The organism is Pseudomonas sp. NFACC46-3, from assembly GCF_900114515.1.
In the GTDB taxonomy this organism is placed as follows: domain Bacteria; phylum Pseudomonadota; class Gammaproteobacteria; order Pseudomonadales; family Pseudomonadaceae; genus Aquipseudomonas; species Aquipseudomonas fluorescens_Q.
Window position 1 is genome coordinate 115,344 of sequence record NZ_FOTH01000007.1, and the last position, 57,671, is coordinate 173,014.

The 57,671-nt window shown below is 61.2% G+C and carries 48 protein-coding genes and 3 tRNA genes (1 of these 51 only partly in view); 11 read left to right on the forward strand and 40 right to left on the reverse strand.

What is annotated here, in order from left to right:
* Window positions 1–76 precede the first annotated feature (76 nt).
* The 3 genes from BM300_RS10435 to BM300_RS10445 form a co-directional block, all read right to left on the reverse strand.
* Window positions 77–2,005, reverse strand: a complete 1,929-nt coding sequence (locus BM300_RS10435; protein ID WP_092143595.1) for a hybrid sensor histidine kinase/response regulator — start codon at window positions 2,003–2,005, stop codon at window positions 77–79.
* Between the two features lie 117 nt (window positions 2,006–2,122).
* Window positions 2,123–4,465, reverse strand: coding sequence for an ATP-dependent DNA helicase (locus BM300_RS10440; protein ID WP_092462801.1), 2,343 nt, complete (start codon window positions 4,463–4,465; stop codon window positions 2,123–2,125).
* Window positions 4,462–6,144, reverse strand: a complete 1,683-nt coding sequence (locus BM300_RS10445) for a VRR-NUC domain-containing protein (RefSeq protein WP_092462803.1) — start codon at window positions 6,142–6,144, stop codon at window positions 4,462–4,464. The genes BM300_RS10440 and BM300_RS10445 overlap by 4 nt, the downstream gene beginning before the upstream one ends.
* A gap of 220 nt (window positions 6,145–6,364) precedes the next feature.
* Between BM300_RS10445 and BM300_RS10450 the strand changes: the two genes are divergently transcribed.
* Entirely contained in the window at window positions 6,365–6,589 is a 225-nt protein-coding gene (locus tag BM300_RS10450) for a YgdI/YgdR family lipoprotein (protein ID WP_003201785.1), read from the forward strand.
* Between the two features lie 132 nt (window positions 6,590–6,721).
* Here the strand turns inward: BM300_RS10450 and BM300_RS10455 are convergent, their stop codons facing one another.
* The 8 genes from BM300_RS10455 to BM300_RS10490 form a co-directional block, all read right to left on the reverse strand.
* Entirely contained in the window at window positions 6,722–8,575 is a 1,854-nt protein-coding gene (locus BM300_RS10455) for a polyurethane esterase (RefSeq protein ID WP_092347972.1), read from the reverse strand.
* A gap of 169 nt (window positions 8,576–8,744) precedes the next feature.
* Window positions 8,745–11,837 carry an autotransporter serine protease gene (locus BM300_RS10460; protein WP_092462805.1) on the reverse strand — a complete coding sequence of 1,031 codons (3,093 nt, stop codon included), beginning with the start codon at window positions 11,835–11,837 and terminating at the stop codon, window positions 8,745–8,747.
* Window positions 11,838–12,069: 232 nt separating this feature from the next.
* Window positions 12,070–13,419, reverse strand: coding sequence for a TolC family outer membrane protein (locus tag BM300_RS10465; RefSeq protein ID WP_092462807.1), 1,350 nt, complete (start codon window positions 13,417–13,419; stop codon window positions 12,070–12,072).
* A 14-nt stretch (window positions 13,420–13,433) separates the two neighbouring features.
* Entirely contained in the window at window positions 13,434–14,768 is a 1,335-nt protein-coding gene (locus BM300_RS10470; RefSeq protein WP_063321305.1) for an HlyD family type I secretion periplasmic adaptor subunit, read from the reverse strand.
* Window positions 14,765–16,564, reverse strand: a complete 1,800-nt coding sequence (locus BM300_RS10475) for a type I secretion system permease/ATPase (RefSeq protein WP_092462809.1) — start codon at window positions 16,562–16,564, stop codon at window positions 14,765–14,767. The genes BM300_RS10470 and BM300_RS10475 overlap by 4 nt, the downstream gene beginning before the upstream one ends.
* Window positions 16,565–16,702: 138 nt before the next feature.
* Entirely contained in the window at window positions 16,703–17,125 is a 423-nt protein-coding gene (locus BM300_RS10480) for an AprI/Inh family metalloprotease inhibitor (protein ID WP_092143753.1), read from the reverse strand.
* A 71-nt stretch (window positions 17,126–17,196) separates the two neighbouring features.
* Complete coding sequence (locus BM300_RS10485) at window positions 17,197–18,654, reverse strand: serralysin family metalloprotease (RefSeq protein WP_092462811.1); 1,458 nt, start codon at window positions 18,652–18,654, stop codon at window positions 17,197–17,199.
* A 340-nt stretch (window positions 18,655–18,994) separates the two neighbouring features.
* On the reverse strand, window positions 18,995–19,891 hold the full coding sequence (locus BM300_RS10490) for a LysR family transcriptional regulator (RefSeq protein ID WP_092462813.1): 897 nt from the start codon (window positions 19,889–19,891) through the stop codon (window positions 18,995–18,997).
* Window positions 19,892–20,023: 132 nt separating this feature from the next.
* Here BM300_RS10490 and BM300_RS10495 point away from each other — a divergent pair, with 132 nt between their 5' ends.
* Both BM300_RS10495 and BM300_RS10500 read left to right on the forward strand, forming a co-directional pair.
* Complete coding sequence (locus tag BM300_RS10495; RefSeq protein ID WP_092143623.1) at window positions 20,024–21,487, forward strand: MFS transporter; 1,464 nt, start codon at window positions 20,024–20,026, stop codon at window positions 21,485–21,487.
* A gap of 193 nt (window positions 21,488–21,680) precedes the next feature.
* Complete coding sequence (locus BM300_RS10500) at window positions 21,681–21,959, forward strand: DUF1652 domain-containing protein (RefSeq protein ID WP_003201764.1); 279 nt, start codon at window positions 21,681–21,683, stop codon at window positions 21,957–21,959.
* 272 nt (window positions 21,960–22,231) lie between these two features.
* Here the strand turns inward: BM300_RS10500 and BM300_RS10505 are convergent, their stop codons facing one another.
* On the reverse strand, window positions 22,232–22,903 hold the full coding sequence (locus tag BM300_RS10505; RefSeq protein WP_003201763.1) for a Bax inhibitor-1/YccA family protein: 672 nt from the start codon (window positions 22,901–22,903) through the stop codon (window positions 22,232–22,234).
* Window positions 22,904–23,027: 124 nt separating this feature from the next.
* Between BM300_RS10505 and BM300_RS10510 the strand changes: the two genes are divergently transcribed.
* From BM300_RS10510 to BM300_RS10525, 3 genes are all read left to right on the forward strand, one after another.
* Window positions 23,028–23,115, forward strand: a tRNA-Ser gene (locus BM300_RS10510).
* Window positions 23,116–23,239: 124 nt separating this feature from the next.
* Window positions 23,240–24,094 carry a prohibitin family protein gene (locus BM300_RS10515; protein ID WP_083569183.1) on the forward strand — a complete coding sequence of 285 codons (855 nt, stop codon included), beginning with the start codon at window positions 23,240–23,242 and terminating at the stop codon, window positions 24,092–24,094.
* A gap of 265 nt (window positions 24,095–24,359) precedes the next feature.
* The gene (locus tag BM300_RS10525) at window positions 24,360–26,156 is read left to right on the forward strand and encodes a DAHL domain-containing protein (RefSeq protein WP_092462815.1); all 1,797 of its coding nucleotides are present in this window, start codon (window positions 24,360–24,362) and stop codon (window positions 26,154–26,156) included.
* A 147-nt stretch (window positions 26,157–26,303) separates the two neighbouring features.
* Here BM300_RS10525 and BM300_RS31360 read toward each other — a convergent pair whose 3' ends face one another.
* Together BM300_RS31360 and BM300_RS10535 are read right to left on the reverse strand one after the other, a co-directional pair.
* On the reverse strand, window positions 26,304–26,495 hold the full coding sequence (locus BM300_RS31360; RefSeq protein WP_013693334.1) for a hypothetical protein: 192 nt from the start codon (window positions 26,493–26,495) through the stop codon (window positions 26,304–26,306).
* Window positions 26,496–26,598: 103 nt separating this feature from the next.
* Entirely contained in the window at window positions 26,599–27,498 is a 900-nt protein-coding gene (locus BM300_RS10535) for a polysaccharide deacetylase family protein (RefSeq protein ID WP_092462837.1), read from the reverse strand.
* A gap of 230 nt (window positions 27,499–27,728) precedes the next feature.
* Between BM300_RS10535 and BM300_RS10540 the strand changes: the two genes are divergently transcribed.
* The 3 genes from BM300_RS10540 to BM300_RS10550 all read left to right on the forward strand — a co-directional run bounded on the left by BM300_RS10540 (window position 27,729) and on the right by BM300_RS10550 (window position 28,913).
* On the forward strand, window positions 27,729–27,983 hold the full coding sequence (locus tag BM300_RS10540; protein ID WP_063321314.1) for a DUF6555 family protein: 255 nt from the start codon (window positions 27,729–27,731) through the stop codon (window positions 27,981–27,983).
* Window positions 27,984–28,135: 152 nt separating this feature from the next.
* On the forward strand, window positions 28,136–28,366 hold the full coding sequence (locus BM300_RS10545; RefSeq protein ID WP_063321315.1) for a hypothetical protein: 231 nt from the start codon (window positions 28,136–28,138) through the stop codon (window positions 28,364–28,366).
* Between the two features lie 121 nt (window positions 28,367–28,487).
* Complete coding sequence (locus BM300_RS10550; protein WP_092224602.1) at window positions 28,488–28,913, forward strand: hypothetical protein; 426 nt, start codon at window positions 28,488–28,490, stop codon at window positions 28,911–28,913.
* Window positions 28,914–28,938: 25 nt separating this feature from the next.
* Here BM300_RS10550 and BM300_RS10555 read toward each other — a convergent pair whose 3' ends face one another.
* Both BM300_RS10555 and BM300_RS10560 read right to left on the reverse strand, forming a co-directional pair.
* Window positions 28,939–29,166 carry a PLD nuclease N-terminal domain-containing protein gene (locus BM300_RS10555; RefSeq protein WP_014338117.1) on the reverse strand — a complete coding sequence of 76 codons (228 nt, stop codon included), beginning with the start codon at window positions 29,164–29,166 and terminating at the stop codon, window positions 28,939–28,941.
* Window positions 29,167–29,254: 88 nt separating this feature from the next.
* Window positions 29,255–29,440 carry a hypothetical protein gene (locus BM300_RS10560; protein WP_003201747.1) on the reverse strand — a complete coding sequence of 62 codons (186 nt, stop codon included), beginning with the start codon at window positions 29,438–29,440 and terminating at the stop codon, window positions 29,255–29,257.
* A gap of 285 nt (window positions 29,441–29,725) precedes the next feature.
* Between BM300_RS10560 and BM300_RS10565 the strand changes: the two genes are divergently transcribed.
* Window positions 29,726–30,088 carry an NUDIX hydrolase gene (locus BM300_RS10565; protein WP_092347992.1) on the forward strand — a complete coding sequence of 121 codons (363 nt, stop codon included), beginning with the start codon at window positions 29,726–29,728 and terminating at the stop codon, window positions 30,086–30,088.
* 128 nt (window positions 30,089–30,216) lie between these two features.
* Here the strand turns inward: BM300_RS10565 and BM300_RS10570 are convergent, their stop codons facing one another.
* From BM300_RS10570 to BM300_RS10580, 3 genes are all read right to left on the reverse strand, one after another.
* A complete protein-coding gene (locus BM300_RS10570; protein ID WP_092143638.1) occupies window positions 30,217–30,684 on the reverse strand; it encodes a hypothetical protein in 468 nt (155 codons plus the stop codon).
* Between the two features lie 218 nt (window positions 30,685–30,902).
* A tRNA-Leu gene (locus BM300_RS10575) sits at window positions 30,903–30,989 on the reverse strand.
* Between the two features lie 193 nt (window positions 30,990–31,182).
* Window positions 31,183–31,256 (reverse strand) — tRNA-Cys (locus BM300_RS10580).
* Between the two features lie 392 nt (window positions 31,257–31,648).
* Between BM300_RS10580 and BM300_RS10585 the strand changes: the two genes are divergently transcribed.
* Window positions 31,649–32,428 (forward strand): TSUP family transporter, encoded by a 780-nt coding sequence (locus BM300_RS10585; RefSeq protein ID WP_092143641.1) that lies wholly within the window; start codon window positions 31,649–31,651, stop codon window positions 32,426–32,428.
* Here BM300_RS10585 and nudC read toward each other — a convergent pair.
* The 21 genes from nudC to BM300_RS10690 form a co-directional block, all read right to left on the reverse strand.
* Complete coding sequence (gene nudC, locus BM300_RS10590) at window positions 32,396–33,226, reverse strand: NAD(+) diphosphatase (protein ID WP_063321342.1); 831 nt, start codon at window positions 33,224–33,226, stop codon at window positions 32,396–32,398. The two genes, BM300_RS10585 and nudC, sit on opposite strands and share 33 nt — an antisense overlap.
* Window positions 33,227–33,232: 6 nt before the next feature.
* A complete protein-coding gene (locus BM300_RS10595; protein WP_092462817.1) occupies window positions 33,233–34,045 on the reverse strand; it encodes a crotonase/enoyl-CoA hydratase family protein in 813 nt (270 codons plus the stop codon).
* A gap of 293 nt (window positions 34,046–34,338) precedes the next feature.
* The gene (locus tag BM300_RS10600; RefSeq protein WP_092143651.1) at window positions 34,339–35,814 is read right to left on the reverse strand and encodes an efflux transporter outer membrane subunit; all 1,476 of its coding nucleotides are present in this window, start codon (window positions 35,812–35,814) and stop codon (window positions 34,339–34,341) included.
* Window positions 35,811–38,915 (reverse strand): efflux RND transporter permease subunit, encoded by a 3,105-nt coding sequence (locus tag BM300_RS10605; protein ID WP_092462819.1) that lies wholly within the window; start codon window positions 38,913–38,915, stop codon window positions 35,811–35,813. Before BM300_RS10605 ends, BM300_RS10600 begins: the two co-directional genes overlap by 4 nt.
* Window positions 38,916–39,075: 160 nt before the next feature.
* Window positions 39,076–42,171 (reverse strand): MdtB/MuxB family multidrug efflux RND transporter permease subunit, encoded by a 3,096-nt coding sequence (locus BM300_RS10610; protein WP_092462821.1) that lies wholly within the window; start codon window positions 42,169–42,171, stop codon window positions 39,076–39,078.
* Window positions 42,168–43,484, reverse strand: a complete 1,317-nt coding sequence (locus BM300_RS10615; protein ID WP_072347187.1) for an MdtA/MuxA family multidrug efflux RND transporter periplasmic adaptor subunit — start codon at window positions 43,482–43,484, stop codon at window positions 42,168–42,170. The genes BM300_RS10610 and BM300_RS10615 overlap by 4 nt, the downstream gene beginning before the upstream one ends.
* A 177-nt stretch (window positions 43,485–43,661) precedes the next feature.
* Window positions 43,662–44,162 (reverse strand): thiol peroxidase, encoded by a 501-nt coding sequence (gene tpx / locus BM300_RS10620; RefSeq protein ID WP_063321348.1) that lies wholly within the window; start codon window positions 44,160–44,162, stop codon window positions 43,662–43,664.
* A 127-nt stretch (window positions 44,163–44,289) separates the two neighbouring features.
* Window positions 44,290–44,961, reverse strand: a complete 672-nt coding sequence (locus tag BM300_RS10625) for a DUF3313 domain-containing protein (RefSeq protein ID WP_063321349.1) — start codon at window positions 44,959–44,961, stop codon at window positions 44,290–44,292.
* Between the two features lie 92 nt (window positions 44,962–45,053).
* A complete protein-coding gene (locus tag BM300_RS10630) occupies window positions 45,054–45,548 on the reverse strand; it encodes a hypothetical protein (protein WP_063321350.1) in 495 nt (164 codons plus the stop codon).
* Window positions 45,549–45,647: 99 nt separating this feature from the next.
* Complete coding sequence (locus BM300_RS10635) at window positions 45,648–46,145, reverse strand: GNAT family N-acetyltransferase (protein ID WP_063321351.1); 498 nt, start codon at window positions 46,143–46,145, stop codon at window positions 45,648–45,650.
* Window positions 46,146–46,288: 143 nt separating this feature from the next.
* A complete protein-coding gene (locus BM300_RS10640) occupies window positions 46,289–47,269 on the reverse strand; it encodes a LysR family transcriptional regulator (RefSeq protein ID WP_092413014.1) in 981 nt (326 codons plus the stop codon).
* Window positions 47,270–47,469: 200 nt separating this feature from the next.
* Window positions 47,470–48,414, reverse strand: coding sequence for a peptidylprolyl isomerase (locus BM300_RS10645; RefSeq protein ID WP_092462823.1), 945 nt, complete (start codon window positions 48,412–48,414; stop codon window positions 47,470–47,472).
* A complete protein-coding gene (locus tag BM300_RS10650; RefSeq protein ID WP_063321354.1) occupies window positions 48,411–48,890 on the reverse strand; it encodes a YbjN domain-containing protein in 480 nt (159 codons plus the stop codon). The genes BM300_RS10645 and BM300_RS10650 overlap by 4 nt, the downstream gene beginning before the upstream one ends.
* Before the next feature lie 22 nt (window positions 48,891–48,912).
* The gene (locus BM300_RS10655; RefSeq protein WP_092143672.1) at window positions 48,913–49,560 is read right to left on the reverse strand and encodes a DNA repair protein; all 648 of its coding nucleotides are present in this window, start codon (window positions 49,558–49,560) and stop codon (window positions 48,913–48,915) included.
* A gap of 15 nt (window positions 49,561–49,575) precedes the next feature.
* Window positions 49,576–51,267, reverse strand: coding sequence for a putative porin (locus BM300_RS10660; protein ID WP_092413018.1), 1,692 nt, complete (start codon window positions 51,265–51,267; stop codon window positions 49,576–49,578).
* A 39-nt stretch (window positions 51,268–51,306) separates the two neighbouring features.
* Window positions 51,307–52,011 carry an energy transducer TonB family protein gene (locus BM300_RS10665; RefSeq protein ID WP_092413020.1) on the reverse strand — a complete coding sequence of 235 codons (705 nt, stop codon included), beginning with the start codon at window positions 52,009–52,011 and terminating at the stop codon, window positions 51,307–51,309.
* Between the two features lie 2 nt (window positions 52,012–52,013).
* Complete coding sequence (locus tag BM300_RS10670; protein WP_072398773.1) at window positions 52,014–52,439, reverse strand: ExbD/TolR family protein; 426 nt, start codon at window positions 52,437–52,439, stop codon at window positions 52,014–52,016.
* A 10-nt stretch (window positions 52,440–52,449) separates the two neighbouring features.
* Window positions 52,450–54,249 (reverse strand): DUF2341 domain-containing protein, encoded by a 1,800-nt coding sequence (locus BM300_RS10675; protein ID WP_092413022.1) that lies wholly within the window; start codon window positions 54,247–54,249, stop codon window positions 52,450–52,452.
* Window positions 54,250–54,266: 17 nt separating this feature from the next.
* Window positions 54,267–55,829 carry a ShlB/FhaC/HecB family hemolysin secretion/activation protein gene (locus BM300_RS10680; RefSeq protein ID WP_371914656.1) on the reverse strand — a complete coding sequence of 521 codons (1,563 nt, stop codon included), beginning with the start codon at window positions 55,827–55,829 and terminating at the stop codon, window positions 54,267–54,269.
* A 68-nt stretch (window positions 55,830–55,897) separates the two neighbouring features.
* Window positions 55,898–56,500: a transposase gene (locus tag BM300_RS31680; protein WP_072347174.1), complete on the reverse strand. Its 603-nt coding sequence runs from the start codon at window positions 56,498–56,500 to the stop codon at window positions 55,898–55,900.
* A gap of 462 nt (window positions 56,501–56,962) precedes the next feature.
* Window positions 56,963–57,671, reverse strand: the 3' portion of a protein-coding gene (locus BM300_RS10690) for a transglutaminase family protein (protein ID WP_092462825.1). It continues 89 nt past the right edge of the window; the window shows 709 of its 798 coding nt (coding positions 90–798); the start codon falls outside the window, past its right edge — the gene reads right to left on this strand; it ends in the stop codon at window positions 56,963–56,965.

The following is a 57,671-nucleotide window of genomic DNA, read 5'->3' on the forward strand; positions in this document are numbered from 1 at the left end:
CGAGTGCGAAGCGCTCGCCACATGGGGGCCGCTTCGCGACCCAGCGGGAGCAAGCTCCCTCGCCACAGGAGGCTGACTATTTCATCGTCTGCCCAATGATCTGCACCAGGTCAATCTGCTTGAACGGCTTGATCAACCGAGGCAATTGGGTGGCGAAACCTTCCAGGCGTTCGGCATAACCGGTGGCCAGGATGATGGGCAGGTCCGGTTGGCGGTCACGCAACAGTTTCGCCAACTGCGCACCGTCCATCTGCGGCATGGCCATGTCGGTGATGACCAGGTCGATGTCCGGGTTGCGCTCATACAGCTCCAGTGCCTGGGCGCCCGATGGCGCGCAAAGGACCCGGTGCCCGAGGTCTTCGATCAACAGGCGCGTGCTGGTCAGCACCAGGCTGTCATCATCGACTACCAGCACTTTCAACTCATCGACTGGCTGCGTTGTTTCCTGGATCGACGCTTTGCCCGGTGCCGGGTTGTTTGCCACCGGCAACCACAACTGCGCGGTGGTACCGACACCTTTCTCGCTCCTGAGCGTCAGACGCCCCCCGAGCTGTTCCGCCAGGCCATGCACCATGGACAACCCCAGGCCCGTACCTTTGCCAACCCCCTTGGTGGTGAAAAATGGGTCCACGGCCGAGGCCAGCGTGGCTTCATCCATGCCCTCGCCTTCATCGGTAATCGCCAGGCAAATGTAGCGCCCGGGGGCCATCGGCTTGTCGTGGGCCGCATCACACCCTTGCCGCTCATCGGCGCTAATCATGAGCTTGCCACCATGGGGCATGGCGTCCCGGGCGTTGGTCGCCAGATTGAGAATCGCCAGTTCCAGTTGGTTGACATCGGCCAGCACCGGCGACAGCGCCTCGGCGAAGCGGGTCTGGATGTGTATCGATGGGCCCAGGGAGCTTTGCAGCAGGCCGCTGATACCCTGCACCAGGGCCGCCAGCTCGACCGATTCGTAGGTCAGTTTTTGCCGGCGGGCAAACGCCAGCATGCGCTGGGTCAGCGAAACCCCGCGCAGCGCGCCCTGGGTCGCGTTGTCCAGCAATTGAGTGAGTTTCGGTTCGTTGGCCATGCGCTTGCGTACGATTTCCAGGTTGCCAAGGATGACCGTCAACAGGTTATTGAAATCATGGGCAATACCGCCGGTGAGCTGACCGATGGCTTGCAGTTTCTGGGATTGGAACAGCGCCTCGCGGGCTTGCTCAAGGGCCTGCTGGGCCTGGGTGGCATCGGTAATGTCACGGGTGATCTTGGCAAATCCCAACAGCGTGCCGGTGTCGCTGCGGATCGCATCGATGACCACGTGGGCCATGAAGCGCGTGCCATCCTTGCGCATGCGCCAGCCTTTTTTCTCGAAGCGCCCTTCGCTGGCGGCGATGCTCAACGCCCGTTGTGGTTCGCCGCTATCGCGATCCTCGGGGGTGTAGAACATCGAGAAATGCCGGCCGATAGCCTCGGCCGGAAGATAACCCTTGATCCGCTGCGCCCCCAGGTTCCAGTTGGTGACCTGGCCTTGCGGGTCGAGCATGTAGATGGCGTAATCGGTGACGCTTTGCACCAGCAGGCGGAACTGCTGCTCGCTTTGCTTGAGGGTTTCCTCGGCCATTTTACGATCGGTCAGGTCGCGGGTGATCTTGGCGAAACCAAGCAAGGTGCCGCTCTGGCTGTCGATGATCGGATCGATCACCACATGGGACCAGAACAACGTGCCGTCCTTGCGCACCCGCCAACCCTCGCCTTCAAAGCGCCCCTCCTGCACGGCCGTGTCCAGCGCCCGTTGCGGCAGGCCGGCGGCGCGATCCTGATCGGTGTAGAAACGGGAGAAATGCTGGCCCAGGATCTCGGATTCCTCGTAGCCCTTGAAGCGCCTGGCGCCGGAGTTCCAACTGGTGATGAGGCCCGATGGGTCGGTCATGTAGATGGCGTAGTCGACCACCGCGTCGATGAGCAGGCGAAAGCGCTGCTCCTCGTTCATGAGTGGGGACTTGGGGGCGTTCTCAAGCATCTGGCCGGGGCATCCGTGTGGATTCTTTTTTCGCGAAGTATGGAGCAAGTCAGGCGCCAGGAAAAATCCTCAAGCCTTCCAACCTGTGGGAGCGAGCTCGCTCGCGATAGCGGTGGGTCAGTTTGCATCAATACTGGCTGACAGTCTGCCATCGCGAGCAAGCTCGCTCCCACAAGGGGATTTGTGGGCCTCTTGGGTAACTGACCACCAGCGCGGCAACAAGTGCTGCACCCTCGCCTCGCCAAACCGGTCATCGATCAGCATCACCACCCCGCGATCCTGCTGGGTGCGGATAACGCGACCGGCCGCCTGCACGACTTTTTGCAGGCCAGGGTACAGGTACGTGTAGTCGTAGCCATCGCCGAAGATTGCGGCCATGCGTTGTTTCATCTGCTCATTGACCGGGTTGAACTGCGCCAGCCCCAAGGTGGCGATGAATGCGCCGATCAGGCGTGAACCCGGCAAATCGATGCCCTCGCCGAACGCGCCGCCCAGCACCGCAAAGCCAATGCCTTGGCTGTGCTCCATGAACCGTTCGAGAAACGCCTGCCGGGGGGCTTCGCCCATGCCGCGCGATTGCGTCCAGAGCGCAATTTGCGGGTACCGCTCGGCAAACAGCCCAGCCACTTGCTGCAAGTAATCGAAGCTGCTGAAAAAAGCCAGGTAGTTGCCTGGGCGCTCGTTGAACTGGCGGGCCATCAACGCGGCAATGGGCTCCAGGGACGCCTGGCGATGGGCAAAACGGGTGGAAATGCGGCTGACGACCTGTACGTCCAGTTGTTCGGCCTTGAACGGCGATTCCACGTCGATCCATACCGTGTCGCCCGGCGTCCCCAACAAGTCTGCGTAGTAATGCCGGGGGCCCAGGGTCGCGGAAAACAGCACCGTGCTGCGGGCCGCCGTCAGCCTGGGTCGCAGGAATGCGGCCGGCACCACGTTGCGCAGGCACAGCGTAGATAGGCTGCGCTGGCGGCCGAGTTCGCGCTTGTGGATGTCAAACAGAAAGTGCTCGTCGAAGGTTTCCGCCACCCGGCCAAACTGCAACGCGTCGAAGTAGAACGCCTGCAATCCGCTGTCCAGGCCTTGGGGATGATCGCTTAGATAATCGCCAATAGCCGTAGTGCAGGTAGCCAGGGCCTGGAGCAATTTGTCCGGCAACTTTTCATAGGCCCGATAGGCCGCCACCTGGGGCGCATGCAAGGCGTTCCACTGGCGATTGACCCTATCAAGGGATTTCTTCAGCGGTTCAGGGGCGGTTTTGCGCACGCTGGTCAGCGTGGCCTGGTCGAGGGTCGCGCTGTACATCTGCCGCCCGCGCTCCACCAGGTTATGGGCTTCATCCACCAAGGTCGCGACAGTCCAGCCGTTGGCCTGGGCCAGGCCGAAGAGCAACGCGCTGAAGTCGAAGTAATAGTTGTAGTCGGCCACCACTACGTCGGCCCAGCGGGCCATTTCCTGGCTGAGGTAATACGGGCAGACCTCATGGGCCAGCGCAATCTCGCGCAACGCCGCCTGGTCGAGCAACGTGACCTGGCTCGCCGCTGCCCGGGCGCCCGGTAAGCGGTCGTAGAAACCACGGGCCAGCGGGCAGGATTCGCCATGGCAGGCGTTCTCCGGGTACTCGCAAGCCTTGTCCCGGGCGATCATTTCCAGCACGCGCAACGGCATCGACGGCGCGCTGCGGGTGATTACTTGAGCGGCGTCCAACGCCAGCTTGCGTCCCGGGGTTTTGGCGGTGAGAAAGAACACTTTATCCAACCGCTGCGGCGCCAGGGCCTTGAGCATCGGGAACAGCGTGCCGACGGTCTTGCCGATGCCGGTGGGCGCCTGGGCCATCAGGCAACGGCCGGTACTGACCGCCTTGAACACCGACTCAGCCAAGTGCCGCTGTCCTGGCCTGAAGCTGGCGTGAGGAAAAGCCAATGTGTGTGCGCCGAGATTGCGGGCCTGGCGGTGGGCCATTTCCTGTTCGGCCCAGGCGAGGAATAGCGCGCACTGTGCTTCAAAAAACGCCTGGAGTTGCGCCGCCTCGAAGCTTTGCGTAAAGCAGGTTTCCTTTTCGCTGACGATGTCGAAATACACCAAGGCGACGTCGATATGCGGCAACTGTAGCTTCTGGCACATCAGCCAGCCGTAGATTTTCGCCTGGGCCCAATGCAGTTGGCGGTGATTGGCCGGTTGCTTGCTCAGGTCGCCCCGGAAAGTCTTCACTTCTTCGAGGCAGTTGCGGGTCGGGTCGTAGCCGTCGGCCCGGCCTTTGACTTTCAGTGTCTGGTAGAGACCTTCAAGGGCCACCTCAGCCAGGTAGCCATCGCTGCGCCGCGCCGCCACGGTGCGATGGCCAGCGATGCCTTCCAAGGCCGTGGGCGACGGCGTGAAGCGCAGGTCAAGATCACCCACCTTGGCGGTGAACTCACACAACGCCCGCACGGCGATGCTGTAGCTGGATGCCGGGGTCATGCGGCCCCATCGCGAGCAAGCTCGCTCACGATAGCCGACTCTGCCCATTGCACATAACAAACGGCAACGGGCATCTGGTGCTCATGGCAGAACTCCAGCCAACGCAGCTGGTTGTCTTGCAGCCGATCGCCAGGGCCTTTGACTTCGATCATGCGGTAGGTCTTGTGCTGCGGCCAGAACTGGATCAGATCCGGCATGCCGGCGCGGTTGGCCTTGATGTCCAGCAGCAAACGGTCAAACCAGTGCTTGAGATGCGCGGCCGGCAAGCAATCGAGGGCTTGCTCCAGCAAGGGCTCGGACAGCGCGCCCCAGAATACGAAAGGCGACTGCACGCCCCACTTTTCGGCATAGCGACGGCTGATGGTCTGCCGATAGCGGCCATCGTCCAGCTCTGCCAGGCAAGCTGCGAACAGCTCGGCGCGACGGGCATGAAAATCTTCGTTGAGCAGGTCCACCGGCCCCCGCTGGAACGGGTGGAAAAATGCACCCGGCAACGGCGCGAAGATCGCCGGCCAGCACAGCAGGCCGAACAGCGAATTGATCAGGCTGTTCTCGACGTAATGCACTGGCGCGGTGTCGTCGTGCAGGTGGGCCTGGACGTGGTACTCCACCGACAAGGTCGGATCGACGCGAGGCAGTTGCAGCTCCAGGCGCTCCACTTCCCGGACCAGGCCCCGTGGCACCGGCGGGCCGCCCAACTTGCGCCGAAGACGGGGCACGATCCGCAGCAAGGCCTGGGTTTCGGCGGCACTTTGCGGTGCCTGCATCGCCACCTCGCCGAGTTCAAGGGCCAAGCCGTATTCGCCGATGCGCTCCAGTACCCGGACCATCCGCAACCGCGCGCCCGGGTAGGTGCAATCGCGATAGATGCCCAAGGCCAAGGCGAAGTCGCCGATGCGCTCGCCGTGCTGGCCAATCTGGAACAACAACTTGCCCCGGCGCCGCTCCAGCCACGGATTGTCCAGGGACAGTTCGTTGACCTGGGCGACGATCTCATCCAGGGGCTCGCCAGCTTCGAAGCGCTGCTGGCAGTCGTGCAAGAACAGGCAGGCATCGACGTCCTCGCGGCTGCGCAAGCCCCGTGACTCGGCGCTGAACTCGACGGTTTCGTAGGTGAAGATGCCCAGGTCCGCCAGGACGAATTCCGACCAGTCCTGGTAAAGGTTGCCGAAAAACATCAACCGCAGCCGGTCACACAGACTCATGATCGTCAGGCTGTACAGCCGGTCATCCAACTGCGGGCACCAGGCATCGAACGGCTGGGGCTGGTTGACGCGTTCGTCCAAGGCGTGGAGCCATTCGGTCTTTTTCGCCTTGGGGTGTTCGATCAGGTGGCCCAGGCACAGGAGGATTTCCGGCTTGAGCAGCACCTCGAACAGCTCGACGAGCCCGATGGGGGCCTGTTCCTCGACCCAACCCAGCGCCAACAGTGGCGCGACGGCGGCACCAATGTCGCCAATTTCCGAGTAATGCAGCTTGCTATGGCGAAACCGTAGCCCCTTGCGCATCACCATCCGCACCAGCAAGCCCTGGGCGCCACGCGGCAGCGCTGCGAAGTGCTCGATGAAGCGCTGCTCGTCGGTGCTGAGCACATCGGCATAACGCTGCGTCAACCAAGCGAGCACCTGCTGGAAGTTGTTCAGGTAGTAAAACGGATCGTCGAGGGAACGGACTGCCACGGAAAGAACGCCAAGGATATTAAGCACTGGTTATGCATACAGATAACAGCTGTAAACCGGCCAGGCAACAGCAAAAGATGAACGGTCTCCTATATTTAAGGTGAAATCCTTCAGTCAGCGATGAACTTTCCTACGGCAAGCGAGACCAATGGCGGTTGACTAACGTGATGGCGCGGTCGAATCAGTTGCTCCGTGTCCTTTTAATTGAGAGGTTATGGTTATGAACATCAGGTTTCTGGGCCTGCCCATGGTCGCCGTGGCATTTCTGGCTCTGGCTGGCTGCGCGTCGCCAACCGTGGTGACCTTGCAGAACGGTACCCAGTATTTGACCAAGGACACCCCCAATACCCGCACCGCTGACGGTTTCTACGAGTTCGAGGATATTTCCGGCAGGAAAGTTCGGGTCCGCGCCGATGATGTGGCAACCATTCGCAAGGAAGACTGACTGAATTCCAGTGACTTGCCTGGAATGCCGCCATCGCGAGCAAGCTCGCTCCCACACTTGTTTTCCGGTGCTCGCAGAATCCTGTATTCACCATCCATCCCTGTGGGAGCGGGCTTGCTCGCAAAGGCGATATCAGGCGAACACGATCCCTTCGCCCCCCACCTGACCCAGACCAACGCCCACCAGGGTCACGGAACTGTCGCCGACCTTGAACAGCGTGTCATTGCCCACCTGTGACAGGTACTGGCTGTAGTCATGACCAGCCCCGGCGCCCGGCACGCCGAGGAACACCAGCTTGTCCCCCGCGTCGTAGCCGCTGATCCGGTCCTGGCCGAAAGCGCCGTTGAAGAGGAAGGTGTCACTGCCGGCCCCCGCTTGCATCTGGTCATTGCCCGCACCACCGACGAAGGTGTCGTTACCCGCGCCGCCTATCAGCACATCGTTGCCGTCCTGGCCGAACAGCCAGTCGCCCTTCGCTCCCGCCACCAGGGTGTCATTGGCCACACTGCCCTTGATCGACGAGGCATATGCCGTCAGGTTGGCGCCGGCCACCAGGCCATTGGCGGTGACGCTGTGGCTCACCTCATCCTTGAGCAGCCCCCAGAACAATCCGGACTCCTTGCTGACCAGCGTGCCGATGTCGCGGGTGATGCTGATCGCGCCATGGGCGTCGCGCATATACAGCGTCCCGGCCCCGTCATGGGCAAAACTGAAATCCTTCACTGACTGCTGCAGTTGCAGGCTGTTGCTGCCCTGCCCGCCCAGGATCACGTTGTAGCCACCGCCATCACGAAAAGTGTCATTGCCGGCGCGGCCTTCCAGGTAGTCGTTACCCTGGCCGCCCTGGATCAGGTCGTCGCTGTCGCTGCCGATGATGAACGTGCTGCCGGTATGGGGTTCGGCGTTGCGATTGAGGTCCTGCACCCAGGTATTGGCCCGCGCGGGGTCCGACAGGTTGGCGACGATGATGGTGGAGTCTTTTTCGGTGAGGTCGTAGAACACCGACCCCATGATCCGGCCCATGCCATCGCCGTAGCCGGTAGGCAGGTGGGAAATCCAGGTGGGAATGTTGAGAATGGAAAACGGCAACACGTTCCACGTCGCCGAAGCGTAGTGGTCGTTGAAGCTGACGATGTTGTTGGTGGCCGATTCCTGTTGCCCATCGTGCACACCCACCGAGGCGAGGTTGAACGTCGAGCCATCCAGCGCGCGAAACACCGGATCGTTCTCGTAACCGATGTTCAAGACCTTGTCGGTACTGCTCTGGGTTGGCGAGGCGTAGGCGATGTAGTTGGCACTGGAGTAGAACCCCGACCATTGGCTGGTGCTCAAGTCCGCCAGGCTGTTGACCGCCAGCCCACCCAGGCTGTGGCCGCTGACCAGCACGTCGTTGCCCGTCAGGCCATGGGCCTGGGCAAATTTCGCGACGTCGCCCAGCAGGTTGCCAAAGGCTTCGCCGACGTAGTTTTTCGCATAGTCCTTGGGTCCCAGCGCGGCCATCAGGTCGTTGACCGCGTCACCGATGGAATCGCCGATCAGATTTTCCCGAGGGCCGCTGGTGCCGCGAAATGACACGCCGATTTCCTGCAGGTGTCCCGCGCTGTCGTATTTGCCGAGGATCTCTACCTGCGCAGTGGTGTAGCCGGCCTTTTCACCGAAAAACGTCCCGCGGCCATCCACCTTGCCGGCGTAACCCAGTTGCGCGGCGCTGATGGGCGTCCAACCGGCCTTCTGTACCGCCTCCAGGGCCAGTTTTTCCGAATCGGGGTTCCACGGCACGCCGGGAATCACCCCTTGGGAATCGGTGCCCCCCAGCAGCGCGGTCACCAGGGTGGCCGGCAGGCCGGCACCGAAGCCGTTGTGCTGGTAACCGGAGGCAAAGCCATTGTCGAGGTTATGGTAGGAATACAGCATGATCGCCATCGCGTCGCTGACCAGTGCCTTGGATTCGGCAGTGCCGAGGTTCTTGTAGTCGTAGATGCCCATGGTTGTTGCTCTCTTTTGTTGTTGGAATACGGGAACCGGGAGGTACAGCTGTTGTGGCGAGGGAGCTTGCTCCCGCTGGAGTGCGAAGCGCTCCCCCGGGGCGGCTGCTACGCACCCGAGCGGGAGCAAGCTCCCTCGCCACGGGGGTATATCCAGCCCTTCTTCTTGGTCAGAACTGCCAATCCAGGGTCAGGCCCACGCCGTGGGTTTTATCCCGGGAGCCGATCAGGCCGTTGTAGTCGAGGTTGACCCGCACATCCTTGGCGACCGCAAGCCCGGCACGGGCACCGATCACGGCGGCGTTGCGGTCCATGGACACACTCTGCACCGCGAAGGTGTTGCTGCTGCCGGCGAAGGCCAGGTCCTGTTCGGACGAGGTGCTGCTCAGGTTGTGCTGCCAGCCGAGGGAGCCGGACAGTTGCAGTTGCTGTCGATCCGACAGGGCCAGGGTATGGCTGGCCCGCACGCCCAGGGTCGAGAGCACGGCATCGCGGCGATCGTCGCCACCGTGCAGGGCCGCGTTATCGCCTTTCTCATGGAAGCTGTCGCTGTCCAGGTGCACATAGGCCAGGTTGGCGAACGGCTCCAGGGCTACCGGTTGCAAGTTGAGGCGATACGCCGCTTCGGTGAAGAGCTGGGTGGTCCGGGCATCGCGCTTGGTTTTCTCCCGGCCACTGACGTCGCCCCATTGCAGGTCCCGCTTGACGTCGATGCGATGCCAACTGTGGGCAGCGCCAACGGTCAGGCGTAGCGCGTCGATTTCATGTCCCAGGTAGGCCCCCAGGTGATAGCTGTCGGCCTTGGCCGAGGAATGGGTGCCTTCACCCATGCTCAACGAACTGTCGCTGTAGCCGGTGACGAAGCCCAGTCGCGTCTGGTCGCTGATCAGTCCGTCGACACCGGCCAGCAGCCCGCCGATGGAACTGGTCGTACTGGCGTGATCATTTCCACCATCGTTTTTGCCCCAAGCGCCCAGCACCTTGAACCAGGCATTGCTGCTGGCATCGGTCGGCGTACCGGCGTCGTACAGGGCGTCCTGGCGCAGGCGATCACCGACGGCGTCGCGCAACTGACGACTGTCGTTGATCAACAGTGTGCCAATGGCCGGATGGATTTCACCGGACAGTTGCTGGAATGCCTGTTGCGCCACGGCGGTGCTGGGCGAAAGCAGCAAGGCCTCGTAGAGTCCGTTGCCCGCGCCCAGTCGTTCGGCGGCCGAGGCGACGGAGCGCTGGTTTGGTGTCAGGCCGAGGCTGGCAAATGACGCGTCGTTACGCTCGACCGCCAGTTGAATGCCACTGGTGCTGTACGCCAGGTCGCCCCCCAGAAACGCATAGTTGGGCAAGACGCCAGCGAAGCGCCCGTCAATACCATCGGCGGCCTGCAGGATATTGAACTGCCTGCCCAACAGGCTTTTCACCTCGCCAGCCGTCAGCAGTGTCGGGCTGTTTTCCAGGGACAACGACACCGTCGCTCCGTCAACGGACGCCTTGCCGCCCGCCACGATCAGGTCGCTGGCGGTGGGCGAGACTTCCACTGCGTAGTTCGAACCGGGTTGAAAGGTCACGTCGCCGGCCACCTGCAAGGTGCCGATGGAGTTGCCCGGCGCCACGCTGGCGCCGCGGTTGGCGGTCAGGCTGGCGATGCGCCCGTTGCCACCGAGGATGCCGCCGTCGTTGACCGTAACGGCCGAGGCCAGCGAGCCATTGATCGCCAGTCGCCCTTGATTGACCAGGGTCGGCCCGCTGTAGGTGTTTGCGCCGGTGAGTACCAGGGTGCCGATGCCCTCCTTGGTCAGGCCGCCGTGGCCGGCGATGTCGTTGCGCCAAACGTCCAGGCCACATTGGATGCCGATGCACACCCGTTCCGTGGGTTTGCCGGCATCGATGATCGCGCCAATGCCCGGCAGGTCCACCACGAACTGACCGGAGCCATAGGCGCCATCGATACGAAACTCCGCGGGGATGTCCTGCTCGGTCACCAGCATCGATGGACCGTCGATGGCCTTGCCCAGGTTGATCATGCCCCAGCCGTATAACGAATCGACGCCCGGCGCGCCCATGTCGGTGGCGGTGGTGCGCAGGACGCTGGCGACCTGGGCGCCGGTCATGTAGGGGAAACGCTCCATCAACACCGCCACACTGCCGGCAACATGGGGCGCGGCCATGGAGGTGCCGCTCTTGTTGGCGTAGCCGACAGTCAGGTCGTCGGCACTGGTGCCGCCGATCACGGCGCTGTAGACCCGGGTGCCGGGGGCCGACACGCAGAAACTGGCGGTGTAGCCACAGCGCGACGAGAAGGTGCTGATGGTGTAAGGATCGGCGCTGGCGGTGTCCGGATTGACTTGCAGCGCCGCCACGGTGAGCCAGTTCGGCGCGATGTCCGGCACAAAATACGCCAGGCCCGCGATGGCATCAGGGTTATTGAGGTTGTAGTCGTTGCCGGCGGCGAAAATCGTGACGATACCGCTGCGGGCTGCGGCGATGGCGCCCTCGTAGGCGCCGCCAGGCTTGGTGCCCAGCAGCGGCTTGATCTGATCGAATTGCAGTTGCGCGTCCTGCACGGTGAAGTGCGGGAACGCCGGATCGCGGCCGCCCTGGTCGAAGCGATCGGTGATGCCAATGCCCCAGCTGTTGTTGATGATGCGTGCGCCGCTGGCGATCAACGCGTCCCAACCCGCCTTGTACACTGCGCCATCGTTGCCCAGGATGATGCCGTCTTCGGGGCCCGGGTCGCCGTTGTCGGCGCTGATGATCTGCGCATCGTACGCCACGCCGTGCATCGGGCTGCCATCGCGACTGCCGGCAGCGATCCCGCCGACATGGGTGCCGTGGGAACCCAGCTTGCCATCGGAGCCAACGGTGGGCGAGCCGTCGTAGCGGAACGGATCACCGGCTTTCACCGGGATGTAGGGGTCGGTGTACTCGCGGATACCACTGGTGACCAAGGTCACGACTTTGCCAGTGCCGGAGAACTCCGGGTGCGCCGCGTAGACCGGCTGGTCGAAGATCCCCAGCTTGACGCCCTTGCCGGTATACCCGGCGGCGTAGGCCTGTTGCGCGTTGATTGCCCCCAACCCCCATTCGGCGTTGAATTCACTGCTGCGCCAACTGTCTGGATTACCCGCCCTGCCGCTCTCGACATAAGGCGCCGCCTGGGCCGCGCCCAAGGTCGCCAGTGCACAGAGCACTGCGCGGTTGAGGGCCTTGGGCAGGAACAGGCGCCCTGTCTGTCTGGGCTGTTTGTTGTTATCGATTTTCATCACGAACCATCCTTAGTTGTTGCAAGAATCCTGGAGTTGCGCGGCCTGATGGAACCTGTCCTGGCCTAGTGGCTTGCTTTGTCTTTGCTTTTGTCTTTGCTTTTGTCTTTGCTTTTGTCTTTGCTTTTGTCTTTGTGGCGAGGGAGCTTGCTCCCGCTGGGCTGCGTAGCGGCCCCAAAAAAAGCCTGCGAGCGCTTCGCACTCGAGCGGGAGCAAGCTCCCTCGCCACAGGTCATTGAAAGGGCGCCCGGGACACAAACGCCTCGTCTACCTTCGCCAGGTCCTGCGGGCCGAGGGTGCCGGCGTAGTAATGCAGCTTGGTCCAGGCCATGAGGTAGTCGTAACGGGCCTGGGCCAGGTCGCGGCGGGTGCTGTAGAGCTGTTGCTCGGCATTGAGTGCATCGAGATTGACCCGCTCGCCGCCAAGGATGCTTTGCCGGGTCGAGACCACCAGCGCTTCAGCGGAGCTCAGGGCCTTCTGATAAGCGCGCAGCTTGTTCACCCCGGACACACAGGCGCTGAACTGGCGGCGCAATTCGATCAGCGTCTCGCGGGTCTTGGCCTCCAGCTCGTATTCGGCCTGTTCCATAGTGCGGCTGGCCTGGCGGGTCGACGCCGAGACCCCGCCACCGGCGTACAGCGGCACGCTGACTTCCAGGCCGATGGTGTTGGTGTCGTAGCGTTGGTTGTAGGTATTGCCACTTTCCGATTCGTTCTGGCGCATCGTCGCGTAGGCGCTGACCTTGGGCAGATGCCCGGCGCGGTTGCGCTCCACCTCGAAACGCGCCACGTCTACGGCTTGTCGCTGGGACGCCAGGCTGGGGTTGTTGCTCACCGCCAGCGCGTGCCATGTGTCGAAACTGGCCGGTTGCAAGGCAAAGGTCTGGAAGGTGTCATGCAGCGGCGCCAGGTCGCCGATATCCAGGGCCGGGACGCCAATCAGCGAGCCCAGCTCGCGCAAGGCGGCATCCTGCTCATCTCGCGCCTCGATCTCTTCGGCGATTGCCAATTCATAGCGCGCCTGCGCCTCAAGGATGTCGGTGCGCGTACCTTCGCCCTGGCGAAACAGATGCTCGTTCTGGCGAAATTGCTGCTCGAACGCCTTTTTCTTGGCCTGGGCAATGTCGATCTGGTCCTGGGCGAACAGCGCCTGGGTGTAATGACTCAGCACCCGCACCAACAACTCCTGACTCTTGCCACGAAAACTTTCATCAGCGAACAACGCCTGGGCCACGCCCTTGCGATAGGCCGCGTACGCCTCGTAGTCCAGCAGCGGTTGTTGCAACGTCAGGCTGGAACCGTAGCTGCTGTAGTTGCGATCATCATGCTGGCTGGCGCCGCGATCGTTGAGGTACGTGACCTTGGACTGGTTGCGACCCTTGTTGTAGCTGTAGCCCAGGTGCGGCAGCAGCCCGGCGCGGCCAATGGCGCGATTTTCCTGGCCCGCATCGCGCTCCTTGATCGCGCCCAGGTAGACCGGGTCATTGCGCAGGGCCCGCTCGTAGAACTCGAAGGGCCCCATGGCCCAGGCGTTATTGCACACGGAAGCGGCCAGCACGGCTACCCAATAGAAACGCTTCATACCGCCGGACATCCTTATTCTTCGGTCAACGCAGAGCCGGCTCGGTCGAGCAGCGGTTTGAACAGGTAGTTGAGCAATGAGCGCTCGCCGGTGCGCACGAACATCTCGGCCGGCATGCCGGGCTTGATCACCAGGCCGTTGAGCTTGTCCATCGCCACGTCGCTGACGCTGCTGCGCAGGACGTAATACGGCGCGCCGGTCTTCTCATCGAGCATTTGATCGGCAGAAATCAAGCTGACTTCCCCAGGCACCCTTGGCGTGCGGTTCTGGTTGAAGGCGGTAAACAGGATGTCCACCGGTAAATGCGCGCCGACCTTGTCGATCAGATGCACCGGCAGATGCCCTTCCACTTCCAACCGCGTGCCCTGGGGGACGATTTCCAGCAAGGTATCGCCCTGGCGCACCACGGCGCCCTCGGTGTGCACCCCCAGGTTGACGGCGATGCCATCGGCGGTGGCAAGGATTTCGCTGTGTTGCAGCTCGAAGCCGGCGGATTTCAGTTGCTCTTGCAAGGTTTCGCTCTTGAGCTGGGCGTCGGCCAACTGGCTGCGCACCTCTTTCTGGTATTCCTCGTTGTGCTGCTGCAGCTTCAATCGCGACTCGACGATCCCCTGCTCCACCCGCCCGCTTTCGCCGCTGTTCTGCGCCAGTTCCTGCTGCACTTGCGACAGCTGGCGTTGATAGTCCAGCAGGCGGTTGCGCGGGATATAGCCGTTGTCGGCCAAGGGTTGCAGGTTGCCCAGTTGCAGACGCAGGGATTCGGCCTGGGCGGTCAGGTCGCTGCGGGCCCGACGCATACCCGCCAATTGCGCCGCCGCACCCTCGATGTTGGCGCGCAACGCCGCCTGCTCCCGGGCGAAGGCTTCGCGGCGGCTGCTGAACAGTTGCCGCTGGCCTTCAAGCACCAGGGCCAGGCGTGGATCGGGATCGCGACTCAGCTCAGCCGGGAAACTTACCTGTAACAGGTTGTCCCGCTCGCTTTGCCAGCGCGCCAGGCTCGCCCAGGTCATCCGGTACTGCGCCTGCAGCGATTGCACATCGGCGGCGGCCTGGGTCTGGTCCAGGCGAAACAGCGGCTGGCCCTGCTTCACCGCTTCGCCTTCGCGCACCAGGATCCGGCTGACCACACCGCTGCTCATCGACTGCACCGCCTTGCGCTTGCCTGAAACCACCACGGTGCCCTGCACGGGGATGCCTTGGTCCAACGGCGCCAGGCTGGCCCAGGTGAAAAAACTGCCCGCGCCAACGAGCGCCAGTGCCCAGCCCACGCGCGTGAAGAAGTGGGCGTCGCGCTCCGGCCGCTCAACGTCCTGCGTATGTTCGAGATTCATGTCGAGCTCCTTGCTCATGCGCCGCCGGGTTTGCTGGCGGCCTGGTACTGGCGACTCATGCTCAGTCCGTTGGGGGCCACCTGGGGACTGTTCGGCGGTGAGCTGCGTAGCGCGTTGTCCTGTGAACCCGACTGGCCGGAAAGCGCCCGCAACACTTGCTGGCTTGGGCCGAAGGCTTGTAGCCGGCCTTCGTCGAGCACCAGCAACTTGTCGGCCTGGGCCAGTGCCGAGGAACGATGAGTGACCAGCACGACACTGGTGCCCTGGGCCTTCATCTGCGCGATGGCACTGGCGAGCGCCGCTTCGCCAACCGTGTCGAGGTTGGAGTTGGGTTCATCGAGCACCACCAGGCTCGGCCGGTCGTACATCGCCCGGGCCAGCGCAACCCGTTGTTTCTGTCCGCCGGACAAACCACCGCCGTCCTCCCCCAGCACCGTGTCATAGCCTTGGGGCAGGCGCAGGATCAGCTCATGGACCCCGGCCTGCTGCGCGGCGGCGACGACCTTTTGCGGATCGGCTTGGCGAAACCGGGCGATGTTCTCGGCGATGCTGCCGCAAAACAGCTCGATGTCTTGTGGCAGATAGCCGATGTGCGGGCCGAGTTGCTCGCGATTCCAGCGATGAATATCGGCCCCGTCGAGGCGCACCGTACCCGCCAGGGTCGGCCACACGCCCACCAGCACCCGGGCCAGGGTGGACTTGCCGGAACCGGACGCCCCCAGCACACCCAGCACTTCCCCCGCGGCCAGGCTGAAGCTGACCTGCTGCAGCGTCGCGTTGCGTTGCCCTGGCGGCCCGGCGCTGACGTGTTCGAAACTCACCTGGCCCTTAGGCACAGGCAGCGTCATGCCGTCGTCCTGGGGCGCAAACGCTTGCAACAGCGCGTCGAGACGCCGGTAAGCCAACTTGGCGCCGCTCCACTGCTTCCACACGGCGATCAACTGGTCGATAGGACTCAACACCCGGCCCATCAGGATCGAGCCGGCAATCATCATCCCGGCGGTCATGTCGCCCTTGATCACTAGCAACGCGCCCAAACCCAGCACCAGCGACTGCAGGCACAGGCGCAGGGTCTTGCTCAAGGAGCTGATGACCGCGCCGGTGTCGCTGGCCTGGTTCTGCAGGCCCAGAAACCGTGAGTGCACGGCGAACCAGCGGCTGCGCAGCGCGCCGAGCATGCCCATGGCCTGGATCGTCTCGGCGTTGTGCAAATGGCTGGTGGCCAGTTGACTGGATTGTTGCGAGTAGACGCTGGCCTGCCCCAAGGCCTTTTTGGTCATGGCCTCGTTCAGGCAGGCCAAGCCGATCAGCAGCAGCGTGCCGACGGAGGCAAACACGCCGAGCCACACGTTGAACAGGTAGATCACCAGCAGATAGATGGGAAACCACGGTGCGTCGAAGAACGCGAACAGCGCCGGCCCGGTGAGGAATTGGCGAATATGCGTGAGGTCGCCCAGGGATTGCCCGGCGTTGCCTTCCCCCTGGCGCAGATTGCGCTCGAACGCGGCCTTGTACACCTGAAGGTTGAAGCGCCTTTCCAACTGGCTGCCGATACGGATGACCACGAAGCTGCGGACCATTTCCAACAGCCCGATGAATACGAAGAAGCCGACGACCATCAATGACAACATCGCCAGCGTGGTCTCGTTCTGTGATGACAACCCGCGGTCATACACTTGGAGCATATAAATCGAAGGCGCGAGCATCAGGACATTGATCAGCGCGGTAAAACATCCAACACTGATCAAAATATTTTTATAATCGCCCAGCGCTTTAAACAGCGGCGCCGAAGCAGCGCTCCTTACCCTATCCATGATCTTCCTTGTTGTTGGCTTCGCCAGCGAACTGGCCGTTATTCAACTGCCAAACTTTGTTATTCGATTCGGCCGACACCGAAAAGCACGCCTGTTCAAACAAGCGCACTTCGTTCAAGACTCAACTGTACTCATTCGTTAATGAGCACTCTGGGACTTATTTCGTTCAAGCCTGAGTATCAAACCGGACTTCAACGTCATTTGATAATGGTCTCCCTGACGCAGGCCCAAGTGTGTCCTGGAGTCTTGTTTGCCAATCAGGGAAAGTCCGTCGGGTTCAGTGAACCAACGAACCGGCTCATCCCCCAGCCATTGGCCCAGGCAATCGGTTTGCCCGCCCAGGGTCTGATCCGCCTTGAGTTCGACGAGGCAACTGTTGGACGGTTTGTCCTGCAGCGCCTGGGTTTGCGCGTTGTCCTGCGGGCTCGACAAAACAGCCTGCCACTGACCGGCCAACTGCGAGGGTTCTGCTAACAACAGGCTGCGCGCCATGGCGGCTTCTCCACAAAACATCATCAGCGTAGCGAGCAACCCGGCGGTTGCTCGAACGCTACTGGGCATGAATTTTCTACGCATTTTTTTCATCCTGGCCGAGGTCCCGCAGGAGCAGCCGCCCCCACGGGACAGGGACATCAGGCCACGATATCCGAGACCGCAGCCTGGCCAACGGTGCTGACCAGGAAGTCAGCCACGCCGTGCCCGGAGAAGTCCACCGACAGCAGGCTGTTGCCACCCGATGTCGACAACACCGCATCGCCCGCCGCACCGGTGAACGCGCTCACGAAGTGCAGGCCCGCGCCCTTGGTGATACCGGTCAGGTCGATCTTGTCCAGGCCGCTGACGAAATCGAGGATCTGGTCCGTCGCTCCAGGCCGCGAATCGGAACTGGCGGCGAACACGAACGTGTCCGACCCCGAGCCGCCCCAGAGTTTGTCTGCACCACCGGCCCCCCAAAGGATATCGTTGCCCGCTCCACCCTTGAGCTCGTTGGCTACCGTGTTGCCGATCAGCAAGTCGCTGCCGGAGCCGCCGATGGCGTTTTCGATGACGGCACCCTTGGCGATGGAGACGTTGCCTACCATGCCGCCAACATCGGAGAACGAGGCGTCATTGAGGTTGATTTTCTGGTTCTGGGTGAAACCGGAGAAATCCAGGGTATCGCGGCCACCTGCGTCCCATACCGAAAACACCACTTTGTCCGACGATGATGACGCACTGAGAAAATCGCGACCGGTATTGGAGTTGAAACCGTAGGTCGAATCGCCGGTACGGGTCGTGGTGTTGGCACCGTAGAGCTTCTGGATGGCCGCGATGTCATCCATCAGCGGACCGGAGGCGTAGGCTTCGACGCCGCCCTTGCTGAAGTTCTGGTCGGTATTGCTTTCGCTCCAGTAGCTCATGACGCTGTAGCCACGGGTGTCCTGGCCATAAGTGGCGTCATCGTAGGTCGGGCTGCCTTCGCCAGCGTTGTAGTCACCCGGGTGGGCCAGGCCGAGGGTGTGACCGATTTCGTGGGTCAGGGTCTGGCGGCCATAGTTGTTCAGTTCCGGGTTCTTGTTCTGGGTGTAGCTGCTGTTGATCAGGTACCAGGAGGTCCCGTCATAGCCGGCACCCGTCCCTGGCAGATAAGCAAACGCAGCCGCGCCATCCTGGCCGCCGCTGTAGTTGCCGAAGGTCATGTGACCGTCGCCGCCGCTGGCTTTTTCGGTGAAGGTGACATTGGCCACGTCCGCCCAGGATTGCATGGCCAGGGCGGCCTGGCCTTTCTGCTGCGCACTGAACTGGCTGAAGCCGCTGATCCCATGCTTGTTCATGGTGCTGAAAGAGGCGGAAGTCAGGAAAGTGTAGGTCAGCTCAATCTTGCCGCTGCCGTCCCGGTCCTGGTAAGCCGCACCGTCGCGCAGCAACTGAGTGGCCGCCTCGTCGACAGAGTACGACGGTTTGCCGTTGACGGTCAGGTTACCGCCCCGGTCGTATTGGTGGCTGAAACTATTGATCTGGTTGAACGCATTACTGGCAGCCGCCAATGATTGCGGCGCCCAGAGGAGTTGTTCGGCAGAATCAATAGCGCTGCTTTTGACTTTCGACATAAACACACTTCCTTGTTTGCAAATGGAACAGTTTTAGTCAGACAGACAATCTCTGGCGAGATCGTCCTATCACTCGCCCAATGAGGACGTAAGAAACCTGACACAATTGGAAATCAAACGTCTAGCAATTTTTTTCGTTCAATTTCACGCCCTGCCCGTAACGCCCATAAACAATAGGGTTCTGCCTCGTTAGTGCCCCAGCTAAACCGCCCGAGTTGCGGATTGTCGGACAAAAAACTATTTAAATATTAAATATCGATAACTAGCAATTTGCGTACGGCGTCGCACTTTCGCCAACTAAGTGCCAGCGAAATGCTATTAACGAATATCTACTAAATCTCTACGGTTTACGTGCGCACACTTCCCGCAGACAACTTCGAAGCCAACGATGCACAGGATCGGCGTCCATCCGCGGATGCCAGAGCATGGCGATCGTGAACCCAGGTACGGAAAACGGCAGCGTAAAACTGTGCAGGCCGACCCGCAGGCTCACGGTGTAGCGTTCGGGCACGCTGGCGATCAGGTCACTGGAGCGGGCCAGTCCCAGCGCCGAGGAAAAGCCTGGCACCGTGGTGACGATTTCGCGGGACAGATTCAGAGCCGCAAGGGCCTGGTCGATAAGGCCATGATCCAGGCCGCGCATCGACACACCGACATGCCCGCCTGCGGCATAACCGGCAGCGCTCACCGTTGCCTGGCTCAGCGGGTGTCCCGCGCGCACAACGCCAATCAAGCGGTCGCTGAACAACGCCTGGGTTCGTAGTTCCGGGCTGGTGTCCTTGTCCACGACGGCGGTCTCCAGGTCCACGGTGCCTTCGCGAAGTGTCGTGCTGTCCCGGTCGGTCTTTTCCACAAAGCGCAGGCGCACGCCGGGCGCTTGCTCGTGGATGCGAGTGATGAGGTCGATGGCAAAGTTTTCCACGAACCCTTCACGGGTGCGCAACGTGAAGGTTCGGCTCAAGCGCCCAAGATCCGGGGTCGTCACTGGCCGCAGCACCGCCTGGGCCTGCTGCACCAGGTGGCTGACCTGTTCGCGCAACTCCAGCGCACGAGGGGTCGGCACCAACCCTCGCCCAGCCCGAACCAACAGCGGGTCACCGGTGGTTTCACGCAACCGCGCCAGTGCCCGGCTCATGGCCGACGGGCTGAGCTGCAAGCGCCGGGCGGCCCGGGCCACGCTGCCTTCCGAGAGCAGCACATCAAGGGTGACGAGCAGATTGAGATCAGGCGAGGACATGGCGGTATCTCGATTTGAACAGATGGCGTTTGTTGCAGCTATAACGTGCAAATGCTGCGTCTTCCGCCATGTTATGCCCAGGCGTAACGTTCTGACAGCTCCGTTTCGAGCGCCACGGATACAGGTGACACGATGAAACCCGTCAACACGCAACAAAACCGGCCGGCAACCGCGCCCGCACACCGGCTCTTTTCACCTCGCTGGGCCCTGGCCAGCCTTGCGCTCTCGACGCTGCTGGCCTCCCTTGGCGCCAGTGTGGCTGCGGTGGCACTGCCGACGCTGGCCGAGGTGCTCGGAGCCTCTTTCCAGCAGGTCCAATGGGTGGTGCTGGCCTATCTGCTGGCAATCACCACGCTGATTGTCAGTGTCGGCCGCTTGGGAGACCTGATGGGCCGGCGCAAGCTGCTATTGGCCGGTATCGCCCTGTTCACCTTGGCATCAGCGGTATGCGGCCTGGCGCCCTCGCTTTGGCTGCTGGTCGCCGGTCGGGCGCTGCAAGGCCTGGGGGCCGCCATCATGATGACGCTGACCCTGGCGCTGGTGGGCGAAACGGTCGACCAGGAAAAAACCGGCAGCGCCATGGGGCTACTGGCAACACTGTCGGCAGTGGGCACAGCCCTCGGACCGTCCTTTGGCGGCATGCTGATCAGCGGGTTCGGTTGGCCGGCCTTGTTCCTGGTCAACATCCCACTGGGCCTGCTGACGCTAGGGCTGGCGTGGTATTCGCTACCGGTGCGTGAAGTGCCGCCGAAGCCCGAAGGAACCCGCTTCGATGTAACCGGTACCTTGCTGTTGGCAGTGACGCTCGCCACCTATGCCTTGTCCATGACTTCCGGACGCGGGAGCTTTGGCGGATTGAATCTTGCGCTGCTGCTGATCGCCCTCGTGGGCGGCGGGCTATTCATTCGGGCCCAGTCCCGGGCCGTATCGCCGTTGATACCCTTGAAAGTGTTCCGCGACAGATCATTGGTATCAGGCCTGGTGACGAGCGCCCTGGTTGCGACGGTCATGATGGCGACGCTGCTGGTCGGGCCTTTTTACTTGTCCATCACCCTCGCACTGCCGGCGGCCTTCGTAGGACTGGCCCTGGCCGTAGGCCCATCTGTTGCGGCGCTGGCCGGAGTACCTGCCGGGCGCCTGGTGGATCGCTTCGGCGTGCATCCCATGCGACTCGCCGGCCTGGCGAACATGGTGCTCGGCTGCCTGATGTTATCACTGGTCCCCCCTACCCTTGGCACCGTCGGCTACCTCGCGGCTATCGTGGTGACGACCCTTGGCTATGCGTTCTTCCAGACGGCCAACAACACGGCAGTCATGGCCGATGTAGCAGCCCAGAGGCGAGGCGTCATCGCCGGGCTGCTCAACTTGTCGCGCAACCTGGGTTTTTTCACCGGAGCCTCCGTGCTCGGCGCGGTGTTTGCAGCCGCGGCGGCGACGAATGACATTACCGGCGCCAGCCCCGCGGCTGTGACGAACGGTCTGCACATGACCTTCGCCGTCGCCCTGGCGATGATGATCCTGGCCCTGCTCATCGCCTGGAAAAGCCGCGTGCCAGAGCCATTGTCCAAGCCTCGGGACAAGCCCAGCCAAGCGTGATGGCATTCTGGACATTGCCGTTTAAGTCGTGATCCAGATCAAAAAAAGTGAACCAATCGCAAAACGGACTGAAAAAATCCACATGAGCTTCATTTTCAGGTGCTATTTTTAGTTCTCACTGGTAGAGCCATGATGGCTCTTCCTTCCTGACATGAGCAAAAGGAAGCGCTCGATTGAAGAAGGCGGGCAACACATGAATAAAGGATCCTTCAGCAAGGTTACGTTCCCCAATGCTTGCCAGTTGATGCGCTGGCACTTCCATCCCATGGGATTCGAAGCAAGCATGGATGCGCCTGGCAGCATGGTTGCCCGGCTGTTTGACCGTGCCAGCGGCGAGACCATGATCGCCATTGCGGGTATCCCCTGCGCGACGGTGATGAATGCCCCGGATGTTGAACGAATAATCGAGGCCGTGGAGGCCGAGCTGGAAGCCTTTGTACCACCGGTGGGGTTGCGGCGGTTTGCCTCTTAAGTCCACTGCATGTGGCAATACCGTTTACCTGGGCTCCAAAAGCGGCACTTCCCTTTTTCCAAGGGTGGTGCCGTTTTTTTTGAGAGGGGTTCGGGATTTACTTGCTTTGGTGTGTATATCCGTTGCCGCAGAAATGGATATCCCCTCCCCCAAAAATGCACCTAAAAACGGAAAACCAAAAAAAACGGCGCTTTTCATCTCTGAAAAACGCCGCTGTTTCTAGGTGAACAGCATCACGCCAAAGCGGGCTTCTCACCTCATCATCCATGCAATCAGTCGTCGCGACCCATCAGGCCGAACAGCTGCAATAGGCTGACGAACAGGTTGTAGATCGATACATACAGGCTGATGGTGGCCATGATGTAGTTACGCTCGCCGCCGTGAATGATGGCGCTGGTCTGGTACAGGATGCAGACCGAGGAGAACAGCACGAAGCCGGCGCTGATCGCCAGTTGCAGGCCGCTGATCTGGAAGAAGAAGCTGGCCAGCGTCGCCCCCAGCAACACGAAGAAACCTGCGGTGATAAAGCCACCCAGGAAACTCATGTCCTTGCGGGAAATCAGCACGTAGGCCGACAGGCCACCAAATACCAGTGCGGTCATTGCGAAGGCCGAGCTGACCACTTCGGCGCCGCCCTGCATTTGCAGGTAGCGATTGAGGATCGGGCCGAGCAAAAAGCCCATGAAGCCGGTCAGGGCGAAAGCCGACACCAGGCCCCAAGCCGAATCACGGAGTTTGTTGGTGAGGAAGAAAAGGCCGTAGAAACCGATCAGCACGACGAAGATGTTCGGGTAACCCACCCGCATCTGTTGTGCGACATAAGCCATCACACCGCTGAAAGCGAGCGTGAGTGCCAGCAAGCCATAAGTGTTGCGCAGGACGCGGCTAACCTCTAGCTGCTCAGCCTGCACGCTGTTGTTCACTGCGTAATCCTGTTCGCGCATGGCGACACTCCTCCGGTTTTGAAACATTCAGTGGCAAGGATCATAACAGACGCTCTGTAACAAGCTACGTAGAGAGTTTGACAGTGTGTTTCATTCGGGTATTATGGCGCCCGCAACGCAGTACGGAGGTGTGGCCGAGTGGTTTAAGGCAACGGTCTTGAAAACCGTCGACTGTAACAGGTCCATGAGTTCGAATCCCATCGCCTCCGCCATTTTTTAACGTTAAAGCCCTGATCATTCAGGGCTTTTTCGTGTCTGGCATTCAGAACGCCAATTGCAGCTTCAACATTGGACACAGCTATGGCAAACCCTCCCAAGCCAATCAAGGAAAGAAAAGTGACCAGTAAAACCATCGGCTCCATCGTTGCTGCAATCGCGGGCATCGTCCTGTTGTGCGTGTTCTTTGGCAGTTGGTACACGGTCGACGAAACCGAGCGTGGCGTACTGCTGCGCAACGGGGCGCTGGTCGGGGTGATTGAACCGGGACTGTCCTTCAAGACGCCCTTTATCGAGTCGGTACGCCTGATCAGCGTCCAGAGCCAAGTGACGGCTTATGAAGACCTCCAGGCCTACAGCAAGGACCAACAGTCCGCCCAGCTCAAGGTGTCCGTGTCCTGGCACATCGCGCCTTCCGATGTCGCGAAGGTCTATACCCAGTTCAAGGACCTGGAAGGTATCCGCGACCGGATGATCAGCCGCCAGGTGCCAACCCAGGTGGAAAACGTATTCGGCAAGTTCAACGCCGTGGCTGCCGTGCAGAACCGCGTCCAACTGGTCAACGATATTTCCACGGCCATCAAGGCGACTATTACCGGCCCCGTGATCATCGACAGCGTCCAGGTCGAGAACATCGACTTCAGTGACGCCTACGAAAAAGCCATCGAAGCGCGCATGGCTGCGGAAGTCCAGGTCAAGACCCGCGAACAACAGCTCGCCACCGAGCAGGTACAAGCACAGATTCGCGTGACCCAGGCCCAGGCGGAGGCCGATTCGCAAGTTGCGCAGGCCAAGGCAGACGCACTTGCGACCGAGTTGCGCGGCAAAGCCGAAGCCGAAGCCATCAAGGCACGGGCCCAGGCCCTGGCCAGCAACCAGAACCTGGTGGAACTGACCAAGGCCGAACGCTGGAATGGTGTCTTGCCAACCACCGTGCTGCCAAACGGCGCCCTGCCCTTCATCGACATCAAGTAATGCCACCGGCGCGGCTATCCGGCCGCGCCTGCTTCACTGCGGCGCGCTGCGCAGCAAGCATCGCCCCTCTCGTTAGCGCTACACTCAGCCATGAAACCGACGTTCATCGTTAGCAGGGAGCTCAACGTGTACCCAGGCCAAAGCAAACCGGCACGCCACCCCCGCACGACGTTTACTTTTCCCCCTTCCGGCTCCCCCTCGAGCCTCTCTCCGCCCTCGAGCATTCACCGACTCCTTCGATAAGCGCCCTGAACAGGAGAATAGCGTGACCACTATTATCAAAAAATATAAATGGCCCGCCCTATTGGCCATCGCGCTTGTTGTTTTTTCGGCTCTGATATTCTTTTTGATCAAGTCATATACGTACGACTCATCGACCTACTTCGAATCCCGCGACTTCATTCGCCAGCTCAAGCAAGCCGACGCAAACTGGAACGTCAAGATCCTCAGGAAAAAGATCGGCATGAACAACAACCTGTCCTTGACACCGCCACTCGAGGCCGGCAGTCGATGGGAGCAGTTGGAGCAGCTCAATAACGCTGGCCCACTGGCTGTTCTTTGGGCATCCAGACGCAACGGCTACGTGGACGCGGTCAAGAACAAAACGGTGCTGGTCGATCAATTCCAGCAACACAACGCCAATCTACGCACCGCCCTGGATGCGTTGCCGATGGTCGAGGATGGTATTCAAACCTTGCTCGACGGGATGAGCGCCGAAAGCCCGACGGAACATCTGGCAACAGCTTCCAATGTTCGTGAGCTGACGCTGACGACGCTGGAGTACGCACTTTATGTCACCTCGGACAAAGCCGAGGAAGTGCAGCGCCAATTGAGTGATCTGGAAAAATACGTCGATCAACTGCCTGCGACCAGCCAGCCCCTTTTCATTGCCCTGACCCAGCACGTCAAATCCATTATCCAGGAACAACCGATCGTCAATGATCTGCTGGATCGCATCAGCGTGATTCCGGTGGCCCAGGAACTGGACAGCATCACCGAGCTATTGAACGAGACCCAGCGCAGGACCGCCGCTGCGGACCGTCAATACCATATCTACCTGGGCGCGTGTGCCAGCCTCATGGCGCTGTTGATGATCTACCTGGCGGTGCGACTGGTTCGCAGCTACGCCGTCATCAACCAGATCAACCAGCAACTGCAAACGTCCAATGAACGGCTCGAAGAGCGCGTGCAGGAGCGCACCCGAGAACTGATGGAGGCAGAACGCGAACTGGTAGATGCGGCCCGAATGGCGGGCATGGCCGAAATCGCCACGAATGTGTTGCACAACGTCGGGAATGTGCTGAACAGCGTGAACATTTCAGCCGAACTCGTCACCCGCAAGTTGAGGAACAGCAAGACGATCGGGCTCACCAAGGCGGTCAAAATGATGAATGAACATGCCAAAGATCTTGGCCAGTTCATCACCCATGATGAAAAAGGTCGGTTGCTGCCGCGTTATTTCAACGAACTGGTCGACTCCATCGCCGCAGAACAAGCAGTGCTTATCGATGAGCTGGCGCAGTTGACCAAGAGCATCGATCACATCAAGGAAATCGTCACCACTCAACAAACCTATGCAGGGGCAGCCAGGCTGATCGAACCGCTCAATGTCAGCGATCTGTTCGAAGATGCGCTACGCATGAACTCGGGCGCGCTCAGTCGGCATCACGTCACCGTCATCAAGGAGTATCAGGACGTTCCTGCGATCATGGGCGACAAGCATAGGTTGCTGCTGATCCTGATCAACCTGATCAGCAACGCCAAATTCGCGATGTCGCACATCAGCGAGCACCCACGGGAGATGACCCTGGGGATCCGCATCCTCGACGAAACGACACTATGCCTCAGCGTCAAGGACCGAGGCGAAGGCATTTCCCCGGAGAACCTGGCCCGCATCTTCAATCACGGTTTCACGACCCGCAAGGACGGCCATGGGTTTGGCTTGCACAGCTGCGCCCTGGCGGCGGTTGAAATGAATGGCCGCCTTTATGTCCATAGCGACGGACCGGGGCAAGGCGCTCTGTTTACCCTGGAAGTCCCGTTGGAATTGGCCCGCGCCTGATCATCGTGACGGGCGCAGGCTGGCCCGCCGGCATCGCGAGCAAGCTGCTCCCACAGGGGATTTTTGGTGAACAGCCGGAAAAACTGTGGGAGCTTGCTCGCGATAGCGGTGTACCTGTCACCGAGAGAGTGGATGTACCGGCCCCCTCTATTTCGTGTTTACAGGCCGGCCACTACGGGCTCTTCGGGTCGGCAACGCGGCGGCGTAGGCCAGCGCTTCCTCACGGGAAGCAAAGGAACCCAACCGGTCAGCCTGGGTGCAGACCCTCCACGGGCCGCTGTTTACGCTAAGCACGTCATAACCGTTGATGTGCATTTTCGTCAGCATTGCAGTACTCATTGGTCACCTCCGACTTTAACCAAGGGTGCACGGCCTACCATACACGCGGATTGCGCTGGGCGGCCAACCGAACGTCGCGACACCCGCCGCATTCGTGGCGCTCTCAGTGGGAAGCCGAATCCCACAACCAGTCCCACAGCCCCGGCAAATGCACGGGCCCAGCGCTGTGATCGACCGTCCGAGCCAAGGCCGCTCGCTCCAGCGCCTGGTGGTCATCATAGAACGGCTTGGCGTCGGTCCTCACGCCGGTAGCCTTGGCACTCTCGAGCAGGATTTGCAGGTATTCGCGAGCATGCCGGGCGGTATAACGATTGATGTCGTGAAACGTCACCACCACTGGAATAACCCCATCCACCGCTGGCAGTTGCCCGGCGGCGATGCGCTCGCGCACTTCGGAAAGTTGCCGGGTCAGGTTGATCCGCCGCCGCGGGCTCATCGTGATGCCCCAGACTTTGCCGTCATTAGCACTCAGGTCGGTCAACAGAATGTGCAGGCCATGCTGTCGGTAGGCGGCCGCAGTGCGCTTGTCGAAGCTCCAGAATGGCGGCCTCACCAAAATCGGTGCCGCACCGCTAATGGCAGCGATGTCGCTCCCACCATTGTTGAGCGATTGCTCCAGCTCATCAGGGCTCAGCGACCGGTGATTGGTGTGCCAGTGGGTCGCCGTATGAAAGGCCAGCACATGGCCTTCCTGCTGTTCACGGCGCATGACCGAGCGGCCAATATCACTGCCACCAGCACGTGGTGCGCGAGTCTGCAGGAAAAATACCGCCTTGATGCCGGGCTGTACCGGATTGTCTGCGAGTGCGTCGAGCACCTCCAGGCTAGGGTTCCAGAAAGACGAGGCACTGGGACCATCATCGAATGTCAGCAGGAAACGGATCGGGGGGTGTTCGCGCAAACGTTGCTCGGTTTGCGGCGTCAGTTCGATGGGGGCGCCAATGCAACCCGACAAACCGATGGTGAGGGCTGCGACGAACAGCACCCTGGCGATGTTTTTCATGTCTTGCCTTTTGTTGATGCCGCGCTGCGTCGCCTTTGATCCCTGGCCTACGGTGTTGAAGCTCACCTTGGAGAAGGGTAACCGGGTTTGGTTCCTTGCCGCGAATTCCGACCGCTTTGGTATTGCTCCGTGCTCGAGCCTGGGCGGTATTAATTTGACCGTCTGGAAATTCGATGGAATTTTCCGCATGCCTTTGTATCCATCCGTATAGGACTAATTAGGGAGGATTTATGGGCGGGCCATCGCTTTACATCATCGACTACATGCTCCATGGCGAACCCAAGTCATTCATTATTCGCGCAGAAGCGATGAATAACTCCGAGGCTTGGCATTGGGCCAGTTGCGACGCGGGGGTCGGGCGCATACCGAAATTCGGGAGAGAGAAGGTCAAGCGGGTCTCCAAGCCCCTGGCTGAAAAATACGGTATTACCGACGTGCGCTGGCGGGCGAGCGTCACGCCGTCCTGGGTCAAGGAGTCCAGCTGACATCATTGGCATTGTTTGCGACGCACCGGCTGTCTAGCCGGACGCCGGATTCTTCGACAGACCTGAAATAACTCAACTACGCTTAAACCACGGCACAGCCCGCCCCTGGCGGGTTTTGTGCTGCCTCATCAACCCCTGAATGGAGGTGTGACATGTCCGAAAAAGAGTCCATCACCACCCTGCTCACCTTGCTCGAATCGCGTCAGGCCCGGCTCACGGCAGCCTGCAAGGAAATCGCCGACTGGGTCGACCACCAGGGCGGGCATCCCACCGCAGTGCGCATCCGGGACCGGCTCAACGACATCGACAAAGATGCCCCGTCGATCCAAAGCGCGCTAATGTCGCTCAAGCCTGCTGAACCCCCTCTGCCCAAGTTTCGCTGACGCGCTGCGCCAGACCTGTTTCTCCCTGAGTTCTACCGGCTGGAAAACTGATGGAACGCGGGCTTTTTTTGCACCTCGAAATTGATAGGCACCGGTGCAGAAACCGCAAAGGGAGAAACTCATGAATGCCAGAATCCTGCTATTGATCGTTTGTGCGAGCCCCGTCGCCGTCTTCGCCCAAGGCTGCGATGTCATCACTCGATCCCAGAGCCAGGCCGTCCCAGTCATCGAAAGCCACAGTTGCTACGAATACAAAGGCATGCCCGCGGAAACCCTCGATTGGTCTTGCAGCAATGAAAGCAAAGGAACGCTCACGACCCAAAAGCGTAAAGTCGAGCGTTGTGCCGAGGGATACGTGGCGACATGCCAGGCGAAGCCGACCCAGGAAGCGTTGGCCAACCCGCACTCAACCAGCAAGGACAAGCGCGGTGGGTCGGCCACTCTTCCCGATAATGCAAAATTGACGTGGTACTACTACGGTATCGAGCAGTTGCAGCAGGCCCAGGAAGACTGCGAAACCACCGGCGGCAATTGGATAAACCATTGAGGTGGCTCCCACAGCCTCTTCCTGGCTAGCCCTTGCTGTGCTCCGGCGATGAAGGACCTTCCTTGACCCCGCGAGGCCCGGCTACGCCCCAAATGACCAGGCCTAGCACTGGCAAGATGATCAGCAGCAGGGCCCAGCCAGCCTTGGTGCCGGCCGACTTGTCGCTTCGAAAGACACTGACGATCGCCCACAAATCGACGAGCAGCAAAAGCACCGCAACAGCGATCCAGAAATAACTGGCTAATTCAGACATGGCTTAATCCTCTTGTCGGTTCAAGGATTAGGCAGAGCCGTTGAGGCGCCGTTCAAAGAATTTGCACCCTCAAGATGCGCATTGGCGGCTATCCCCGCTCGTTCAGATAAGCGACCCACTGCTCATAGGCCTCATGTTGACGCTGGACCGCCTCATCCCAAGTCGATCCACTCATTTGATGAACACATATGAGTTTCATCATTTCCGATGTCGCCGTATCGAGCTCCACCAGGAGCTCATGGGATTTGATCTTGAAGTCTTCAACGGTGGTCATTTCTCGCTTCCTTCCCCTATCGGGGCCGGCCAATGCACCCAACATGGATTCATTTTTTTGAAGCTGATTCATTTGAGGCGATAACCGGTCGAAAACCTAGTGCTAGTGGTCGGAGAGATGGATTGGAGCGATGGCAGGCACGAATAAGCTCAGTCTTCTCCGCTCCGTCGCGGTCGTATTGGATAAGACCTTGAAAAACTCGATATTTGAACGAAGCAGCTAATGCCAGGCTCAAATATTGCAGATATATTTCACTTTAATGACAGTCACAGATCGAGCACGGCCATGAAAATTCGAGCGACCGTCATCTGCGAGGAAAATCGCCATGTCCTCCTGGTTCGTAAAGCCAATAGCCGCTGGGCGTTGCCGGGCGGTACCGTCGAGCGCGGGGAATCCCATGCCGGGGCAGCCATACGGGAGTTGGCAGAGGAAACCGGCCTGGACGTCGAGAACCTGCTCTACTTGATGCGAATCAGTGACGGGCAGACCGAACATCATGTGTTCGAAGCATCGGTCAGCGACTCGACGGCGGCCAAGCCACAGAATGAAATCAGCGATTGCCTTTGGCACCCGCTGGACGCCATTGCCCAACTGCAAATGAAAAAGGGAACGCGGGACATTCTCGAAGCTTTTCGGCGGCGGTTGTGAGGCGCCGGCACTGATGATCAACGCCGAATAGGTTGCATGAGATAAATCATGCAACCTATTGTTTTATAAGTATTAGATGATCAGAAAATGCCTGAAAACCTGCCATCAAGCCACTGGGGACAATGGGCTCACTTTTTCTGCCAGGCGGTGCTGATCGGATTGACCACGGTATTTTTTTCCTGCGTATAGGTCCCATTCTGCTGGGCTATCGCCTCGCCAGTGTCGACAATTGCGTTCTGGATAAATACGTTTTGTTCATCACCTCGAATAAAGGTGAGTTGGTGATACGCCGTTTTATTTCCCCAATCCGGGGAAGGCAGGGAAATGAACTTCACGGTGTATGTCTCATCGGTGTGTTGGCCCTGCAAGACGTAGACACCGTAATGATTTTCTCCCTGAGAGATGATCTTGTACAAACCGTTGCTGTAGTAATAAATTTCCGCATCGGGAAAAGGCTTCTTATCGTACATTTTCCGATAGTGCAGAACCTGCTTGACGGTCGGCTCGCCAAAGTCCACAGCCAGCGATTTCCCATCAACGGAGGTTGTCTCCCCAGCGTATACAGCGCTGCTGCTCATCAAGGCTAACAGACTCATCGTTGCGATTGTTTTCACTCGTTACCTCTCCATGGTAAAGGATTAGCGTAATGGGCAAGGCCTGGAGGATATGACCCCCTTGCTAATCTCGACGCCGAGTGTAAGGGCTTGTGCTTGAAAACACCCGCAGGCTTGGACTCCGTTTCTGCAGCAATTTCCAGAAGCAGAAACGAACAAGGGTTTGCATTAGCTTTCGCTCGCAAACCCTTGATTTTAGATGGTGCCCGAAGCCGGAATCGAACCGGCACGCCCTTACGAGCGGGGGATTTTAAGTCCCATGCGTCTACCAGTTTCGCCATTCGGGCGGTAGCGCGGTTAGCCATGGAAATATCGGCAAAATCCAATGGCCGATGTTCTGGCTGGTGCAGCAAGAGGGGGGAATATATACATCCCTCCCCCGCGAAGCAAGGTAGCTCATGTCCTTTTCAATACAAAAGCTTTCAATGCTTCGAAATAAAAAAGCTCCGTAAATCATAGATCTACAGAGCTTTTTAAAAGTGGAGGCCGAAGTCGGAATCGAACCGGCGTAGGTGGATTTGCAATCCACTGCATAACCATTTTGCTATTCGGCCTCAGAACGCTTGATGCGATGCTGCCACATCAACCGCAGTACAAACTGATCAGGAAACAAGCCACCTACTCGGCGCTATCTCCTTGAAAACATTGAGATTTTTTACGTCCCAGTGCGTTCGATGGGCGCAATTATGTACTCATTTGCCTAGGCTGGCAACCCCTTGATTTCAAAAAAAAATCGCCCAGCGGTCTCGGTGTGCCAGGCAGATATCAGAAGCCTTTTGGGGCTGCTGCACAGCCCTGGGTGAGCAGGCTCCCTCGTTACGGGGATTTGCGGGGTTGTGAGGTCTACGGTGCACCGCCCAACCGGCTGTCGCAGCCCTGCACCATTATGGGTAACATACCGGCCTTCCCCGCAGCCCTTCTGCGACCTGCTAAATAAGCCTATTCCATGCCTTTTGAACTCAGCGTTGACCTCACTACCCTCGCTATTCTTGCTGTTGTCGCATTCATTGCCGGTTTCATCGATGCCATTGCCGGTGGCGGTGGGTTGCTGACCACGCCAGCCCTGCTGACGGCAGGCTTGCCGCCTCATCTGGTCCTGGGGACCAACAAACTCAGTTCGACCTTCGGCTCGGCGACGGCCAGCTTCACCTTCTACAAGCGCAAGCTGTTCCACCCAAGGCAGTGGACTCATGCCCTCGTCGGCACTCTGGTCGGGGCCCTGACCGGCGCCATCGTCGCCCATTACTTGCCCGCCGAGTGGCTGAACAAGATGCTGCCGGTGATCGTCTTCGCCTGCGGCCTGTATCTGTTGTTCGGCGGCACGCCCAAGGCACCGCTGGACAGCGATGCACCGATCAAGAAGACATGGCAGTCGCCCCAGGGCTTCAGCCTGGGTTTCTATGACGGTGTGGCCGGGCCGGGTACGGGGGCGTTCTGGACTGTGAGCAGCCTGCTGCTCTACCCCATCGACCTGGTCAAGGCCAGTGGCGTGGCCCGTAGCATGAACTTCGTCAGCAACATCGCGGCACTGTCGGTGTTCATCTTTTCCGGGCAAGTGGATTGGGTCATCGGCCTGAGCATGGGCCTGTCGGTGATGATCGGCGCGTTCTTCGGCGCTCGCACCGCCATCAGCGGCGGTGCGAAGTTCATCCGACCGGTGTTCATCACCGTGGTGCTGGGCTTGACCGTACGCCTAGCCTGGCAGCACTGGTTCAGCGTGGCCTAAGCGCCGCGCCACATACAGATCGATCAGGTAGCGGGCGATGGAGCGCGAGGCCGGCAATGGTGGCAAGTCATGGACGTTGAACCACTGGGCGTCCTCGATTTCATCTTCCTGGGGCACAATGTCGCCACCAGCATATTCAGCGTGGAAACCGAGCATCATCGAATGGGGGAACGGCCAGCACTGGCTGCCCATGTACTGGATGTTCTTCACCTCGATACTGACTTCCTCGCGAACCTCGCGCACCAGGCAATCCTCGGCCGATTCGCCAGGCTCGGCAAACCCCGCCAGGGTGCTGTAGACGCCCGGGACGAAACGCGGCGAACGGGCCAGCAGGACTTCATCGCCGCGAGTAATCAACACGATCATGCTCGGTGATATCCGCGGATAGTGCCGCAGCTCACAGGCATCGCAATACATGGCTCGTTCCAACGGAATCTGACCCATGCGCTTGCCGCAACTGCCACAGAAACGATGTTCGCGGGCCCAGGTGCCGATCTGCGCGGCATAGCCCAACACTTTGTACAGCGTGTGGTCATCCTCGAGCATGAACGCCCGCAGGCCTTTCCAGTTACAGCCTGGGATGTCCAGCGAGCTGTGCAATTCCAGCAGGTAGACCGGCTCGCCATCCAGGTGACCGATGCCGTGCTCGGCGAGGACCGACAGGTCTTGGCGCTTGAGCCATTCGCGGGGAAACAGCGCGCCGTTGTCATCGAACAGAAAGCCCTCAGGGCTGCGGGCGACGGCCCAGCCGCCAGCAAGAGCGGTATCGAGTACTGCGGTGGTCCAGCGTGAAATCATGGTCAATCAATCCTGAAATTCAGGTTTCTGTTTGCTCATATGGGCGGCCATGGCCACGCGCAGGTCGGTCGATTGCAACATGGCGGCATTCCAGGTGGCGACGTATTCCAAACCGTCGTCGATGCGGTGGTCGCGCATGTAGCTGATCATTTCCTTGGTGCCGGTCACGGCAATCGGCGACTTGGCGGCGATCTCCCGGGCGATGCCCATCACACCGTCGAGCAGGCTGGCGGTGTCACTGTAGACACGATTGACCAGGCCGATGCTGCGCGCTTCGTCGGCTCCGAAGGTGCGCCCCGTATAAGCGAGTTCACGCAGCATGCCGTCCCCGATGATCCGGGGCAAGCGTTGCAGTGTGCCAACATCGGCGGCCATGCCGATATCGATCTCCTTGATGGAAAACTGGGCGTCCTCGGCCGCGTAACGCATGTCGCAGGCGGCAATCAGGTCGATGGCCCCGCCCAGGCAGTAGCCCTGGATCGCGGCGAGCACGGGTTTGCGGCAGTTGTCCACGGCGTTGAACGAGGCTTGCAGTTGCAGGATCTTGCGCCGCAGCAGGCGTGCATTGCGCCCTACGTCCTTGCCCAATTCGTTGGCCACGCCCGCCAGCATCATCAGGTCTATCCCCGAGGAGAAATGCTTGCCGGCGCCGGTCAGCACCACCACCCGTACGGCATCGGTGTCGTCGATCCATTGGAAGATCTCGATGATCTCGCTCCAGAACGCGGCGTTCATCGAGTTGATCTTTTCCGGGCGATTGATCTGCACATGGGCAATGTTGTCTACAAGTTCGACGTTGAACGCTTGGTATTGCGACATGGCAGTGATCCTTTACCGGCTGAAAAGAGGCTTGAACTATAACAAGCCAGCGCGACAGGACGTAGGCAGTGCATCGGCCAAAAGCGGGACTGCTCGCCTTTCATGAAGATCGACCCGTGGCGAGGGAGCTTGTCCCGCTGGGGCGCGCAGCGGCCCTAAAACCCGGCGACACGGTAGATCAGGTTGATTGAGTGAGCTTGAGAGGGGCTGCTGCGCAGCCCAGCGGGAGCAAGCTCCCTCGCCACAAATGCATCTCGGCTCTTAATACCGTGCAGCATTATCGGCTCGACGGCTTACTCATCCGTCTTTAGCTGCCCATCCCAACCACCCCCCAACGCCGCAATCAACTGCACGCTGGCGATCAGGCGGCTCTGTTGCAGGCTCAGCACGCTGCGTTCGTTGCTCAGGGCGGTAGCCTGGACGGTCACCACATCGAGGTAGGCAATCAACCCGGCCTTGTACTGGTTCTGCGTCAAGCGCAGGGATTCGCGGGCGGCGTCGAGGGCTTCCTGGCGCACGCGGGCTTCGTCTTCCAGCACTTTGAGCTGGATCATGTAATTTTCCACCTCGCGCAAGCCGTCGAGCACGGTCTGGCGATAGGTGGCGACGGTCTGATCGTAGGCCGCGACAGTACGGTCGACCTCTGCCGAACGCTGGCCGCCATCGAACAGCGTCATCGCCAGTTGTGGCCCTACCGACCAGAACCGGTTCGGCACGCTCACCCAGTTGTCGTAGGTACTGCTGCTGTAGCCGCCACTGAGGCTCAGGGTCAGGTCCGGGTAATACGCGGCCTTGGCGACCCCGATGTTGGCGTTGGCGGCCATCACCGAACGTTCCGCCGAGGCGATATCCGGCCGGCGTTCGAGCAGTTGCGACGGCAGCGCCACCGGGATCTGCGGCAGCGACGGGATGTCCTGGGTCTCGGCCAGGTTGAACTCGGCCGGCGGCAGGCCGACCAGTACGGCAATGGCGTTTTCAAACTGGGCCCGTTGCCAGATCAAGTCGATCAGGTCGCCCTGGGTGGTCTTGAGCTGGTTTTGCGCCTGAGCCACCGCGTCCTTGCCGGACACCCCGGCGCGGTACTGGTTTTCGGTCATTTTCAGGGAGCGCTGATAGTTGTCGACGGTGGTCTGCAACAGGCGCTTCTGTTCATCGATCACCCGCAACTGCAGGTAGTTCTGCACCAGTTCCGATTGCTGGCTCAGGCGCATCGCCGCCAGGTCGGCAAAACTGGCTTGGGCGCTTGCCTCGTCGGCTTCCAGGGTGCGGCGCAACTTGCCCCATACGTCCGCCTCCCAGCTGACACCGGCCTGGGCGCTATAGGTGTCGCGAATGCCGCTGGACGAACTGCTCAGGCTCGAACTGCTGCTACCGGTGCCCTGACTGGAGCGGGTCTTGCCGACGGTCAGGTCCACGGTGGGGAAAAATGCGCCACGGGCGTTGCGCACCAGCGCCCGGGCCTGCCGGTATTGGGCGTCGGCCTGGGCCACGGTCTGGTTGGACGCATTGAGCTGGTCCACCAGACCATTGAGTTGCACATCGCCGTACAGCTCCCACCAGGCACCCCTGGCCATCGCATCGCTGGGGTTGGCCTGGCGCCAGCCCTGGGCCTCCTTGTATTGCACCGGCTCGGCAGCCTGGGGACGTTGATAATCCGGGCCGACGGCGCAGGCACTGAGCATCGCCACGCAGAGCACCAGGCTCAGCACCCGCGAACCACGGGCGGTGGCCAGCGTTGCGGCAAGATTGAAAGGCGAACGGTCGGTCATAGCGGAGTTTCCAGGGCAGCATCAGTGCGCACACCGCGCCAGCGATTGAAGCGATGGCGCAGCTTGTCGAGATAAAGGTAAACCACCGGTGTGGTGTAGAGCGTCAGAACCTGGCTGAACACCAACCCACCGATGATGGTCAGGCCCAATGGCTGGCGCATTTCCGAGCCTTCGGCGGCGCCGAGCAACAGCGGCAAGGCACCAAGGATCGCCGCCAGCGTGGTCATCAGGATCGGCCGCAACCGCAGCAGGCAAGCGCTGCGGATCGACTCCAGTGGCGTCTGCCCGGCACGTTCGAGTTGCAGCGCCAGATCGATCATCAGGATGGCGTTTTTCTTCACCACGCCGATCAGCAGGAACAGCCCCAACAGCGAGATCAGGCTGAACTCGCCACCCAGCGCGTAGATCGACAGCAACGCGCCGACCCCGGCCGATGGCAACGTAGACAGGATGGTCAACGGATGGATGTAGCTTTCATAGAGCACACCCAACACCAGGTACACCGCCAGCAACGCCCCGAGGATCATGAACGGTTGGCTTTTCTGGGTGGCGGCGAACGCATCGGCGGTGCCGGCCATTTTCACGATGACATCCTCGGGCAACCCGAGCTTGGCAAGTGCCCGTTCGATGGCCGCGGTGCCCTGCTCCACCGTGACACCTTCGGCCATGTCGAAGGAAATGCCCTCGGACGCGAACTGACCCTCATGGCTGACCCGGTCGTCCTCCAGGCTGTTCTCGTAGTGGGCAATGGCCGACAGCGGTACGCGCGCGCCATCGGCGGTGATCACCTGGACCTGCTCGAGGGTACTCGGGTCCTGGGCATACTTGGGATTGACCTCCATCACCACCTGGTACTGGTTGAGGCTGTCGTAGATGGTCGAGATCTGCCGCTGGCTGTAGGCGTTGTTGAGCACCGCGGTGACCATGTCCATGTCGATGCCCAGGCGCTTGGCCTGGTCGCGGTCCACCACCAGCGTCACCTGCTGCGCCCCGCCGCCGTCACGAGCGTCGATGGCGGTCAGCTCCGGCAAGGCCCTGAAGGCCGCCACGACCTTGGGGTACCACGCGCGCAGCGACGCCAGGTCGGCGCTTTGCAGGATGTAGGAATACTGCGAGGTGGTCTGCTCGCGACCGCCACCGAACTGCAGGTCCTGGTCGGCCATCAACATCAACTGAGCGCCGGGGACATTGGGCATTTCTTTACGAAGGCGCTCGATGACTTTCTGTGCAGAAATATTACGCTCCTTGATCGGCTTGAGGCGCACCAGCATGAAGGCGTTGTTGGTACCGTTGTTGCCACCGATGAAACCGGCGACGCTTTGCACCGCCTCGTCCTTGAGTACGGCGCGGCGGAAGATTTCCATCTTCGGCTGCATCACGTTGAACGACAGCCCGTCATCGCCACGCACGAAACCGATCAACTGGCCGGTGTCCTGCTGCGGCATGAAGGTTTTCGGCACCACCACATACAACGCGACGTTCACGCCGATGGTCACTAGCAGGCTCAGCAAGGTCAGGCGCCGATGGCGCAGCACCCAGTCCAGGCTGGTGGCATAACCACGGACCATCCGCTCATTGAGCCGCTGGCTCCAGCGCTGCAAGCGATTCTCCTGCCCGGGCACGTGAGGCTTGAGCCAGCGGGCGCAGAGCATCGGTGTGAGGGTCAGCGAGACCACCAGCGAGACTACGATGGACGCCGCCAGGGTAATGGAAAATTCGCGAAACAGGCTCTCGATGATCCCGCCCATGAACAGGATCGACAGGAACACCGCCACCAGCGAGACGTTCATCGACAGCAAGGTGAAACCCACCTCTTCGGCCCCCCTATACGCCGCCGTCATAGGGGGAACGCCTTCGTCGATATGCCGGGAAATGTTCTCCAGCACCACGATGGCATCGTCCACCACCAACCCGGTCGCGAGGATCAACGCCATCAAGGACAGGTTGTTCAGGGAGAAACCGTACAGGTACATCACCGCAAACGTACCCACCAGCGACACCGGAACCGCCAGCGTCGGGATCAACGAGGCGCGGAAGTTGCCGAGGAACAGGAACACCACCAGCACCACCAGGGCCACGGCGATCAGCAAGGTCATTTCCGCTTCATGCAGGGTGGCCTTGATCACCGGCGAGCGGTCCATCGCCAGGTTCAGCTTGACGCTGGCCGGCAGCACGGCCTGTAACGCCGGCAGTTGGGCCTTGATTTCGTTGACCGTCTCGATGATGTTGGCCCCGGCCTGGCGGTTGATCACCAGCAACACGGCGGCATCGTTGTTGAAGAAACCGCTGTTGTAGCGATCCTCGACGCCGTCGGTGACTTTCGCCACGTCCTTGAGTCGCAGTACTGAGCCATCCTGATAACGGATGATCAGCGTTTCGTAGTCCTTGGCCTTCTCCAGTTGATCGTTGGCCTGGACCTGCCACATGCGCCGATCGTCCTCCACCGAGCCCTTGGGTCGGCGCACATTGCTATCGGCAACGGCGGTGCGCACATCATCGAGGGCCACGCCGTACTGGTTGAGCAGATGCGGTTCCAGTTCGATGCGCACCGCCGGCAACGAGCTGCCGCCGATCTGTACCTCGCCGACGCCCGATACCTGGGACAGGCTCTGGGACAGGATGGTCGAAGCCAGGTCGTAGAGCTGGCCTTTTTTCAACACATCCGAGGTCAGCGACAGCACCATGATCGGCGCCTGGGACGGGTTGACCTTCTTATAGGTCGGCATACTGCGCATGCCGCTGGGCAACAGGTTGCGCGACGCATTGATGGCCGCCTGCACTTCCCGGGCGGCACCGTTGATGTCACGGTCCAGGTCGAATTGCAGAATGACGCGGGTAGAACCCTGGCTGGAACGGCTGCTCATGGTGTTGACCCCGGCGATGGCGCCGAAGGAACGCTCCAGGGGCGTAGCCACCGTCGAAGCCATCACCTCGGGGCTGGCCCCTGGCAAGTTGGCCTGGACCACGATCACCGGGAAATCCATCTGTGGCAGCGGTGAAACCGGCAGCAGGCCGAAGCACACGCTGCCGAGCAATGTGATGGCGAAGCTCAGAAGCATGGTCGCGACGGGGCGGCGGATGAAGGGGCCAGAGAGATTCATGGGTGAGCGCTCCAGCCATCAGGCGTCATGCAGCACACACTTTTGTGGCGAGGGAGCTTGCTCCCGCTTGAGTGCGCAGCACTCACAAAAAGGTCTGCTGCGCAGCCCAGCGGGAGCAAGCTCCCTCGCCACAGGGTGTGCGTCCGGCCCACGCTAAGCGTCATGCCCGCACCTCTTTCCCTTCTGGCTTGGCGAAGCGGCGTCCGAGGCGATCGAAATACAGGTAGATCACTGGCGTGGTGAACAACGTCAGCACCTGGCTCACCAACAACCCGCCCACCATCACCAAGCCCAGGGGCTGGCGCAGTTCAGCGCCGGAACCGGTGGCGAACATCAGAGGTATTGCGCCGAACAAGGCCGCCAGGGTGGTCATCAGGATCGGGCGAAAGCGCAGTAATGCAGCCTGATAGATCGCCGTCTGCGGGTCGACGCCCTGGTTGCGTTCGGCGTCGAGGGCGAAGTCGATCATCATGATCGCGTTTTTCTTGACGATGCCGATCAGCAGGATGATGCCAATGATCGCGATCATGCCCAGGTCATTGCCGCTGAGGATCAAGGCCAGCAAGGCGCCGATGGCCGCCGAGGGCAAAGTGGAAAGGATGGTGATCGGGTGGATGTAGCTTTCGTACAACACGCCCAGCACGATATACATAGTCACCACCGCTGCCAGGATCAGCAGCAAGGTACTCGACAGCGACGCCTGGAATGCTTGGGCTGCGCCCTGGAACTCGGTCTGCACGCCCACCGGCATGCCGATGTCCCGCTGGACCTTTTCGATCACGTCCACCGCATGCCCCAGGGCCACGCCCGGCGCAAGGTTGAACGACATCATCACCGCCGGAAACTGGCCAATGTGGGCAATCGCCAGTTGCGCCTGGCGTTCTTCGACCCGAGCCAGGCTCGACAGCCGTACCTGCCCACCGTCGGTGGTCTTGACGTGAATCTGGTCCAGCGCCTGGGGCCCGATCCGTTCCCCGGCCTGGGCCTGCAACACCACCCGGTACTGGCTGGCCTGGGTGTAGATGGTGGAAATCTGCCGCTGGCCGAAGGCGTCATAGAGCGCATCGGTGATGTTCGACACGGAGACGCCCAGGCGTGAGGCGGCGTCGCGGTCGATCACCAGGTAGACCTGCAAACCCTTGTCCTGCAGGTCGCTGGCCACATCGGTCAGCTCCGCCTGTTGGGCCAGGGCTTCGACCAGGCGCCCGCTCCAGAGGCTGAGCAATTCGGCGTCCGGCGACGATAAGCTGAATTGGTACTGGGTCCGGCTGACCCGGTCTTCGATGGTCAGGTCCTGCACTGGCTGCATGAACAGGCGAATGCCCACCAGCCGATCCAATTGCGGCTGCAAGCGGGCAATGATCTCGGTGGCACTGTCATCCCGTTCACTGTGGGGCTTGAGGTTGATCAGCAGGCGACCGCTGTTGAGCGTGGCGTTGTCGCCGTCCACGCCGATGTAGGATGACAGACTCTCCACCGCCGGGTCCGCCAGGATCACTTTCGCCAGTTGCTGCTGCCGCTCGCTCATGGCGGCAAAGGAGATCGATTGCGGTGCCTCGGAAATGCCCTGGATCACCCCGGTGTCCTGCACCGGAAAGAACCCCTTGGGCACGGCCAGGTACAGCACCACCGTCAGTACCAGGCTACCCACCGCCACCAGCAGGGTCAGCGGCTGGTGCTTGAGCACCCATTGCAACTTGCGTCCGTAGGCGGCGATCAACCAGTCGATCCAGGCGCCGCTGGCGCGGTAGAAACGGCCCTGCTCTGCTTCCTCGGGCTCACGCTTGAGCAAGCGGGCACACATCATCGGCGTCAGGGTCAGGGAGACCACCAGGGAAATCAGAATCGCCACCGCCAGGGTGATGGCGAACTCGCGAAACAAGCGTCCGACCACGTCGGCCATGAACAGCAGCGGGATCAACACGGCGATCAGCGACAGCGTCAGGGAAATCAGCGTGAAGCCGATCTGCTTCGCGCCCTTGAGCGCGGCCTGCAGCGGGCTGTCGCCCTCCTCGATGAAACGAGCAATGTTCTCCAGCATGACGATTGCATCGTCCACCACAAAACCGGTGGCGATGGTCAGGGCCATCAAGGTCAGGTTATTGACGGAAAAACCGGCCAGGTACATCACACCGAAGGTGCCGATCAGCGACAACGGCACGGCCACCGACGGAATGATCGTGGCGCTGACGCGACGCAGGAACAGGAAGGTCACCATGACCACCAGGGCGATGGCGATCAGTAATTCATGCTGCACGTCGGTGACCGAAGCTCGGATGGTCTGGGTGCGGTCGGTCAGCACGGTGACATCCAGGCCGGCCGGCAAGTTGTCGGTGATGCTCGGCAGCAGGGCCTTGATCCGGTCCACCACTTCGATGACGTTGGCCCCCGGCTGACGCTGGATGTTCAGCAGCACGGCCTGGTTTTCATTGGCCCAGGCGGCAAGGCGTTCGTTTTCGGCACCGTCGACGATCTGTGCCACGTCCTTGAGCCGCAACGGCGCGCCATTGGCGTAAGCCAGGATCAGCTCGGCGTAATCCTTGGGCGAGGTCAACTGGTCATTGGCGTCAAGCATCGAGACCCGGGTCGGGCCGTCGAAATTGCCCTTGGGCTGGTTGACGTTGGAGGCACCGATCAGCGTGCGCACATCCGCCAGGTTCAGGCCGTTGGCCGCCAGGGCCTCGGGGTTGACCTTGATCCGCACGGCCTGGCGTTGGCCGCCGGCGATGGTGACCATGCCGACGCCGCTGATCTGGGCGATTTTCTGCGCCATGCGGGTGTCCACCAAGTCGTTGAGCTTGGGCAGCAGCATGGTCTTGGAGGTGATCGCCAGGGTCAGCACCGGGGTGTCGGCCGGGTTGACCTTGTTGTACACCGGCGGTGCCGGCAAGTCCGTGGGCAGCAGGTTGGTGGCCGCGTTGATCGCCGCCTGCACCTGCTGCTCGGCGACGTCCATGTTGATGTCGAGGTTGAAGCGCAGGGTAATCACCGACGCTCCACCGGAACTGGTGGAGGCCATCTGCGTCAGGCCCGGCATCTGCCCGAACTGGCGCTCCAGGGGCGCGGTCACCGCGCTGGTCATCACATCGGGACTGGCGCCCGGGTACAGGGTCATCACGCGGATGGTCGGGTAATCGACCTGGGGCAAGGCCGACACCGGCAGCAGCCGATAGGCGATCAGGCCGGCCAGGATGATCGCCAGCATGCTCAGGGTGGTGGCGACCGGGCGAAGGATGAACAGCCGCGAGAGATTCATGCGCCGCCCTTTTTCGCCTTGTCGGCCGCAACCGGCTCTGGGGGCACCGCTGCGGACTTGCCCTGCAGGTGCTCGGTCGGCGTGGTGGGCACTTCCTGGCTGTCGCTGACCACTTCCACTTCACTGCCTTCCTTCAAGCGATCGGTGCCTTCGAGCACCACCCGGTCACCGGCGGCCAGGCCTTCGGTGACCACGGTATTCGTACCGTCGCTGGCGCCGATCTTCAGCTTTTTGATGGTGACCTTCTTGTCGCCCTCCAGGGCATAGACGAAGGTGCCATTGGTGCCGAACTGAATGGCCGCCGTCGGCGCCAGGGTCACGCCTTTGAGGGTGTCGGCCAGCAGGCGGACATTGACGAACTGATTGGGAAACAGCGACTGGTCGCGGTTCTCGTAGCGGGCCTTGAATTTCAAGGTGCCAGTGGTGACATCGATCTGGTTGTCCAGGCTTTGCAGCACGCCGCTGGCCTGCAGCTTCACATCGCCCCGGTCCCAGGCCTCGACGGGCAGTTTCGCCCCGCTGCGATAACGGGCGAGCACCGTGTCGAGGTTGTTTTCCGGCAAGGTGAACACGACGCTGATGGGTTGGGTCTGGGTGATGACTGCCAGGGCCGTGGTGTCGTTGGCCGCCACCAGGTTGCCGATATCCAGTTGCCGCAAACCGACCCGCCCGGAGATGGGCGCGCGGATCTTGGTGAATTCTAGGTTGAGCTTGGCGTCGTTGACCGCCGCCTGGTTGGTCTTGACCGTGCCCTGGTACTGGCCCACCAGCGCCGCGGCGGTGTCGAGGGTTTGCTTGGCAATGCTGTCTTCGGCGTACAGGCCGCGATAGCGCTCAAAGTCTACCTGGGCATTTTTCAGCTGGGCCTGGTTCTGCAACAACGTGCCTTCGGCCTGGAGCAAGGCGTTCTGGTACGGACGCGGGTCGATCTCGGCCAACAAGTCCCCGGCCTTGACCATCTGCCCCTCTTCGAAGGCGATCTTGACCAGTTCGCCCCCCACGCGGCTGCGCACGTTGATGGTATTGAGCGCGGTGACCGTGCCCAGCGCCTTGAAGTACAGAGGGAAATCCCCGGTCACCGCCGGCGCCACCCGTACCGGAATCGGCCCCGTCGCCCCACCGAACCCTGGCCGCATGCCACCCGAGCGCCCCATGTGCCCCGCCGCGGCCTTATCCCCTGCCCCAGGCTTCTGCGCCGAGCCACTGGGCCAGAACTTCCAGGTCAGCGCCGCGACGACCAATACGATGAACAGGCCGAACAGCCAGCGACGGGAATTGCGGGAAACAGAGGATTGCATGGAGTGATCAACCATTGGACGCGTGGACTTCTTTTACGGGAGGCTGAACGATAAGCACTGGCGGGTGTTTAGCAAAGCGCCTTTACCGGCAATTTACGTTGGGCTTACCTTTCGAATAGTCAGCTAAGACGTTGAAGCACAAAAGAAAACGGCCTGGACAGGGCCAGGCCGTTAACAATTGTAATAAATACCTTATTTCAGAACGGCCAGCGCAGCGTCGTAGTTCGGCTCTTCACCGATTTCCTTGACCAGTTCGCTGTGCAGCACGGTGTCGTTTTCGTCCAGCACCACCACGGCACGGGCGGTCAGGCCTTTCAGTGGGCCATCGGCGATCGCCACGCCGTAGTCCTGGATGAACTCGGTACCGCGCAGGGTCGACAGGTTCTGGACATTTTCCAGGCCTTCGGCGCCGCAGAAACGCGCCTGGGCAAACGGCAGATCGGCGGAGATGCAGAGCACCACAGTGTTGGTCAGGCCGTTGGCCTGGGCATTGAACTTGCGCACGGAGGTGGCGCAGGTCGGCGTGTCGACACTTGGGAAAATGTTCAGCACTTTACGCTTGCCGGCGAAGTCCTTCAGGGAAACGTCCGACAGATTGCCGGCAACCAGGGAAAAGGCTGGCGCCTTGCTACCGGCTTGTGGCAACTGGCCGTTGACTTGGACCGGGTTGCCTTTGAGGGTGACTTGAGCCATGAACGGATTCCTTCTGACAGGTTTGAAAAAGGTGAAGGCCGGAGTTAACCACGAAATGCTTGCGCGACCTATGGTTGGACATAAAAAGTCGTGGTTTGGACGCCGGCGCGTGAGGTTGCGGCGGTGGCTATTCAGCCTTGAATTTCAGAAACGACTGATGCAAATCCGACGCCCAGCCATCGATGACCCCTTTGACGTCATCGGGCTTCATCACCTGGGACTCGTTGGACAACGGCTTGCCCGTGCCTTTGCGCACCACCTGGGCGACCACCGCGTTGTTGCCACCGTCAAGAAAAACCGCTTCGGTGCCCAGGGTGGTTTCCTGGTCGCGAATGCCGCTTGCCGTGCTCACAGCGGCCGCCACCAGCGCAATCGGGATCACCTCATACGGTTTCAAGCCTTCGGTCTTGCTGCCGACAGCCGTGATGGCCGCGCGCATCACCAATACACCCGGCCCAGGCGCTGTCGCCAGGGGCAAGGATTTTCCTGCTTCCCGCTTGAGGGCCTGATCGTAGTAGGCGGTGATACCCGACAGCGTCGCCTGAGGGATCTTCTCGGTCGGCTGCGGCTTGGGGTAAAGCTGTGTCGGCTCGATATAGAGACTGGTGTACTTGCCTGGGTCGATCTTCGGATCGACCCAACGCATCACCTCGGCCCCCGACGGCGACTTTTCTTCCTTGAGCCGACTGTAATCCCCCAGGAACCCGGAGTACTCATCCGGCTGTGTGACTTTGCTGGAGCAACCCGCCAAGGCGAGCGAGGCAATGCAAACAGTGCCGATCATCGACGAAAACTTCATGCTGTCACTCCTGTAAGCCACACGAGGCGGGGCCGGAACTACAGGTATAGCCAATGGACAGGTTTTTGCCTGCTCTGAAAAGAATGCGTGATTCAGCCGCGCTCGCGCGGTATCAGGCTCTGCAACTGTTGTGCGAGGAAGTTGGCATCGAAGGCAAACGTGTCGGGGTCCTTCAACCCGTTGGTCCGGCGCCATTGCCATTGCACCGATGGTGGTTGGCAAACCAGGGAAATACTGCCGTGACGGGTCGCGGCCAGGCCAATGATCGACAATGAAATCAACCCACCTACGCCCATCACCTCCGGTACGAATTCCACCGGCCTACCGGTAATGGTCAAGGTCAGTTTTTCAGTCTTGAAACCGGACGTCTCTACCGGCTCACTCGGCCCGTGCGCCACATACGTCTCACGGCTCAGTTCCAGCAGACCGAGCGCCATGACAGGCGCCAGCCATTGCTCGATTTGCCCATACAACGCCTTGATCTGCTCTGCCCAAACCGTCGACTGGGCCTGGTGCAATTGTTTCTTGTGCGCTTCGCTGTCGGCGTAGTGACGAAGCATCTCGCCCAATTGCTGTACATCGTCCATGGGCCGGTCCTCGATTAAGGGAGTACTGCGAAGAGCGATGATGACAGGTTCAAGACGTTGGCGTACGTAAAAGCCCTCTTTGCCTGCGAGCTGGGCCCTTCAGCGCAACCGTGCCATGGCCAGGGTGTCCACCCAGCGTCCGTCACGCACGGCGTAGTCGCGCATCAGGCCTTCGGTTTCGAAGCCAAACTTGCGGTACAGCCCGATGGCCGCTTCGTTGTCGGCGTACACCGTCAACTCGACCCGCCGCAGGTTCATCCAGTTGTCCGCGACATCCAACGCGGCGGCCAGCAACATCGAGCCCACACCCTTGCCCTGCCAGGCGACCGCCACGCCCATGCCGAGGCTGCCGCAATGGGCACGACGCACGCGGGAAAACTGCTCCAGCCCCAGGTTGCCGATGACTTCACCCTCGTGCAGGGCCACCAGTTTCAATAAACGCTCGTCGTCCATTGCCAGGCGCTTGCGCCAGACTTCGGTGGACTGGAAAGGCATCTGCAGCACCTGGCGAGTCACCGCCGGATCGTTGTAGAGCGCGGTGACACCGGCGATGTGGGTTTCAGTGAAGCGTACGAGGGTGATCGATGATTCGGACATGCGGCTCCTCCCTGGAGACGGTACAAGGCCGATCACTATAAGCCGCACCAGGCACTACGGGGAACCTGTGGGAGCGGTGGTTCAGTTGGACGCCGCTATCGCGAGCAAGCTCGCGCCCACAAGGGCGAGACACCTTTTTTCGATTATGCCTGGAACCAATCCCGGCGCTCATCCAGCGTGTGATGGATCAGCTCACGAAGCATCTGCACCTCTGGCGAGCCTTCGGCCTGGACACTGACGGCCATCCACAAGTGCCGCTGCATCGACAAGCCGAACACTTGCGGCAATGCCACCAGGCCTCGGTCGAAACGGCTCATGTACTGCGGCAACAGGCCGATGCAGGCGCTGCAGCGAATCATTTCCAGCATCAGTTCGTAGGATTGCACCTGCACCACACCGGCCCGGCGTTGTTCTATCAGGGCGTTCCACGGGGCGAAGCCGTCTACGTGTCGGTCCGCCTGCCATTGCACCAGCATGTAATCGTTCAGGTCGTCCAGGCAGTCCGGGCGCGTGGCCGATCGGGAGTAGCGCTTGGCAATGTGCGGCACATAGTCCAGCCGCGCCAGGCGATCCGCAGGCAACGTGGCGAAACTCGGCCCCTGCCCCAACGTGTGGGCCTCGCTCAACCACAGCACCAGGTCGGCGCTGACCGCTTGCAGCGCCAGGTCACTGTCCAGGGTAATGATCTGCAGTCGCACGCGGGCATTGCGCCGTAGCAACGAGATCAAGTCGCGTCCCAGGATGTCATGCAGAATCGACTCGGCCACGGCGAGGCGAATCATGGGTTGTTCGTTCAACGGTGGCGCGCTTTCGTGGGCCAGAGTAATCAATCGCGCCTGCAACTGCCGGCCTTCGCGAGTGAGGGTCAAGGCGCTGCCCTGGAAGCTGAACAACGAGCGTTGCAGCCGCGTCTCCAACTGCGCCAACTGCTTGCGCAGAAAGGTTGCCTTGACGTTGAGGCTACGGGCCGCTTGCATGAAGCAGCCGCAACGGGCACTGACCAGGAAACACTGCGCCACCTGCGGTTCAATACCGCCGGCCAATGTCAGCCAGGGATCGGGGACACGCAACGGCGTGCGGTATGCGGTGACAGCCTGGCGTCCTGCGGGCTCGGTGAAGGTCATGGGTGACTCCCTGTCGGTTGTACGAAGTGGCGAGGGGATTTATCCCCGTGGGTCGCGAAGCGGCCCCCTTGGCTTTAAATCCATCAGGTCTGACACTGGGATATTGATAGGGGCTGCTACGCAGCCCAACGGGGATAAATCCCCTCGCCACAAAGAAATCCTCTTGCCACAAAGGTGTTCACATCAAACAAAGTACTGGTCTAAAGCCCCTCCTCCAGCACCTTGCTCAACTGCGCGCCATCGATGCTCAATGTGGCCGTGTCGAGCATACCGTCCAGGTAGGCCTTGGCGATCTGTTCCTGGCGCTGGGCGCGCAAGGCCTGGGTCAGGCGTTCGCGGACTTCCTCCAAGGTCGCTTCCCGGGCCGGCTGTTGATCGGTGAGCTTGATGACATGGAACCCTGCCGGGCTCTGCACCGGGTCCGATACCGCGCCGACCTTCAAGCGTGCCACCGCCTCACGCACCGGCGGGACCAGTTGCTGCAACGGCTGGAAACCACTGTCGCCGCCGCGTTCGGCACTGGTGCGGTCCTGAGAGAAACGGCTGGCCAGGGCGGCAAACTCGGCGGGTGACGCCTGGGCCTTTTTACTCAGTTCCGACGCTTGCCGGCGCACCGCCTCTACGGTTTGCCGCTCGGTGGCTGCCAGGAAAATCTGGCTGACGCGGTACAACGCCGGTGCGGTCCAGTTGGCTTTCCCGGCGTCGTAAGCCTGCTTCAGTTCTTCGTCACTGGGATACCCGGCCGGCACCTGGCTGACCGACTGCATGTAGTCGCGAAACACAATTTGCTCAGCCGCCGCTCGCGTCTGCCGCTGCACCTCGGGCCGCTCGCGCCAACCCTGGGCGTCGGCCTGCTCCAACACGGCCTTTTCCGCCAGGCGCGCACGGATCCAGCCTTCCAGTGCAGCGCGATTGCCACGCATTTGCTGGCGAACCTCCGGGGCCAGTGCGGCCAGCAAGGTCTTGAGCTCTTCGGGGCTGACCTGCTGGTTGCCCAGTCGGGCCAAGCTCGGCGAGTCGGCCGAAACAACGCTGGCGGTCTGTACCGCGGCGACCGGATCGCTGCCCGGCCGCAGGCCCAGCACCAGCGCCACGGCGATCAGCCCCAGCGCGGCGGCGCTGATGACGAAGGTCGGCTTTTTCACGATGCGACGGCCTCCTCCGATGGCGCTTCGACTGGCTCGGCCGGGGTTTGCAGGTGCGCCGCGTTCTGGCTGTACTCACGCAGGTAGACAATGAACTCCTGCAACAGGCGGTCCCACAGTTCCAGGTGGCTGCGCAGATGATCGGCACTCACGCCCGCCGCAACCACGACGTCCATTTCCATCACCAGGAATTCGCCTTGCAGCGACAACCGGGCAAAGCGGCGCGAGGCGTTCCACAACGCCACCAACCCAACTGGCAACTCGCCCTGTACCCGCAAGGCACAACTGAACGTGAAGTCCAGGTACTGGCCAGCTGTCGGCGCAGGATTACCCAAACGCACCGCGAAGCCGATGCCCTGGCTGGCACTGAGCAGCTGCACGATACCGTTCTGCTCGGTTTCATTGACCCGATAGCCCGCGGCCTGCAACCACTCGGTCAGGGATTTTGCACCAACGTATTCAATCATTGAGGTCATGTTCGCTTCTTCCTTGTTCTGTTCAGTGAGTGATCGAGGCCTGGGGGGCATCGAAACGGTTCTTGTAGAGATCATCGCCAAACCCCTGGGCCAGCTCTTCGAAACGTACCCGGGCCTTGGCCGCGAACGGCTGGCGGATCTTCACGATGTCGGTCACATCAATGGTTTCGTAGGCATGCAGCAGCGCCTTGGCGACTTCGTACATTTGCTGATTCTTGACCGAACATTGCTGCACTTGTGTGTCACGCTCGGTCAATTGCGCCTCCAGGCGAGCGCGCTCGGCCTCTTTGCCGCGAGCCAGGACCAGCAGCTCGTCGTAGGCTTTCTTGAACTTGCCAATTTGCTCGTTGCTGGCCGCCACCTGGGCCTGGGCCTGGCTTTGCAGGTTTTGCTGATGCCCAGCCAGTTGCTCATTCAGGCCCTGGGCCTTGGTCAGTTGTGCGGTCAATTGCTTGATCTGCGCCTGGGCTTCTCTGGCCTGGCTCTCGGCAGCCTGGCGAGCGGCGCTGGCCTGGGCCTGCTCGCTTTGCAGGGCCTGCAACTGGGCGGTGGTGCTGCGCAGTTGTGCCCGCAGCCGCTCTTCCAGGCCTTCGCCATGAGCCACGCCACTGAGCAGCAGGCCCAGCACCAATAACGCGGCCGGGCATGGGTATTTGGCTCGCCTTTTCATGAGGCCTCCCTGCGCTTAGAAGCGCGTGTTGATTTCAAGCTGCAAGACATCGATGTCGTACGGCGCGCCGTACACTGCTTCGGAACTCAACCAGCGACCGGTGGCGAAGACGTTGCTCGCCAGGCCATAGTTGCCACCCAGGAAATAACCCTTGGCGTTGGTGCCACCCAGATGGAATGACGAATCGTTGAAGCCGTCCGGCAAGGCATCGGGCTGGATGTACTTGTAGCCGGCGAACAGGTTCCAGTCGCCCTCGCGCTTGAGCTCCAGGGAGTTGCCAAGGGTGAACTGGAGCATCCAGGCGTTGGCGCCGCTTTCCACCTCGCCATTGCTGTCCAGGTTGTTGGCGAACTGCCCCTCGGAGCGCTTGCGCATCTCGCCTTCGTCGTAGCCCAAGTTGTGGACGTAGTGGGCCTGGCTGCGCAGTTTCAGGTCTTCGGGAAGATCGGTGTCCAAGGCCAGATTCAGGTCCAGCAGGTTGAATTCCGAGGCCAGGCCGACGTATTGCGGCTGTGGCGTGGTGGACGGGTTGAGGGGATTGGGCGTGATGTCACGCAACAGGAACACGGTGTTGCCCTTTTGCATGAACGCAACGCGTGAACCGTCGCTGTCGCAGCCTGGATCACCGGCCCAGGGCTGGCACGGCGAAGAACGCTGGCCTTCGATGTCGTCGAAGCGGTAATAGGCCAACGCGCCCTTGATCCGGTTGCTGTCGTTGATGGCCCAGTTGGCCCCCAGTTGCGCACCGTACAGCCACTTGTTGTCGCTCTCTTCCTTGTCGCTGCCATTGCTGGTGCTGGTGTCGTTGGTGTACTCCACCGGGAACGCGCCAACGGTACCGAACACGCCCCAGTCCTGATTGAGCTTGTGGTTGAAGTTCGCCGCCACACCGTCGAAGTTCAGGTCACCGGAATACAACAGGTCGGTGGAGAAAAACGGGTTGGCGAAACGCCCGCCGGTGAGGGTCAATTCGTCCGAAGGCTTCCAGGTCAGGTAGCCCTGGTCGAGCCAGATGTCTTTCTTGCCAAAGCCACCACCGAGGGTCTGAGTGGTGGACACCGGGTTGTTGTCCGAGCCGGTGCCGATGCGGATGCCCGCCGTCCATTGCGGGGCAATCACGGCCTTCATGCCAAGACGTGCGCGCAGGCGGAACAGGTTCTCGCGGTCTTCACGGGTGTTGAGCAACGGCGGCAGGCTGGAGCTGCTGTTGGGGTTGACGTCGTAGGGCCCCTTGTCATTGAGCCGGGCGAAGTCGACGATTTCGTTGCTGTTGGTGCCCGAGTAATAGCGCGACTCATCCCGCAGGCGAATGTCGCCGTCAAAACTGATGCGCGAGACCCAGTCCGGGAAAGTATTGGGTTGGGCCCAGTTTTCCTGCTTGGCGGTGGCCATGACTTCAGCCTTGACCTGGTCGCGAATCTGCTCACGCACAATGTTCGGCACGTATTGCACCCGCACGTCCCCCGGCGCACCGGCCGGCGTCGCGGCGACTGCCGTGGCGGCTTGGCGGGCCTGCACGGCTTCCCGTTCAGCCTGGGCGATCAAGCCATCGGCCTGATCCTGTTTCAACACGCCCTGCTGCACCAGCAGGCGGATCAGATTGATCGTGGCGTTTTCCGAAGGCGCCGGGGCGGCGGCCGCGTGCCCGGCCAGGCTCAGGACCACCAGGCCGATCGCCCACGATAATCGATTCACATTGGAAATCATCTGCACACAACTCCTGTTGGCAAACTTTCAAATAGTCGGTTAACCCGGCCGCCGTCCCTGCAAGGACAGGCGCACGGGTAAAGTCAGGGAGGCCGGTGGCCGTTCACTCAAATGGGGTGCGGCACGCAGGGCGGAAATCACTTGTTCGTCCACCTGCGGGTTGCCGCTGGACTTGACCAGCTCGACCCGAGTGATTTCGCCCACGGCACTGAGCCAGACATCGGCCTGCAGCGAGAACGCCAGACTGCGCAGGTCAGGGTTTTCCCGCAGCAAGCGCTGGAAGGTGAACGCCAGGAACTGGCTGTAAGTGCCATTGCCGAGGCGTCCGCCCCCTGCCCCGGCCATGCCACCGCCCTTGCCGGCACCGATGTTGAAGGCGTCATTGCCGGACTGGGCATCGCCGTCCATCTGCATCGGATTCGCCAGGTCATCGACTGGCGACGGCGGCGCCTCTTCCTCGGGCTTGACCTCTTCGGGCTCCGGAGTCGGCTCTGGCTCGACCACCTTCTCCTCGACCTGAGGCTCCGGCTCCTTGGGTTTCTCCGGCGGTGGTGGGGGCGGAGGCGGCAACGGGATGATGGTCGGCACCTTCGGTGCTTCACGGCGCACGCCACTCATGTCGTTGGCCCACTGCCACAGCAGCCAGGCCGCGACGGCGACGAGCACCAGGCCGGCGGCCCACTTGAGCAGGCGCAGCGGCGAGGTCTTCACCGGGGGCGGATCGATGGGAAGTCTGGCGGTCATGGTCAGCCCTGGCTCGGTTTGCCGGTCACCAGACCGACCTGGGACAGTTCCAGACGCCGCAACAGATCCAGCACTTCGATGACTTTCTGGTACTGCACCGTGGCGTCGCCGCGCACGATGATCGGGAAGTCCGGGCTCTGGGCCTTCTCGATGCGCAGGCGCTCTTCCAGCTCGGCCAGGGTCACCGGGTAGGCATCGAGGAACACCTGCCCTCCGTCGTTCACCGAAATCGCCTTGGTCTTGGCCTCGGACAACGACACCGAGGCACTGGCCTTGGGCAGGTTGATCTGGATACCCGACACCTGGGCCGTGGCGGTGAGGATGAACATCACCAGCACCACCATGAGCACGTCCACCAGCGGCGTGATGTTGATGCTGTCGACCGCCGCGTCATCGTCGTCATCGTGTGAAGCGTTTACGCTAGCCATGGCGATTTCCTCAGGCCGGTACGGACGATGGGGCGTGATGATTGCGCCGATGCGCCGCTTCACCGGACTGGCCTTCGCCGTGCATCTCCGCCAGGCGCGTGATGAACTCGTCGACGAACACGCGCATGTCGGCGCTGACTTCCTTGTTACGGGTGATCAGGCGGTTGTAGCCAAACAGTGCCGGGATCGCGACGAACAGCCCCATTGCTGTGGCGAGCAATGCCGCGGCCATGCCCGGGGCAATGGCGTTGATGTTCACGTCACCGGCCATGGCCGTGCCGAGGAACACCACCATGATCCCCAGCACGGTGCCAAGCAGGCCGATGTACGGGCCGCCGGCGATGGCGTTGGACAGGGTCGAGAGCTTCGAGCTGAGCTGCTGGTTTTCCCGGGTACGCACGCCATCCATGGAACAGCGGATCGCTTCGATGGTGGCCGCCGACACCGACGAAGTGTCGGCGCCTTGCTCGCGACGGGTGCGGATTTCCTTGACGGCCACCAGGTACAGGCGCCACAGCGACGAATGTTGCAGGCGCTGGGCGAGGTCCTGGTCGTCGGCGAACATTTCCAGGCGCGTGCCGATCCTGGCGAATTGTTCACGGAAGGCTTCGTTGGCCGCGCTGAGACGGCTGACCATGCGGTTCTTGCGGATCATGATGATCCACGACTGGAACATCATCAGCACCAGCACCCCGATGATCACCCAGGCGTCCATCGGCACGGCGTTGAGCAGGAAACCCAGGCTGCCGAAACCGAAGCCGGACTGCTCTTCATCGACGCCGTAGGCCACCAGTTTCGATTCGGCGCCCTGGGCATTGGCGTCAGCCAACAACAGTGGCGCCGGGCGGGCGACCTTGGACAGGCGCGCTTCGTCCATGGCCCCACCAAATGGCGCGAAGGCACCGGCGGAAACGTCTGCGCCCAAGGCCATCGGCGAGTTGAACGCGGGCATCGCCACCGCCAGGCTCGCGGTTTCACGCCCATTGACGTAGAGCACGACCCGGTCGCCCGAGGCGGTCAACGCCAGGTGCTGCCACTGGCCAGGATTCAGCGGCTGAGTCGAGACCGCACGCTGGTCATTGATCGCAACGAACGGCACACCCTGGTTCACGCCAATCAACAGGCTGGTGGTGGCTTCGCGACGGGCCAGGATGATCTGTTCGCCACTGGCCTGGTCCTGACGCAGCCAGGTACTGAAGGTGAACGCCGCACCGGCACTGTGTTGCAACGAAGGGCTGGCGGGCAACAGTAGCGGCTGGCCGTTGAACTGCAAGGCATGCCCGATCACGCCGTCGATGCTGACACCGACTGCGCCCTGGGCATTGTTGCCGTAGGCCGTGGTATCCCGGGGCGGTACACCGGTGGCGCCTTCAAAGTGATACAACGCGGTGTAATCCGGGTCGAAGGTCAACTGGCCACTGCCTGTGGCTGGCGCCTTCTGGTTGCCGTAATACATCCACATGTCCTGACGCTGACCGCCCTCCACATTGGGCACATCGACCCAAATCAGCGCCATGCCCATCAGCGGGTCGAAGCTTTCGATCTGGTGATTGAGCACGGTCTTGTCGTCGGCACTGACGAAGCGCAGGTCCGAGCCGTCTTCCTTGACCCCGTCGAAGGTGAAGTTGCCGGTGTGCAGGCGCACCAGCAACGCCGTGCGTCCCAAAGCCTGGGCGATGGCGGCGCCCTGGGGGGTGGTGTCCACCGAAATCTGTTTGCGATAGTGCCAATCGTCCTGCCACCAGGCATTGGCGGTCGCCGGAAGCACCAGCCCCAGGCAGATAAACAGGGATAACAGTAAGCGTTGCATGGACATGACTCCTGGGTTCAAAACGTCGCTTGCAGGTTGAAGTGCAGGCGCGATTCCTGTTTCGAGGTGTTCGGCCCTTCGAGCAGCGGATAGCCCCAATCGAGGCTGCCGGACAGCCATTTGCTCAGGCTCGCGCGGGTGCCGAGGCCGACGCTGGCGAGGCTGTAGTCGGCTTCCTGATCGGGCAGTTCGTCGCGCAGGTACAACTGCGCGCCTTCGGCGAAGGCATAGAAGCGCCACTCCTGGACATAACTGCCGAGAAACTTGGCCAGGGACGGGGTGCGCAGCTCCTGGGACAGCAGGTAGCCGTCATCACCGGTGCGCTCGGCGGCCAGATAGCCACGCACCGAGGTGGCGCCACCGGCCGAGAATTGTTCGTTGGAAACCAGCGGCCCGGAGGCGAGTTGGAAGGCGGCCTTGGAGGCAGTCTGCCAATCATTGGCGAAGGTAAAGGTGTAATTGCCGTCGCCCTTGAGCACGGCGAAGCTGGGGCTGGCGCGATAGCGCTTGTAGTCGAATTCTTCGTCGGAGCTGCCGTAGCCCAGCAGACTGCGGGTACCCGCCACCAGGCTCAGGCCAAGGCCCAACTGGCTGGTTTCGGTGTAGCGAAAGCCGTTGTAGGCGAAGGTGAATGGCGCGTACTTGAGCGGTGCCTTGTCGCTGGCGCCGCCCAGGTTCAGCTCTTCCTCGAAGTCCTTGAAATCGACCCCGACCGAAAAGCTGTTGGCCCATGCCCCCGTGGACGGCAGGCTGTAGATCGCCGACACCCCATAGGAATGGCCTTTGCCCAATACGTTGCTACCGCCGACGGTCGCCACGTTGCTGTCGGATTGGTAACCCGAGAACTGCACGCTCCAGCGTTCGCTCAACGGCGCGGTGTAGGAGCCCGACCAGACCTTGGCATTCTCGGTGTCCTGGGGCGCGGTGAAGAAGGTAAGCGAAACGCTGTGGCCCAGTTGCCAGAGGTTGTTGTAGCCCAGGCTGGCGACGGTGCGCAGCTTCTCGGTGTCGGCGCTGTAGTCGTTGTTCACCCCCAGGCTGGCCTGCCAGGGGTCCTGGTCTTCGACTTGCAAATCCACGTCCATGGTGCCGGGGCGCTGGCCTTCGCGCACCAGCGGCATGACCTGGCGCCCCGGGGTTTTGTTAAGCAGCGCCAGTTCTGCCTGGACCTGGGCGAAATCGGGCACTTCGCCTTCCTTGAGCGCTGGCACGTCATCACGAATTTCGACGGGGGAATAATGCTTGGCCCCCACCACCCGCACCCGGCCAATCTTGGTCTCGCTGACTTGCAGGTAGACGATGCCGTCTTCGACTTTCTGCTCTGGCAGTTCGACGAACACCGATTGATAACCCCGGGCCTGATAGGCCTTCTGCAAGGCTTCCCGGGCGCCCTCGATGTCGCTCAAGGCCTTTTGCGGGCCGAGGAACGGGTACACCGCTTCCTCGATGGCCCGGGCATCGAGCACGGTGTTGCCCCGCACGAAATACTCGTTCACGTCCACCAGGCGCGTCGGGGCCGCTTCGGCCTCCTGCCCTCCTTCTGCAGCGATTGCCGACGGCCCCCCGACCGCCAGCAGCAACCAGCCCCACAGCGCCGGCCGCGATTTGAAGAAATGCTCCACACCACCCCCTGAATTCAAAGTACGGCTCAATTGCTTGCGGTCGATGTCGTGGCGTGCCGGGCCAGCCAGGTGTGCAAAAGCGCGAAGTTCAAGGAGAACTCCGGCATTTGCAGCAAGGCGCCACAGAACACTTCACCGATAATTTTCTGGATGAGCCGCACTGCCCGCGCGTCGCCCAGCAGTGTGGCGAGGTCTTTGCTCAGGACGTTGAAGCTCCAGACCTTCTGGTTCAGGTCCAGGCCGACGAACCAGCGAAACAGCAGGTTGTAGTTGAGTTGCTCGTAGAGTTGCTGCTCGCTGGGCACCGAATAGAGCAGTTGTAGCAGGAGGATATGCATGGCGGTTTGCGGTGCGATCAGCATCTGGGCGCTGGCATTCAGCCCCTGCAACACATCGCGATGGTCATCCAGCAGGTCGTCGATCTGCGGGCGTAGCAAAACCAGTGAATGGCCCTGCGGAATGTAGCTGGACACTTCCTTGAGCGCGCCCTGCCAGTCATCCTGGGAAACAATCCAGACCCACGGCGCGCCGTAGCGATACACCGAGACCGGCTGCTTGCGCGCCGCCTCGACGATCTTCGACAGCCGCTGGTCAAGCTCCTGCATGCCCACTTTCGAATAACGTTCCATAGTCCCCATCGCCTCACTCCCGGCTTCGCGCCCCGGCTCCAAAACGACCTGAAAGGTCCCCTTGAACACGTCACACAGGCATGACGGGAATGGCGATGTGCTACCGAACTTTTGTCATGAAAGCTTCATTTTGGAGGGCAAGGAGGGGTGGGATCTTGTGGGAGCGTTCAACCAAGTGATGGGCGACACCGAACCCTGTGGCGAGGGAGCTTGCTCCCGTTGGGGCGCGAAGCGGCCCCGGGACCTGCCGACTCGGTGTGTCAGGAAAATACCTTGGGGGCCGCTGCGCAGCCCAGCGGGAGCAAGCTCCCTCGCCACAGACGGTCTGGGGCGATGAGTACCGGCCTTATCGCGACCAGGTCGCTTCCACAACAGATTCTCGGGTGTTCACGACAATGACGTCCACCGTCAATCTCCTGTGGAAGCGAGCCTGCTCGCGATGAGGCCGCCAGGCTCCGCAGGCTATTGGTGCTGCACCTGCACCATCGAACTCACCTGCACCCGCGCCTGCATCTGTTCCGCCCCGCCCCCCCGGCGCATGCCGCGTACCGGGCAGGCGTCGAGGTAGTCCAGGCCGACTGCCAGTTTCAGGTGGCGGTCTGGAAGGGTCAGGCGGTTGGTCACGTCGAAGCTGTACCAACCATCATCCAGCCAGGCCTCCGCCCAGGCGTGGCTCGCCAGGTGGCTTTCATCCTCGGTGCACAAATAGCCGGAAACATAGCGCGCAGGAATGCCCAGGCTGCGAGCGCAGGCCAGGAACGCGTGGGTATGGTCCTGGCAAACCCCCGTCCCACCGGCAAACGCCTCGGCGGCTGTGCTGTTGACCGCGGTCGTGCCAGGGCTGTAGGGCATCTGCGCCGCCAAACCGTTCATCAGATCGGTCAAGGCCGTACGATCACGCCGGCCGGCGCATTGCTCGACGGCGAAGGCGCTGAGGGTCTCATCCGCCTGGGTCAGGCGACTGGTGCGCAGGAAAGGTAGCGGCGACTGGTTATCCGGTTCCATCGCGATGGACTGATGGATTTCCACCTCGCCATAAGCTGTCAGGATCAAGGCACCGTGGGGCTCGTCCATGGTCATCACATGCAGGATGTTGCCATAGGGATCAAGCTGGCTGCGGACCAGTCGCGGCAGTTCCAGGTGCCATTGCAGGATACGCTGGCGCTGAGTG

What these genes read in the sequence shown, in the direction of transcription:
- BM300_RS10650 (WP_063321354.1), bottom strand. Translation starts at nt 48,890, where the DNA reads ATGACCTCAATGATTGAATACGTTGGTGCAAAATCCCTGACCGAGTGG.
- BM300_RS10545 (WP_063321315.1), top strand. Translation starts at nt 28,136, where the DNA reads ATGTCCGAAAAAGAGTCCATCACCACCCTGCTCACCTTGCTCGAATCG.
- BM300_RS10550 (WP_092224602.1), top strand. Translation starts at nt 28,488, where the DNA reads ATGAATGCCAGAATCCTGCTATTGATCGTTTGTGCGAGCCCCGTCGCC.
- BM300_RS10675 (WP_092413022.1), bottom strand. Translation starts at nt 54,249, where the DNA reads ATGCAACGCTTACTGTTATCCCTGTTTATCTGCCTGGGGCTGGTGCTT.
- BM300_RS10640 (WP_092413014.1), bottom strand. Translation starts at nt 47,269, where the DNA reads ATGACCTTCACCGAGCCCGCAGGACGCCAGGCTGTCACCGCATACCGC.
- BM300_RS10505 (WP_003201763.1), bottom strand. Translation starts at nt 22,903, where the DNA reads ATGCGCGAACAGGATTACGCAGTGAACAACAGCGTGCAGGCTGAGCAG.
- BM300_RS10635 (WP_063321351.1), bottom strand. Translation starts at nt 46,145, where the DNA reads ATGTCCGAATCATCGATCACCCTCGTACGCTTCACTGAAACCCACATC.
- BM300_RS10565 (WP_092347992.1), top strand. Translation starts at nt 29,726, where the DNA reads ATGAAAATTCGAGCGACCGTCATCTGCGAGGAAAATCGCCATGTCCTC.
- BM300_RS10495 (WP_092143623.1), top strand. Translation starts at nt 20,024, where the DNA reads ATGAAACCCGTCAACACGCAACAAAACCGGCCGGCAACCGCGCCCGCA.
- BM300_RS10670 (WP_072398773.1), bottom strand. Translation starts at nt 52,439, where the DNA reads ATGGCTAGCGTAAACGCTTCACACGATGACGACGATGACGCGGCGGTC.
- BM300_RS10570 (WP_092143638.1), bottom strand. Translation starts at nt 30,684, where the DNA reads ATGAGTCTGTTAGCCTTGATGAGCAGCAGCGCTGTATACGCTGGGGAG.
- BM300_RS10470 (WP_063321305.1), bottom strand. Translation starts at nt 14,768, where the DNA reads ATGAGCAAGGAGCTCGACATGAATCTCGAACATACGCAGGACGTTGAG.
- BM300_RS10610 (WP_092462821.1), bottom strand. Translation starts at nt 42,171, where the DNA reads ATGAATCTCTCGCGGCTGTTCATCCTTCGCCCGGTCGCCACCACCCTG.
- BM300_RS10655 (WP_092143672.1), bottom strand. Translation starts at nt 49,560, where the DNA reads ATGAAAAGGCGAGCCAAATACCCATGCCCGGCCGCGTTATTGGTGCTG.
- BM300_RS10665 (WP_092413020.1), bottom strand. Translation starts at nt 52,011, where the DNA reads ATGACCGCCAGACTTCCCATCGATCCGCCCCCGGTGAAGACCTCGCCG.
- BM300_RS10435 (WP_092143595.1), bottom strand. Translation starts at nt 2,005, where the DNA reads ATGCTTGAGAACGCCCCCAAGTCCCCACTCATGAACGAGGAGCAGCGC.
- BM300_RS10555 (WP_014338117.1), bottom strand. Translation starts at nt 29,166, where the DNA reads ATGTCTGAATTAGCCAGTTATTTCTGGATCGCTGTTGCGGTGCTTTTG.
- BM300_RS10490 (WP_092462813.1), bottom strand. Translation starts at nt 19,891, where the DNA reads ATGTCCTCGCCTGATCTCAATCTGCTCGTCACCCTTGATGTGCTGCTC.
- BM300_RS10450 (WP_003201785.1), top strand. Translation starts at nt 6,365, where the DNA reads ATGAACATCAGGTTTCTGGGCCTGCCCATGGTCGCCGTGGCATTTCTG.
- nudC (WP_063321342.1), bottom strand. Translation starts at nt 33,226, where the DNA reads ATGATTTCACGCTGGACCACCGCAGTACTCGATACCGCTCTTGCTGGC.
- BM300_RS31680 (WP_072347174.1), bottom strand. Translation starts at nt 56,500, where the DNA reads ATGGAACGTTATTCGAAAGTGGGCATGCAGGAGCTTGACCAGCGGCTG.
- BM300_RS10455 (WP_092347972.1), bottom strand. Translation starts at nt 8,575, where the DNA reads ATGGGCATCTACGACTACAAGAACCTCGGCACTGCCGAATCCAAGGCA.
- BM300_RS31360 (WP_013693334.1), bottom strand. Translation starts at nt 26,495, where the DNA reads ATGAGTACTGCAATGCTGACGAAAATGCACATCAACGGTTATGACGTG.
- BM300_RS10585 (WP_092143641.1), top strand. Translation starts at nt 31,649, where the DNA reads ATGCCTTTTGAACTCAGCGTTGACCTCACTACCCTCGCTATTCTTGCT.
- BM300_RS10540 (WP_063321314.1), top strand. Translation starts at nt 27,729, where the DNA reads ATGGGCGGGCCATCGCTTTACATCATCGACTACATGCTCCATGGCGAA.
- BM300_RS10480 (WP_092143753.1), bottom strand. Translation starts at nt 17,125, where the DNA reads ATGCCCAGTAGCGTTCGAGCAACCGCCGGGTTGCTCGCTACGCTGATG.
- BM300_RS10535 (WP_092462837.1), bottom strand. Translation starts at nt 27,498, where the DNA reads ATGAAAAACATCGCCAGGGTGCTGTTCGTCGCAGCCCTCACCATCGGT.
- BM300_RS10660 (WP_092413018.1), bottom strand. Translation starts at nt 51,267, where the DNA reads ATGATTTCCAATGTGAATCGATTATCGTGGGCGATCGGCCTGGTGGTC.
- BM300_RS10440 (WP_092462801.1), bottom strand. Translation starts at nt 4,465, where the DNA reads ATGACCCCGGCATCCAGCTACAGCATCGCCGTGCGGGCGTTGTGTGAG.
- BM300_RS10630 (WP_063321350.1), bottom strand. Translation starts at nt 45,548, where the DNA reads ATGGACGATGTACAGCAATTGGGCGAGATGCTTCGTCACTACGCCGAC.
- BM300_RS10600 (WP_092143651.1), bottom strand. Translation starts at nt 35,814, where the DNA reads ATGACCGACCGTTCGCCTTTCAATCTTGCCGCAACGCTGGCCACCGCC.
- BM300_RS10485 (WP_092462811.1), bottom strand. Translation starts at nt 18,654, where the DNA reads ATGTCGAAAGTCAAAAGCAGCGCTATTGATTCTGCCGAACAACTCCTC.
- BM300_RS10460 (WP_092462805.1), bottom strand. Translation starts at nt 11,837, where the DNA reads ATGAAAATCGATAACAACAAACAGCCCAGACAGACAGGGCGCCTGTTC.
- BM300_RS10475 (WP_092462809.1), bottom strand. Translation starts at nt 16,564, where the DNA reads ATGGATAGGGTAAGGAGCGCTGCTTCGGCGCCGCTGTTTAAAGCGCTG.
- BM300_RS10465 (WP_092462807.1), bottom strand. Translation starts at nt 13,419, where the DNA reads ATGAAGCGTTTCTATTGGGTAGCCGTGCTGGCCGCTTCCGTGTGCAAT.
- BM300_RS10615 (WP_072347187.1), bottom strand. Translation starts at nt 43,484, where the DNA reads ATGGTTGATCACTCCATGCAATCCTCTGTTTCCCGCAATTCCCGTCGC.
- BM300_RS10500 (WP_003201764.1), top strand. Translation starts at nt 21,681, where the DNA reads ATGAATAAAGGATCCTTCAGCAAGGTTACGTTCCCCAATGCTTGCCAG.
- tpx (WP_063321348.1), bottom strand. Translation starts at nt 44,162, where the DNA reads ATGGCTCAAGTCACCCTCAAAGGCAACCCGGTCCAAGTCAACGGCCAG.
- BM300_RS10625 (WP_063321349.1), bottom strand. Translation starts at nt 44,961, where the DNA reads ATGAAGTTTTCGTCGATGATCGGCACTGTTTGCATTGCCTCGCTCGCC.
- BM300_RS10605 (WP_092462819.1), bottom strand. Translation starts at nt 38,915, where the DNA reads ATGAATCTCTCTGGCCCCTTCATCCGCCGCCCCGTCGCGACCATGCTT.
- BM300_RS10560 (WP_003201747.1), bottom strand. Translation starts at nt 29,440, where the DNA reads ATGACCACCGTTGAAGACTTCAAGATCAAATCCCATGAGCTCCTGGTG.
- BM300_RS10595 (WP_092462817.1), bottom strand. Translation starts at nt 34,045, where the DNA reads ATGTCGCAATACCAAGCGTTCAACGTCGAACTTGTAGACAACATTGCC.